General features: G+C 69.7%; 46 protein-coding genes (2 of these 46 cut by a window edge). 25 read left to right on the top strand and 21 right to left on the bottom strand.

Going from position 1 to position 56,983, the window contains the following annotated elements; translation table 11 throughout:
• On the bottom strand, positions 1-859 hold the 5' portion of the coding sequence (locus KGD87_RS26815; protein WP_284663628.1) for a glucose 1-dehydrogenase. 227 nt of this gene lie to the left of the window's left edge; only the first 859 of its 1,086 coding nucleotides appear in the window; its start codon is at positions 857-859; its stop codon lies beyond the left edge, outside the window.
• 212 nt (positions 860-1,071) lie between these two features.
• On the opposite strand from KGD87_RS26815, the gene KGD87_RS26810 reads away from it, so the two are divergent.
• The 5 genes from KGD87_RS26810 (at position 1,072) to KGD87_RS26790 (ending at position 5,525) form a co-directional block, all read left to right on the top strand.
• Positions 1,072-1,638, top strand: coding sequence for a hypothetical protein (locus KGD87_RS26810; protein ID WP_284663626.1), 567 nt, complete (start codon positions 1,072-1,074; stop codon positions 1,636-1,638).
• Between the two features lie 295 nt (positions 1,639-1,933).
• Positions 1,934-2,833 carry an ABC transporter ATP-binding protein gene (locus tag KGD87_RS26805; protein ID WP_284663624.1) on the top strand — a complete coding sequence of 300 codons (900 nt, stop codon included), beginning with the start codon at positions 1,934-1,936 and terminating at the stop codon, positions 2,831-2,833.
• A 9-nt stretch (positions 2,834-2,842) separates the two neighbouring features.
• Complete coding sequence (locus KGD87_RS26800) at positions 2,843-3,604, top strand: ABC transporter permease (RefSeq protein WP_163784161.1); 762 nt, start codon at positions 2,843-2,845, stop codon at positions 3,602-3,604.
• 81 nt (positions 3,605-3,685) lie between these two features.
• The gene (locus KGD87_RS26795) at positions 3,686-4,696 is read left to right on the top strand and encodes an ABC transporter substrate-binding protein (RefSeq protein WP_284663622.1); all 1,011 of its coding nucleotides are present in this window, start codon (positions 3,686-3,688) and stop codon (positions 4,694-4,696) included.
• Positions 4,697-4,754: 58 nt separating this feature from the next.
• The gene (locus KGD87_RS26790; protein ID WP_284663620.1) at positions 4,755-5,525 is read left to right on the top strand and encodes an HAD family hydrolase; all 771 of its coding nucleotides are present in this window, start codon (positions 4,755-4,757) and stop codon (positions 5,523-5,525) included.
• Positions 5,526-5,532: 7 nt separating this feature from the next.
• On the opposite strand, the gene KGD87_RS26785 is transcribed toward KGD87_RS26790, so the two are convergent.
• Positions 5,533-6,024 (bottom strand): hypothetical protein, encoded by a 492-nt coding sequence (locus KGD87_RS26785; RefSeq protein ID WP_284663618.1) that lies wholly within the window; start codon positions 6,022-6,024, stop codon positions 5,533-5,535.
• A 253-nt stretch (positions 6,025-6,277) separates the two neighbouring features.
• Between KGD87_RS26785 and KGD87_RS26780 the strand changes: the two genes are divergently transcribed.
• On the top strand, positions 6,278-7,237 hold the full coding sequence (locus KGD87_RS26780) for an NYN domain-containing protein (protein ID WP_284663617.1): 960 nt from the start codon (positions 6,278-6,280) through the stop codon (positions 7,235-7,237).
• 16 nt (positions 7,238-7,253) lie between these two features.
• On the opposite strand, the gene KGD87_RS26775 is transcribed toward KGD87_RS26780, so the two are convergent.
• Positions 7,254-9,293 (bottom strand): PilZ domain-containing protein, encoded by a 2,040-nt coding sequence (locus tag KGD87_RS26775; RefSeq protein WP_284663615.1) that lies wholly within the window; start codon positions 9,291-9,293, stop codon positions 7,254-7,256.
• A 315-nt stretch (positions 9,294-9,608) separates the two neighbouring features.
• Here KGD87_RS26775 and KGD87_RS26770 point away from each other — a divergent pair, with 315 nt between their 5' ends.
• Positions 9,609-10,103 carry a YkgJ family cysteine cluster protein gene (locus KGD87_RS26770; RefSeq protein ID WP_284663613.1) on the top strand — a complete coding sequence of 165 codons (495 nt, stop codon included), beginning with the start codon at positions 9,609-9,611 and terminating at the stop codon, positions 10,101-10,103.
• Between the two features lie 109 nt (positions 10,104-10,212).
• On the top strand, positions 10,213-10,941 hold the full coding sequence (locus KGD87_RS26765) for a hypothetical protein (protein ID WP_284663611.1): 729 nt from the start codon (positions 10,213-10,215) through the stop codon (positions 10,939-10,941).
• 17 nt (positions 10,942-10,958) lie between these two features.
• Here the strand turns inward: KGD87_RS26765 and KGD87_RS26760 are convergent, their stop codons facing one another.
• Positions 10,959-12,854, bottom strand: coding sequence for a ribonuclease R family protein (locus tag KGD87_RS26760; protein WP_284663610.1), 1,896 nt, complete (start codon positions 12,852-12,854; stop codon positions 10,959-10,961).
• A gap of 318 nt (positions 12,855-13,172) precedes the next feature.
• Here KGD87_RS26760 and KGD87_RS26755 point away from each other — a divergent pair, with 318 nt between their 5' ends.
• The 3 genes from KGD87_RS26755 (at position 13,173) to KGD87_RS26745 (ending at position 18,487) form a co-directional block, all read left to right on the top strand.
• Entirely contained in the window at positions 13,173-16,043 is a 2,871-nt protein-coding gene (locus KGD87_RS26755) for a protein kinase domain-containing protein (protein WP_284663608.1), read from the top strand.
• A gap of 91 nt (positions 16,044-16,134) precedes the next feature.
• The gene (locus KGD87_RS26750; protein ID WP_284663606.1) at positions 16,135-16,866 is read left to right on the top strand and encodes a head GIN domain-containing protein; all 732 of its coding nucleotides are present in this window, start codon (positions 16,135-16,137) and stop codon (positions 16,864-16,866) included.
• A gap of 154 nt (positions 16,867-17,020) precedes the next feature.
• Positions 17,021-18,487, top strand: a complete 1,467-nt coding sequence (locus KGD87_RS26745) for a hypothetical protein (RefSeq protein WP_284663604.1) — start codon at positions 17,021-17,023, stop codon at positions 18,485-18,487.
• Positions 18,488-18,974: 487 nt separating this feature from the next.
• On the opposite strand, the gene KGD87_RS26740 is transcribed toward KGD87_RS26745, so the two are convergent.
• The 5 genes from KGD87_RS26740 to KGD87_RS26720 form a co-directional block, all read right to left on the bottom strand.
• A complete protein-coding gene (locus KGD87_RS26740; RefSeq protein WP_284663602.1) occupies positions 18,975-19,445 on the bottom strand; it encodes an NUDIX hydrolase in 471 nt (156 codons plus the stop codon).
• A complete protein-coding gene (locus KGD87_RS26735) occupies positions 19,442-20,446 on the bottom strand; it encodes a DUF2380 domain-containing protein (protein WP_350099911.1) in 1,005 nt (334 codons plus the stop codon). Before KGD87_RS26735 ends, KGD87_RS26740 begins: the two co-directional genes overlap by 4 nt.
• 616 nt (positions 20,447-21,062) lie before the next feature.
• The gene (locus KGD87_RS26730; RefSeq protein ID WP_163783731.1) at positions 21,063-21,530 is read right to left on the bottom strand and encodes an NUDIX hydrolase; all 468 of its coding nucleotides are present in this window, start codon (positions 21,528-21,530) and stop codon (positions 21,063-21,065) included.
• Complete coding sequence (locus tag KGD87_RS26725; protein ID WP_502887962.1) at positions 21,527-22,804, bottom strand: DUF2380 domain-containing protein; 1,278 nt, start codon at positions 22,802-22,804, stop codon at positions 21,527-21,529. Before KGD87_RS26725 ends, KGD87_RS26730 begins: the two co-directional genes overlap by 4 nt.
• Positions 22,805-23,361: 557 nt before the next feature.
• Positions 23,362-25,560 (bottom strand): tenascin-X, encoded by a 2,199-nt coding sequence (locus tag KGD87_RS26720; protein WP_284663597.1) that lies wholly within the window; start codon positions 25,558-25,560, stop codon positions 23,362-23,364.
• Between the two features lie 205 nt (positions 25,561-25,765).
• Here KGD87_RS26720 and KGD87_RS26715 point away from each other — a divergent pair, with 205 nt between their 5' ends.
• The 5 genes from KGD87_RS26715 (at position 25,766) to KGD87_RS26695 (ending at position 31,598) form a co-directional block, all read left to right on the top strand.
• The gene (locus KGD87_RS26715) at positions 25,766-26,062 is read left to right on the top strand and encodes a hypothetical protein (protein WP_284663595.1); all 297 of its coding nucleotides are present in this window, start codon (positions 25,766-25,768) and stop codon (positions 26,060-26,062) included.
• 30 nt (positions 26,063-26,092) lie between these two features.
• Positions 26,093-26,389 carry a hypothetical protein gene (locus KGD87_RS26710; RefSeq protein ID WP_284663594.1) on the top strand — a complete coding sequence of 99 codons (297 nt, stop codon included), beginning with the start codon at positions 26,093-26,095 and terminating at the stop codon, positions 26,387-26,389.
• Between the two features lie 355 nt (positions 26,390-26,744).
• Positions 26,745-28,448, top strand: a complete 1,704-nt coding sequence (locus KGD87_RS26705) for a serine/threonine protein kinase (protein WP_284663593.1) — start codon at positions 26,745-26,747, stop codon at positions 28,446-28,448.
• A 79-nt stretch (positions 28,449-28,527) separates the two neighbouring features.
• On the top strand, positions 28,528-29,487 hold the full coding sequence (gene gshB / locus KGD87_RS26700) for a glutathione synthase (protein ID WP_284663592.1): 960 nt from the start codon (positions 28,528-28,530) through the stop codon (positions 29,485-29,487).
• 221 nt (positions 29,488-29,708) lie between these two features.
• Entirely contained in the window at positions 29,709-31,598 is a 1,890-nt protein-coding gene (locus KGD87_RS26695) for an extracellular catalytic domain type 1 short-chain-length polyhydroxyalkanoate depolymerase (RefSeq protein WP_284663591.1), read from the top strand.
• Positions 31,599-31,619: 21 nt separating this feature from the next.
• Here KGD87_RS26695 and yjjJ read toward each other — a convergent pair whose 3' ends face one another.
• Positions 31,620-32,930 carry a type II toxin-antitoxin system HipA family toxin YjjJ gene (yjjJ, locus tag KGD87_RS26690; RefSeq protein ID WP_284663588.1) on the bottom strand — a complete coding sequence of 437 codons (1,311 nt, stop codon included), beginning with the start codon at positions 32,928-32,930 and terminating at the stop codon, positions 31,620-31,622.
• Positions 32,931-33,117: 187 nt separating this feature from the next.
• Between yjjJ and KGD87_RS26685 the strand changes: the two genes are divergently transcribed.
• Positions 33,118-33,924: a tRNA1(Val) (adenine(37)-N6)-methyltransferase gene (locus tag KGD87_RS26685; RefSeq protein WP_284663587.1), complete on the top strand. Its 807-nt coding sequence runs from the start codon at positions 33,118-33,120 to the stop codon at positions 33,922-33,924.
• Positions 33,925-33,955: 31 nt separating this feature from the next.
• Here KGD87_RS26685 and KGD87_RS26680 read toward each other — a convergent pair whose 3' ends face one another.
• Together KGD87_RS26680 and KGD87_RS26675 are read right to left on the bottom strand one after the other, a co-directional pair.
• The gene (locus KGD87_RS26680; RefSeq protein WP_284663586.1) at positions 33,956-34,216 is read right to left on the bottom strand and encodes a hypothetical protein; all 261 of its coding nucleotides are present in this window, start codon (positions 34,214-34,216) and stop codon (positions 33,956-33,958) included.
• A gap of 46 nt (positions 34,217-34,262) precedes the next feature.
• Entirely contained in the window at positions 34,263-35,162 is a 900-nt protein-coding gene (locus tag KGD87_RS26675; protein ID WP_284663584.1) for a coiled-coil domain-containing protein, read from the bottom strand.
• Between the two features lie 232 nt (positions 35,163-35,394).
• Here KGD87_RS26675 and KGD87_RS26670 point away from each other — a divergent pair, with 232 nt between their 5' ends.
• Positions 35,395-38,781 carry a bifunctional serine/threonine-protein kinase/formylglycine-generating enzyme family protein gene (locus KGD87_RS26670; protein ID WP_284663583.1) on the top strand — a complete coding sequence of 1,129 codons (3,387 nt, stop codon included), beginning with the start codon at positions 35,395-35,397 and terminating at the stop codon, positions 38,779-38,781.
• On the opposite strand, the gene KGD87_RS26665 is transcribed toward KGD87_RS26670, so the two are convergent.
• From KGD87_RS26665 to KGD87_RS26650, 4 genes are all read right to left on the bottom strand, one after another.
• A complete protein-coding gene (locus tag KGD87_RS26665; protein ID WP_284663581.1) occupies positions 38,730-39,542 on the bottom strand; it encodes a hypothetical protein in 813 nt (270 codons plus the stop codon). The genes KGD87_RS26670 and KGD87_RS26665 overlap by 52 nt on opposite strands.
• A gap of 1 nt (position 39,543) precedes the next feature.
• On the bottom strand, positions 39,544-40,020 hold the full coding sequence (locus KGD87_RS26660) for a hypothetical protein (RefSeq protein ID WP_284663579.1): 477 nt from the start codon (positions 40,018-40,020) through the stop codon (positions 39,544-39,546).
• A 70-nt stretch (positions 40,021-40,090) separates the two neighbouring features.
• Entirely contained in the window at positions 40,091-41,584 is a 1,494-nt protein-coding gene (locus KGD87_RS26655; protein WP_284663577.1) for a sigma-54-dependent Fis family transcriptional regulator, read from the bottom strand.
• Between the two features lie 199 nt (positions 41,585-41,783).
• Entirely contained in the window at positions 41,784-42,701 is a 918-nt protein-coding gene (locus tag KGD87_RS26650) for a hypothetical protein (protein ID WP_284663575.1), read from the bottom strand.
• A gap of 214 nt (positions 42,702-42,915) precedes the next feature.
• Between KGD87_RS26650 and KGD87_RS26645 the strand changes: the two genes are divergently transcribed.
• From KGD87_RS26645 to KGD87_RS26635, 3 genes are all read left to right on the top strand, one after another.
• Complete coding sequence (locus KGD87_RS26645; RefSeq protein ID WP_284663573.1) at positions 42,916-43,422, top strand: DoxX family protein; 507 nt, start codon at positions 42,916-42,918, stop codon at positions 43,420-43,422.
• A gap of 131 nt (positions 43,423-43,553) precedes the next feature.
• On the top strand, positions 43,554-45,161 hold the full coding sequence (locus KGD87_RS26640) for a CapA family protein (protein ID WP_284663572.1): 1,608 nt from the start codon (positions 43,554-43,556) through the stop codon (positions 45,159-45,161).
• A 163-nt stretch (positions 45,162-45,324) separates the two neighbouring features.
• Entirely contained in the window at positions 45,325-46,560 is a 1,236-nt protein-coding gene (locus KGD87_RS26635) for an MFS transporter (RefSeq protein WP_284663570.1), read from the top strand.
• Positions 46,561-46,664: 104 nt separating this feature from the next.
• Here the strand turns inward: KGD87_RS26635 and KGD87_RS26630 are convergent, their stop codons facing one another.
• A complete protein-coding gene (locus KGD87_RS26630; protein ID WP_284663569.1) occupies positions 46,665-47,138 on the bottom strand; it encodes an SMI1/KNR4 family protein in 474 nt (157 codons plus the stop codon).
• Between the two features lie 290 nt (positions 47,139-47,428).
• On the opposite strand from KGD87_RS26630, the gene KGD87_RS26625 reads away from it, so the two are divergent.
• Entirely contained in the window at positions 47,429-47,737 is a 309-nt protein-coding gene (locus tag KGD87_RS26625; RefSeq protein WP_176418199.1) for a hypothetical protein, read from the top strand.
• A gap of 100 nt (positions 47,738-47,837) precedes the next feature.
• Here the strand turns inward: KGD87_RS26625 and KGD87_RS26620 are convergent, their stop codons facing one another.
• Both KGD87_RS26620 and KGD87_RS26615 read right to left on the bottom strand, forming a co-directional pair.
• Complete coding sequence (locus tag KGD87_RS26620) at positions 47,838-49,355, bottom strand: insulinase family protein (protein WP_284663566.1); 1,518 nt, start codon at positions 49,353-49,355, stop codon at positions 47,838-47,840.
• Positions 49,355-50,761 carry a M16 family metallopeptidase gene (locus KGD87_RS26615; protein ID WP_284663565.1) on the bottom strand — a complete coding sequence of 469 codons (1,407 nt, stop codon included), beginning with the start codon at positions 50,759-50,761 and terminating at the stop codon, positions 49,355-49,357. The genes KGD87_RS26620 and KGD87_RS26615 overlap by 1 nt, the downstream gene beginning before the upstream one ends.
• A gap of 146 nt (positions 50,762-50,907) precedes the next feature.
• On the opposite strand from KGD87_RS26615, the gene KGD87_RS26610 reads away from it, so the two are divergent.
• The 3 genes from KGD87_RS26610 to KGD87_RS26600 all read left to right on the top strand — a co-directional run bounded on the left by KGD87_RS26610 (position 50,908) and on the right by KGD87_RS26600 (position 54,170).
• Positions 50,908-51,759 carry a hypothetical protein gene (locus tag KGD87_RS26610; RefSeq protein WP_284663563.1) on the top strand — a complete coding sequence of 284 codons (852 nt, stop codon included), beginning with the start codon at positions 50,908-50,910 and terminating at the stop codon, positions 51,757-51,759.
• A 122-nt stretch (positions 51,760-51,881) separates the two neighbouring features.
• Entirely contained in the window at positions 51,882-52,364 is a 483-nt protein-coding gene (locus KGD87_RS26605; RefSeq protein WP_284663562.1) for a DUF2267 domain-containing protein, read from the top strand.
• 54 nt (positions 52,365-52,418) lie between these two features.
• Entirely contained in the window at positions 52,419-54,170 is a 1,752-nt protein-coding gene (locus tag KGD87_RS26600) for an MXAN_5453 family MXYO-CTERM-anchored protein (RefSeq protein WP_284663560.1), read from the top strand.
• A 52-nt stretch (positions 54,171-54,222) separates the two neighbouring features.
• Here KGD87_RS26600 and KGD87_RS26595 read toward each other — a convergent pair whose 3' ends face one another.
• Both KGD87_RS26595 and dnaA read right to left on the bottom strand, forming a co-directional pair.
• On the bottom strand, positions 54,223-55,773 hold the full coding sequence (locus KGD87_RS26595; RefSeq protein ID WP_284663558.1) for a HEAT repeat domain-containing protein: 1,551 nt from the start codon (positions 55,771-55,773) through the stop codon (positions 54,223-54,225).
• 82 nt (positions 55,774-55,855) lie between these two features.
• Positions 55,856-56,983 carry the 3' portion of a chromosomal replication initiator protein DnaA gene (dnaA, locus tag KGD87_RS26590; protein ID WP_284663557.1) on the bottom strand. The gene runs 225 nt beyond the window's last position, so the window shows 1,128 of its 1,353 coding nt (coding positions 226-1,353); the start codon falls outside the window, past its right edge; the stop codon is at positions 55,856-55,858.

The raw sequence follows: 56,983 nt of genomic DNA, 5'->3' as shown, positions 1-56,983 counted from the left end.
ACACATCGAAGGGCTCCTCCTTCGACGGCACGCCGGTGAGGATGCAGACGCCGTTGGGTCCCAGCGCCTTCAACGTCTCCAGCGCCGCCTTCGCCGCGCCCGCGGCCTCGTAGATGACGTCCGCGGCGCCGACCCTGCGGACCAGTTCCTCCGGCCGCACCTCCTTCGAGGAGAAATAGGGCACCCCCAGCGCCTCCGACGCCTCGGCCTTCGCGTTGGGCTTGGGGCTGCGCGAATACACCGTGGTGGCGTGCCCACGGCGCACCAGCGCCATGGCGCCCAGCAGTCCCACCGGCCCCGCGCCCAGCACCACCGCGCGGCCCGGACCCGCCTTCCACGGCAGGCGGTCCTGAAGGTGCTCCAACTGACGGAGGGACTTCTCCGCGATGGTGAGCGGCTCGGTGAGCACCGCCACCTCTCGCAGCTCCGTGGGCACCCGGTGCAGGTAGGCCACGTCCTCCACGAAGGACTCGGCGCCGAAGCCGTGGGCGCCCTTGATGCCCCGCTCGGTGTAGTCGCCGGTGATGCAGAAGTCCGGGTGGCCCCCGCGGCACGGCGGGCAGGTGGCATGCGGGCACGGCCGGCGCACGCGCGGCACCACCCAGTCTCCGCGGCTGAGGCCCCGGACGGCCTCGCCCACCTCCACCACCTCGCCCAGGCACTCGTGGCCCAGGATGAGGTGGTCCGAGCCCGGCGGCGGGGCGCCGTATTTGAACTCGATGATTTCCTTGTCCGTGCCACACACCCCGATTTCCCGCGTCCGCACCTTTACCTGCGTGGGCGACTGGATGCGGGGCTCGGGGGCGTCGGTGATGACGCGCACCTCGCGCTGTTGGGGGAAGACGGCCACCGCCTTCATACGGCCTCCTTGCGCTGCGCGTCCCGGCACTACGGCCGGGCGCGGACGAGACACGGTGCTGCCTGCCAGGCACGACTGCTCGCTCAGACACGGACGTGTGGCGCCGCGGGCCCGCTGGTGAACAGCGCCCGCGCCCACGTTGCCCAGGGGTCAACGCTGTGCATGCACGAAACCGCTGCCCACCCGGCCCGCCCAGGTCTATGAGGAGCGGTGTGAGCGAGCCCCAGCCCTCCTACTCCGATGAAGCGCCGCGCAAGAGCCGCACCACGGCGATTGCCGCGGCGGCGTGCGTGCTGCTCGCCCTGCCCTTCCTCGTGCTGGGCCCCTACCTGCTCAACGCCAAGGCCCGCGTGGAGCTGCGGTGCCAGCCCGGCGGCGTGTGCCTGCTGTTCCATTCCAGCTGGCTCACCTGCGACGAAGTGGCCAGCTTCGCGATGAAGGACGTGCAAGGCGTCAAGGTGGACCGGACCCGCGCCGCCCGCCGCAACCGCGTGCCCATCTTCCGGCCCACGCTGGTGACGGCGCACGGCGAGTACCCGCTCTTCTTCCAGTGGGCCACCGAGGAGGCGGTGGCCACGCGCGTGGAGGCGCAGTTGGAGCAGGCCTTCGCGAACCCGGGGGACGCCCCGCTGGAGTTCGTCTGGGATGACCGCGACGCCTCGCTGCGCGTGGGCGGCGCCTTCACCAGCGTGGGGGTGCTGCTGCTCGTCTTCGCCGCGTGGCTGGGCTCGCGAACGCGGACGCACCTGCGCACCGAGCGGGCACAGCGCGCCGCCTGAGCCCCCCAGGGACGAAGGGCCTTCGCCTCACGCCCCAGAGAGCAGCAGTCCGATGAGTCCCTCTTCCACCATGCCCTGACGTCTAGGACGGCCAGGCAGGCGATGTAAACTCGCGCCCGCCGCGTCACTAGCTTCTACCGGGCGGGACGAAGCCTTCCCGGCGCGCCTTGAAGGCCAGGAAACGGCTCACGAGCCCCCTCCGCGCTCAAGAGCGACGAGCAGGTGAGGAAACCCTCAACGGGCCCTTTGCCTGCTCCCCCTTCCCACTTGCACCTACGTGCCTACCTTCTGGCCGATGCTGCGCGCCCTCCTCGGTCGTTGGAGAAGTTCCCTGCGCCTGCTCCAGCCGGCGCATGTCGGTGCGGAGCGCGCCAAAATCAGCGTCACCCGGTTGGACCACGAGTACGCCAACAAGGTGGTCGCCTTGCAGAACGTGGACCTCAACGTCCGCTCGGGCGAATTCGTGTGCCTGCTGGGCCCGTCCGGCTGTGGCAAGTCCACGCTGCTCTATGCGCTGGCGGGGCACGTGGTGCCCACGGGGGGCTCGGTGTCCATTGACCGGCTGCCCATCCACGGGCCGGGGCCGGACCGGCTGCTGATGTTCCAGGAAGCCGCCCTGTTCCCGTGGCTCACCGTGCGCGGCAACATCACCTTCGCGCTGGCCGCCCGGGGCATGCCCCGCGCCGAGCGCCGCGAGCGGGCGGACACCTATATCCAGCGGGTGCAGCTGGGCGGCTTCGAGGACGCGCTGCCCCACCAGCTCTCCGGCGGCATGAAGATGCGGGCCTCGCTCGCCCGCGCGCTGGCCGTGGACCCGGCCGTGCTGCTCATGGACGAGCCCTTCGGTTCGCTGGACGCGCAGACGCGCATCCACATGCAGGAGCTCCTCCAGTCCATCTGGGTGCGCACCGGCAAGACGGTGGTGTTCGTCACCCACGACGTCCATGAAGCGCTGATGCTGGGCACCCGCGTGGTGCTGATGGCGCCCCGCCCGGGACGCGTGGTGAAGGACCTGGAAGTCCACCTGCCCATGCCGCGCCGGCCGGAGGACGCGGCGCTCAATGAAATGGTGCGGCACGTCGGCGGCCTGCTGCGCGAGGTGGAGGGCCGCGTCCACACGCGCTCGCTCCAGCCCGCGCCCACCCGGGCCCCCGCCCAGCCCGTGCTCCGTCCGCAGGTGCTCCCCGGCTCCTAGAGGTGTGTCATGAAACACCATGCCCAGAAGCTGCTGGTGGTCGCGTTGCTGGTGGGCCTCTGGGAGCTGGTGGCCCGGATGGGTGTCTGGTCTCCCCACCTGCTGCCCCGGCCCCTGACGGTGGCGCAGAGCCTGGTAGCCATGGTCGCCGACGGGCGCCTGGTGGGCGCGGCGGGGCGCTCCCTGGGGCGACTCTTGCGCGCCTACCTGATGTCCGTGGCCCTGGGCGTCCCCCTGGGCATGTTGATTTCCCGCGTCCCCTTCTTCCGCAACGCCGTGAAGCCGGTGGTGATGGGGCTCCAGGCCCTGCCGTCCATCTGCTGGCTGCCGCTGGCGCTGCTGTGGTTCGGGCTGACGGACGGCGCCATCCTCTTCGTCGTCGTCATGGGCAGCGTGCTGGGCATCGCCATCGCCACCGAGGACAGCGTCAACGGCGTGGACCCGCAGCTCACCCGCGTGGCCAGCACCCTGGGCGTGAGGGGCCTGCGCTTCCAGTTCGGCGTGCTGCTGCCCGCGGCCCTGCCCGGCATCGTCACCGGCCTGAAGCTGGGGTGGAGCTTCGCCTGGCGCGCGCTGCTGGCCGGTGAGCTGCTCTTCGTCTCCGGCGGCCTGGGGCAGTTGCTCACCGTGGGCCGCGAGCTGATGGACGTGCCCCAGGTCATGGCCGTCATGGTGGCCATCGTCATCATCGGCACCACGGTGGACCGTGTCCTCTTCCAGACGGTGGAGGTGCGGCTGCGGCGGCGGTGGGGGCTGACGGCGACGACGTGAGGCGTTTGCGGCCGTGTGGCGCCTGACACCTGACCCCGGCGGGCGTTGAAATCCCGCCGCCGCGTCACACCTTCAGCGGCCATGCGTGTCTTCCGCACCCTGTTGCCCGTGGTGGTCGCTGGACTGGTGGTGCTCGGCGCGGGCTGCAAGCGCGAGTCCGCCGCGCGGGGCCCGGACGCGCCGCTGCGCCTGGGCTTCTTCCCCAACATCACCCACGCCCAGGCGCTGGTGGGCAACGCGGAGGGCGCGTTCGCCTCGCAGTCGGGCGTGGGCCGCCTGGAGGTGATGCAGTTCAACGCGGGCCCCGCCGCCATGGAGGCGCTGGTGGCCGGCTCGCTGGACGTGTCCTACGTGGGCAGCGGTCCGGCCATCAACACATTCCTCAAGGCCGGGCGCGAGCTGCGCGTCATCGCCGGCGCGGTGAACGACGGCGCGGTGCTGGTGGTGCGCACGGTGAAGACGCCCGCGGAGCTCAAGGGCAAGAAGCTGGCGTCGCCGCAGTTGGGCAACTCGCAGGACATCGCCCTGCGCTACTGGCTGAAGCAGCAGGGACTGACGACGCGCCTGGACGGCACCGGGGACGTGCAACTCTTCCCGCTGAGCAACCCGGACATCCTGGGCCAGTTCCTGCGCGGCGGCATTGAAGGCGCCTGGGTGCCGGAGCCCTGGGGGGCGCGCCTGGTGGCCGAGGGCAAGGGCCGCATCCTGGTGAATGAGAGAGACTTGTGGCCGGGCGGGCGCTTCCCCACCACGGTGCTGGTGACGACGCGCCAGGTGCTGGAGACGCAGCGCCCGCGCGTGGTCGCCCTGCTGCGCGCGCACCTGCGACTCACCGAGCGCTGGCGAGAGGACCCCGCCGGCTTCGCCACCGCGGCCAACGCCGCTTATGGCCGCCTCACGAGCAAGCCCCTGCCCGCCGGCATCCTCCAGCAGGCCTTCTCCCGGCTGGAGCCCAGCCTGGACCCGGTGCCGCGGGCGCTCGCCACCGCGGCCGCGCACGCGAAGACGCTGGGCTTCATCACCGACGCCAACATCGACGGGCTGGTGGACCTGAGCCTGCTGGACGAGGCGCGAGCGGACGCCGCGAAGTGATGATGATGGAACACAGCCGGGGTGACGCGGGCCCGAGGCCGGGGGAGGATGCGCGCCCATGAAGATGGAGCGTGTGGAGGAGACGCTGGAGCGCATCCAACTGGAGGTCGAGCGCGCCCCCGGTGGGGTGCTGGCCTTCGACGGCGATGGCACGCTGTGGAGCGGGGACGTGGGAGACGACCTGTTCCTGGCCCTGCTGGAGCACGGCGGCATCCGCCCGGAAGCGCAGGCCGCCCTGGAGCGGCTGGCCGCCGCGCATGGCTTCGCGAAGGGCCTGCCCGCGCGCGAGCTGGCACACCAGCTCTTCGCCGCCTTCGAGGCGGGGCGGATTCCGGAGAAGGACATCTACGAGATGGCGGCGTGGCTCTTCGCCGGCTGGCGCGTGGACGCGGTGCGCGCCTTCGCGAAGGACGTGGTGGCCCGGCGCGAGGTGAAGCAGCGCATCCACCCGGAGAGCCGCCGCGTCGTCGAGTGGGCCCACGGCCAGGGCATCCCCTGCTACGTGGTCAGCGCCTCGCCGCTCGCCGTCGTGGAGGCGGCCGTGCATGAGGTGGGGCTGGGCCCCTTGAAGGTGCTGGCCTGCACGCCGCGCACGGAGGACGGGACGGTGCTGGCCGGCATCGTCGAGCCCATCCCCTACGCGGCCGGCAAGGTGCTCTGTCTGCGCTCGCGCACGTCCCAGCCGCTCTATGCGGCCTTCGGAGACAACGTGTTCGACCTGGAGCTGCTGGCGGCCTCGCGCGTGCCGGTGGCCATCCGGCCCAAGCCGCGCCTGCGGGCGAGGGCAGCCGAGCTGCCCTCGCTCGTCCAGCTCCACCCGGAGGACTGAAGAAGCGTCAGTCCTTCGGCTGCACCTCGCCGGCGAGCGCCAGCGCCACGTTCTCCGTGGTGTTCTCCACCTGGTAGACAGCCACCACGCGCTGGCCTGCTTGCGGCTGCTTGCGGATGCGCAGCGCGCTCAGGTCCAAGGGCACCACGGCGCCGGGCTCCGTCTCCAGGTAGAGCATCTGCCCGTTGAGCTTCAGCACCTTGCCGGACAAGCGCTTCATCTCGTCCTGGTCCGGCGTCACCTCGCGGATGGGCACGCCCACGCCGCTGGCCTGGGGCCCGACATCGAGGAGACGCTGGCTGCCGCTGCCGGAGCGGTCGATGGACATCGTCGCGCCAAAGTTGGTGAAGTTCCGGTCGAGGCCGTGCTGCTGGGCATTGTTCATCGGGTCCGTGGACCCGTCCGAGGGATTGACGGGCTCACGTGCCAGCGCGGCCACCGGCGCCATCAACGCCGCCACGGCGGCGACCCGCCAGTTCCCAGCGTGCATTCGTTTCATGGGTCCTCCTCCTGGAGGGGCCGTGAGCCCCCCGTTGCCGACAAGCTAGGACCTGACTCGACGCCGCAACCCTGAGGGCGGACCGTTCCGTCGCGCCCAGGGCCGCGCGCCGTGCGGCGCGCCGGGCCCACGGCGCGGAATGTTGACTCCAGACAGGTGGGCGCCCCAAGCGCGCGAGAAAGGGCTAGGGTGCGCAGTCCTGCCAGGACCCTTTTCCCGCCGCCCGCGTGGCGGCAACACGCAGAGGCTGCACGTGAACGGTCGCAACGAAGAGCATCGCATCGCCCTCTTCATCGATTTCGAGAACCTCGTCACCAATACGGGCATCAGCTCCGCGAGCTTCGACCTGCAGCCCTCGCTCGACCGGCTGCTGGAGAAGGGCAAGGTCGTCTACCGACGTGCCTACTGCGACTGGTCCCGCTTCGCCGAGGCGAAGATCCGCCTGCACGAGTTCGGCGTGGAGCTCCTCGACGTGCCGCCCTCCACGCGCGCCGGGAAGAACGGCGCGGACATGCGCCTGGTCATCGACGCGCTGGAGCTGTGCTACGCGCGCGAGAGCATCGACACCTTCGTCATCGGCTCCGGGGACAGCGACTTCTGCCCGCTGGCCTACAAGCTGCGTGAGAACGGGCGCACCGTCATCGGGCTCGCGGTGAAGGAGTCCACGTCGCCGCTCTTCGTGAAGGCCTGCGACGAGTTCATCTACCTGCGCCCGCGCCAGTCACGCTCCGACAAGGGAGACAAGGAGAAGGGCCGGCAGAGCGTGCCCGCCGAGGAGGCGGGCCCCGGCAAGCGCGGCCGTCACGGGCGCGACGAGAAGGGCCGGGGCGACAAGGAGAAGACGCCGCAGGGTGGCGGCAAGGCCCAGTCGAAGACGGAGGTGCCGGACATCGCCCGCGAGGTGGTGCAGAGCATGCTGGCGCGCGCCACCGGGCCGGTGAATCCGTCCCTCATCAAGGAGGCCATCGTCCGCAAGGAGCCCGACTTCGACGAGCGCGAGCACGGCTTCTCCACCTTCGCCCGGCTGCTGGCCGCGCTGGAGCAGCAAGGGCTGCTGCGCCGCATCCAGCAGGGCCGCCAGTGGTACGTGGTGGCGGCGGACTTCGACGTCGGCAGTGGCGACACCAAGAGCAAGAAGCGCGCCCCCGCGCACGCCGCCGAGGAAGACGACGAGCTGGAGTCCTACCCGGACCCGGACGAAGACGAGGGCTGAGCCCCCGTCCCCGCGACTACGCCCCCGCTGGGGGCGTGGTGGCCTCGAAGAGGTGCTCGAGGAACTCGGGCAGCAGGCTGGCGGAGATGACCCACAGCTTGCCTTCGCCCAGGTCCGCGAGCGACGCGCGCTCCACGTACTCCACGCAGGCCGCTTCCACGTAGTGGATGAACACCTTGCGCTCGCGCGCGCGGTACCAGTCCGCCGCGTGGGCCAGCAGCGCCACCATGGCGTCCTGGGCCTCCTTCGTCGCGTCGTCCACCAGCGGCACCAGCCGCACGCCGTCCAGCACGTTGAAGAGGTTGAGGCCCGGCTGCGCCGTCTCCAGCACCGCCAGGACGACGGGGCGGCCCTCATGCCGCGCCACCACCAGCTCGCGCTCGCGGCCCAGGCCCGCCTCGCCCCAGCGCTCCTTGGCGCGCTTGAGGTCGAAGCGCTCCGGCACCAGGTCCAGCGCCTCGCGGTAGGCCAGCGGGCGCGTGCGCTCCACCTGCTCGAAGAAGGCGGCGCGCTCGGCCTCGGTGGGCGTGCCCACCTCGATGCCCACGGGGATTTCCCAGGCCCCGTCCACCTCCGCCTCCATCAACTGGAAGGGCACCAGGCACGTCTGGCCCGTGTGCTCGTACCAGGTGGCGAAGTCGAACTTGGTGAAGCGCACCCAGCGCACGCGCGCCTCGCAGAAGGCGAAGAACCACTTCACCTCCGGGTCCACCTGCGTGGGCTCGTAGCCGCGCAGGTAGATGTCGCGCAGCGCCTCGCGCGCCGACGTGCGGCTGCCCTTCACCGGCTGACGCGCCAGCTGGTGCGCCATCCAGCTGCCTTCGTACGGCTTCACCACCGACAGCGTGGCGCCCACGGACTGGCCCTCCGGGTGCACCACCCGGTAGCCCAGCCGCGTCCGGCCCTCCAGCCGCGCCAGCGTGGCGTCGAAGCGGGGGTGCGCGTCCTCGAAGTCCTCCGGCGACTTGCCCGGCAGCCGGAAGTAGCCCGAGCCGTCGAAGAGCTTCCAGGTGGCATCACTCCAATCACCCTCCACCTGGGTGGCCGGGTGCATCTGCGCCTCCACCAGCGCGCGCCAGGCCTGCGCGCCCGCCGCGTCCAGGGGCCGCACGGACATGCCACACCGGCGGCCAGCGGCGGTGCTGGCGATGTTGCGCACCTCGGCGCGCAGCCGCACCGGCGCCATTCCTTCCGTCACGACCTCCAGCACTGGCTGACGCAGGCCCGGGTACAGCAGGTCCTCGCCGGGCTCCGTCAGGAAGGCGAGGCCCTCATAGGACAGGTCCAACACCTGACGCCGCACGTGCACCTGCGGCCACAGGGGATGGTCGAAGGACAGCATGCAGGCACGGCTCGGCGGCGCGCGCCGCAGCCAGCGGTGGCGGTAGCGAACAAGCTCCCGGGGCATCGGCATCAGCACCAGGCCGGACTCCTCGCGCGCCTCGCTCACCTCCAGGTGCACCACGCTGCTGTAGCCGAAGGCCTCCAGGGTGAAGGGCCCCACGGGCAGTTCACCCTCGAAGCGCCAACCCATGCGGCCTTCATGCGAGTCCAAGTACGCGGCCGTCACCGGCACCTTGCGCCCATCCGCGGCGCGCGCCATGCCGCGCGCCCGCCGGCCCACCAGCGCGTCGCAGATGCGCCGCACGCGGTCGGGGTGCTCGATGCGCTCCTTCCACACCGGCCGCGTCTCCGGCGGGAGCAGCAGGCCGTTGTCACGCAGGGCCTCCAGCACGGAGACGATGCGGCGGCCCGCGTCCAGGGGCGGCGCCAGGAAGCGCAGGCTCACCTCCGGCGCGCCGCGCACGTCCATGACCTCCACGTCCAGCGCGGTGGCCCAGCGCTCTCCATGGCCCAGCACCACGGAGGCGGTGTCGCCCGGCTTCGGCGCCGCCTGCGTGCCCAGGTTCAGCGTCAGGTGTTCCAACGACAGCTGCACCAGCCGACACGGCGCCTGGAGGTTTCCGAACGACGCCACCGCCGTCAGCTCCGTCCCCATCCGGTAACCGAGCATCGACGCCCGGCCGCTCAACCCATCCAGCGTGTCCGCCTGCATGACAGCTCCGTTGTCTGAAGGACGTCGATTGTACGGCTTCACAGGTATGAGACTTGAGAATTCTCACCTGAAGCGTGAGCACGAACGAGCCGCGCGTAACCTGTTCTCCAGGACAGGTCTGGATGTCTTATTTTTCAAGTGTCACACGGATGGTCATTTCCCTCTCAGACGGGATGTGCGCCCGCATCCCATCGGGTCCGCGCGCACCCGGGCTTTGGGGGTGAGGTGATGTGGCATGACCACCGGGAAAGCGAGGGCTCGCATGCCTGAACGCTGTGATGGAACCGGCATCGTCAGCGGGTTAGGGGGAGGACCATGCCGCTCAACACCCTCTGCCTTCGTTGCGGCATGTGCTGTGACGGGACGCTCTTCACACACGTGTCGCTCCAGCCGGAGGAAGCCCTGGCGCTCCAGCGGCGGGGGCTGCCGGTGGGCTCACGCACGGATGGAAGTCCCGCCTTGATGCAGCGCTGCCCGGCCCTGGATGGGCGCGCGTGCACCGTCTACGCGGACCGTCCGGCGAGCTGCAGGCGGTATCACTGTCAGTTGTTCTCCGCGCTGGCGGAGCAGGAAGTCTCGTTGGACGAAGCGCTCGCGGTGGTGGACGAGGCCCATGCGCGAGTGGCCACCGTGGCGCGCGCGCTGGCGCCTGCTTCGGAGGGGGCGCCGCGCTCGGTGCTGCAGCGGGCCCGGCGCGCGAACCTGCCGGAGCACGGAGGCCCGCTGTCCTCGACGGACCTGGCCACCTACGAGCATGCGGAGGCCTATCTGGACATGCACTTCCGGGGGCGCTTCGGACGGCGGGGTTGAGCGCGGCGACGCGGTGAATCCCAGCCGCCTCGCGCACCGGTGTGGCTACGATGCGGGCGCGAGAATCCGGGCCGTGCCTCCACGGCGCCGCGTGACACCGAGGACCTTGATGAAGACGAACGCGTCCGTGCTGGCGGTGATGACGTGCTCCCTGCTGACGGCGCCGCTGGCCAGCGCGGATGACACGGCCCCCGTGAAGTCCGCGTCGGTGGATTTGAATGGAGACGGCACGCCTGAAGCGGTGTCCCTCCAGTTCGACGCGCCGAAGAACGAGTTCGTCCTCAAGGCGGGCAGTGCGAGCATCCGAGGCCCGGGTGACGACAATGAACCCGCGGGCGTGTTCATCGTGGACCTGGACAGCCGGGACCAGCGCAAGGAGCTCATGGTGCGCACCGGGCAGACGGACTATGACCAGCGCTCGTACCTCTACGGCTTCGACGGCAAGGCGCTGAAGCTGCTGGGCACCGTGCCCGCGCTCACCGAGGCCAAGGGCAACGGCATCATCCTGTCCGACTCATGGCAGGGCTTCTGGAACCGGCGCGACAAGTACGTGTTGGACGCGAAGACGGGCAAGGTGTCCGAGGTGCCGCAAGATTTGTACGCCGTGGGCGCCGAGGCCACGGTGAAGCAGTCGTTCCCGCTGGCGCGCAGCCGCACGGACAAGAAGGCCGTGGCCCTGCTGGCCCAGGGCTCGAGGATTCAGGTCCTCGCCGCCGCGCGCTCGGGCCGCAAGGGTGAGGGCTACCTCTACCTGGTGAAGTCCTCCACGGGGCTGCTCGGGTGGGCCACCGCGAAGGATTTGACGGAGAAGACGGACGGCCTGCCGCTCGCGGGTTGAGGGCAGGCTCGCGCCGGCTACCTGGCCAGCGCCAGCTCGATGCGTCCGAGCTGCTCGTCGGTGGAGGTCACCTTCACCGTCACCGGCATGCCCACGGTGAAGGTCCGCTCCTTGCCCACCAGGGACAGCTCGCGCGCGTCCGGCCGGAAGGGGCCGCCGGACAGTGCATCCGTGGGCACCACGCCTTCCACCAACATGCCGTCCAGTTGCGCCACCAGGCCGAAGGGCCGCACCCGCGTCACACGCGCCTGGAACTGCTTGCCCACGTGCCCCGCCATCCACCGCGCCTCCAACTCACGGTGCCGGTCGTTCTCCGCGCGCGTCGACGCGCGCGCCTTCGCGTTGATGTGCACCGCGAGCGCCTCCACCCCCGGGTCCTCGTCCACGAAGTCCCGGCGCCCCTGCAGGTACCCCTTCAACGTCCGGTGCACCGCCAGGTCCGCGTAGCGCCGAATCGGTGACGTGAAGTGCAGGTACAGCGGCGCCGCCAGGCCGAAGTGCGGCCCCGGCTTCACCGTGTAGCGCGACGGGCCCAGGGAGCGCCGCAGCACCGAGCGCAAGGCCGGCTCCGCCACCGCGCCCGCAATCTGCCGGTCGAACGCCGCCAGCGCGAGCGGCGTCAGCTCCCGTCCGAAGCCCGCCGCGAAGCCAGACGTCTCCGCGAAGGCATTCAGGTCCGCCACCCGCAGCGGGTCCGGCTGCTCGTGCACGCGGTACACCCCCGGCAGGCCGCGCGCCAGCATCCACCCGGCGATGGCCTCGTTCGCCGCCACCATGAAGCGCTCAATCATCGCGTGCGCGGACGTCGGCTGCTCACTCACCAGCCCGGACAGCTCGCCCGTCGCCTGGTCGAAGGTGAAGCGCGCCTCGTCCCGCGCGAACTCCATGCCGCCTCGCGCCGCCCGCGCCACCGCCAGCCGCGCCGCCGCCAGCCGGAACCACGGCATCATCTCCCGCACCGGCTCCATGGGCGCCGACACCTCACCCCGGTCCAGGAAGGCGGCCACCTCGTCGTAGTTCAGCCGCGCCCACGAACGGATGACGCTCTCGTACACGTCCGCCGCCGTCACCCGGCCCTGCGGGTCGATGCGCAGCTCCACCGTGAGGCACAGCCGCTCCTCGCCCTGCACCAGGCTCAGCCAATGCGAGGACAGCGCCTCCGGCAACATCGGCAGCACGCGCCCCGCCAGGTACACGCTGGTGGCCCGCTCGCGCGCCTCGACGTCCAGCGCCGTGCCCTGCTTCACGTACTCAGCCACGTCCGCGATGGACACCAGGAGCCGCAGCGCCCCGTCCGGCCCCGCCGGCAGCACCGAAATCGCGTCGTCGATGTCCCGCGTGGACGCCGCATCCACCGTCACCGTGGGCACGTCCCGCAGGTCCCGCCGCGCGCCCACCGCGTGCGGCACCGCGCGCGCGCCCCGCGCCTCCTCCACGGCCTCCTCGGAGAAGTCCTTGCGCAGCCCGTGCCGGGCGATGACGCGCTCCAGGGAGCGGTCCTCCCCCGCTTCCACCCGGTAGAGCAGCACCACCTTGCCCTCGTCGATGCGCGCCACCACCGCGTCACCGGCCTGCACCTGCGCACCCGCGGCGTCCAACACCCAGTCCGCGTTGGCCACCTCGCGGTCCACCCGGAGCAGCGGCGCGCCCTTGCGCAGCACCACCTCGCCGTAGACCTGCGTGCGGGGCCGCTCCACCAACGACAGCTGGCTGGCCGACCAGCGCCCATCCGCGCCCGCCGTCACCGTGGCCGTGACGACGTCCCCAGCGAAGTACGGGTTGAGGTCGGGCGGCGGGACGAAGGCCGACAACACCTCGGGCGAGCCGGGCGTCTGGACGGTGAGGAAGCCGAAGCCTCGGGGGTGGACGTCGAGACGGCCGGTGACGGAGCGGGGCGAAACGGAAGTATCCATGGAACCTTGAGCGCGTGTTTAACCCACTCCCATCCTGGGAAAGCAGGGCTCGCGCGGGAAAGTGTCGGCCCCCGGGACACGGCCCATGGAGGGCCTGCGTCTCACCGGGAGCGCCATCGCCAGGAAGTGGCGAACTGCCAGACGTGGACGCAGCCGGCCTCGCGTCCCTGACACCCTGGCCAGGCGCGCCCACGATTCCCCACCTGAATCCGGCTTCAATTCCGTCCTACCCGGGAAGTCGCCAGGTCCGGTAACAAACCCGTGGGGGACGGGGCTTTCGCGTCCATCCGGCTCACGGTGTACATTCGACGCCATTCGATGAGTGGGAACACGCTGCCGCTCGCGCCGGAAGCGCGCTCGCTGGGCAAGTACGAGGTGCTCTGCCGCCTGTCGACGGGCGGGATGGCGGAGATTTTCCTCGCGTCCCAGCGTGGCCTGGCGGGTTTCCACAAGCTGGTGGTGCTGAAGCAGATTCTCCCCGACATCCGCGGCGAGGAGGAGTTCGTCCGGATGTTCCTGGACGAGGCCAAGGTGACGGCCGCGTTCAACCACCCGCACATCGCCCAGGTGTACGACCTGGACATCGCGGACGGAGAGCTCTTCCTCTCCATGGAGTTCGTCCCGGGCGCCACGCTGGTGGAGGTGGCTCGCGCGTGCCGGCAGGCCAACACCCCCATCCCCATGGGCTACAGCCTGATGGCGGTGCGCGACACCGCCGTGGCGCTGCACTACGCGCACACCTTCACGGATCCGCTGGGCCGCCCCTCCCCTGTCATCCACCGGGACGTGGCGGAGAAGAACATCATGGTGACGTACGAGGGCGTCACCAAGCTGCTCGACTTCGGCATCGCCAAGAGCCTGGCCCGCGCCAGCCGCACCGCCGTGGGCATGGTGAAGGGCACCAGCGGCTACATGTCGCCCGAGCAGATCATGGGCGAGCCGCTGGATGCGCGCAGTGACCTGTTCAGCCTCGGCGTGGTGCTGCACGAGTGTCTCACCGGCATGCGGCTGTTCTACGCCAAGCAGGCCGAGGCGATGATGAACGCGGTGCTGCGCTGCGAGGTGACGCCGCCCTCGCGCACCAACAAGCACGTGCCGCCAGAGCTGGACGCCATCGTCATGCGCGCGCTGTCCAGGCGCCGCGAGGACCGGTACGCCTCCACGCTGGAGTTCGCCCGCGCCATCGAGCGCGCCGTGGGTCCGCTCATCTGGCACCCCGAGCAGAGCAGCGAGCTGATGCTGCGCCTCTTCTCCGACCGGCGCGACCAGACGCGGCAGCTCCTGATGAGCGGGCAGAACGACACAGGGGACACGACCGGCGTGGTGAACCTGGCCAAGGTGATGGCCATGGGGGCCGAGCCCTCCGAGCTGCCCACCGGCGGCGTCACCTTGCCGCCGTCACCTCGGGCTCCGGGAGCGCCTCGCGGCGCCGCGCCGACGCCCGCGCCCCGGCGCCCCACTCCGGGCGCTCCCGCCGCGTCCCCTGACGTCGGCCCCGTTCGCAAGGCCGTGCTCCAGGCGCCCCCCGTCAAGCGGCTGGCCTCGCGCCCGCCCGCCGCCGACGCACGCCCTCCTCCTCCGCCTCCCGCCGAGGCCGTGACGTCCCCTCCGTCTGAGCGGCAGCACGAGCGCACCCAGCCGGGGATGCCGGTCCACCCACCGGAGCACACGGTCCGCACGCAGTTGCCAGGCACTGGCCGGGACTCGGGCGCTTCCGCACCCGCGCCGGGTGAGGCCTCCGCGCGTCAGGGCTCGCGGGCCTCGGCGGCGGATGCCCAGGCCACCGCCCGGGAACAGACCCAGGTCCGCGGGGTGCGTTCCCCGGAGCCACCCGCTCCGCCAGCGCCCGAGGATTCCCGCGCCCGGCCCATTCGCACGCCGGATACGGTCCCTGCCGCGGAGGACGCGCATCGGGTACGTGCTGCTCGGGCGCACGAGCCTGCCTCCGCTGGCGAGGACGCGCATCGCGCACGTGCTCCTCGTGCTCCCGAGTCTTCTCCGGCCGGTGATGAGGCACCTCGGGCACGCGTGACTCGCACGTCGGAGACGCTTCCCGCCGCGGATGCACGGTCTCGCTCGTCACGGACGCAGGACGGCCTGCGCACGGTGGCCCCGTCCGAAGCGCCCGCGCCTCGCGCCGCGACGGAGGATGCATCCCGCGCCCGCGCTCCCCGCACCCAGGACGGCCTGCGCGCCTCCGTGCCCACGCCGCCCCCCGCCGAGCGCGACCTGCAGACGGCGATGATTCGCATGCCGGTGATGCCCCCCGAGCGTGGCGAGGACACGGTTCCGGTGACACCCTCGTCGCGCCGCTCCAGTCCTCCCCGGCGCAGGCAGGGTGGCGCTTCGACCGAGCCCACCACCCAGCCCGTCCGCTTCCACGACATGCCCGTGGAGGAGGACGACGAAGAATCCACGGTGCAGAGCCGCGGCGACACGACAAGCCCCAGGCGCGCGCGGTCTCCACAACCACAGCCACCGCCTCGGCGAAACCGGGCCTGGGTGGCCGTCACGGCGGTGGTGGGCATGCTGGCGCTGGGCGTCGCGGTGGTGATGCTGGGACTGGACGGTGGCGTCGTGTCCTCCCGGCTGAAGCCGCTGCTCGGCCAGGGTGCCCCACCGCCCCCCCAGCAAACCGCCGGAACACGCCCACCGGTGAACGCGGACAAGGACCTGGCGGCGGGGACAGCGGCTCCCGAGGCTCCACCAGTGAACGAAGGGACGAAGGACACGGGTGCGTCAGCCGTGGCCATCGCGGAGGTGGACCCCTCCACCCTGACGGACGAGGCCCCGGTGCCGGAGGCGCGTGCCCCGGACTCGGACGCCGCCACCGAGGACGACGCCCCGCTCAAGGGCCCCCGGACCTTCAAGCGCGTCCGCAACGGAGCGCAGCGGAGCAAGGCGGTCGCCACGGCGCCCCGCAAGGCACCGGCCACGCCGCCCACCTCGGAGAGCGTACCGGCGGGCGAGCCCGGCTTCCTCACGCTGGTCACCGAGCCCAAGGCCCAGGTGTTCCTCGGCGGCCAGGACCTGGGCAAGACGCCGCTCTTCAAGGTGAAGCTGCCCGCGGGCCAGCACACCCTGAAGCTGGTGGATGCCACCGCCAAGGCGCACCAGGTTCCCGTGGACATCAAGCCCGGGGAGACGACCTCCGTCCGCGGCCCGTTGAGCCTGCTTTCGGACCCCTGAACCGCGGGGCAGGCAATCAACGCCGGAGCCATGCGTACCTTGCGCACGTCGGGGTCCGTGTCACGGCCCCTCGTTCCATTGGAGCCTGCCCATGTCCCCCGCCCGCGTCTCAATCGTCGCGTCCTTCCTCCTCTTCGGTGCCTGTGCCCATGCCCAGGACGCTCAAGCCGGTGCGTCCGCTTCCACACGACAGCGAGGCGACGTCCGCGAGGTGCCCGACTTCGACGAGGTATCGGTGAGCCATGGCATCCGGGCCGAGGTGAAGGTGGGCCCCAAGTCCGTGCGCCTGGAGGGACCCGCCGAGCTCGTGTCCCGAATCGAGCTGGACGTGCATGACGGGGCGCTGCGCACCCGCGTGGACAGGAAGCTCTTCGACGGGTTCCGAGGCGGCAAGGTCCGTCTGTACGTCTCCAGCCCGCGCGTGGAAGGCATCCACGCCAGCGGCGGCAGCCACGTGGACGCGGACGCCACGCGCACGGATGAGTTCGACGTCGAGGCCAGCGGGGGCTCCATCGTCAACGTCCGCGGCGTGGATGCACGCCAGGTGGAGACCGAGGCCAGCGGTGGCTCGAAGGTGACGCTGGCGGGACGGGCGACGGACTTCGACGTCGAGGCCAGCGGGGGCTCCGTCGTGCGGGCCCTGGACGTGAAGGGCGTCAAGACGCTGGACGCGGAGGCGAGCGGCGGCTCGCGCGTGGAGGTGGATGCGTCCGACCGCGTCAGCGGCGAGGCCTCCGGGGGCAGCGTCCTCCAACTCGTGTCCCGCCCGGCCCAGAGCGACGTGCGCACCAGCGGCGGCTCCCGGCTCGTCTACCAGGACTGACGCGCCCGCCGCCGTGGAAGGCGTGCCGCGTCAATGACAACACACGGGTGGGGTGAACCGGACAGCACCCGAGGTCGCGGATGGGCCGGCTTGCTCCGCATGGGCCGGGGCGGCTGGAATGCGCGTCCCCACCCCTCGCGGAGCTTCCCACCCGATGACGCCTCCCCTCCCTTCCTCCTCCGATAACGCCCCGGCGCCCCGGCGACGCGGCAAGGTCCTGTGGGGTGGCGCGGGCGTCGGCGTGGCGGTGCTGGCTGGAGGGCTCTTCCTGTGGAACCCACGGCCTTCATCGCCCGGCTCCACCCCACGGGACACGCACGAGGCGCATGGCGAGTCCCACGCGGACCACTCGCATGAGACGCCCCAAGCGAAGTCCCAGGCCCCCATGGAGGTGCTGGTCCAGACGGACCGCGCCGCTCGGGCCGCCGCGACGGGACAGCGGGTCCAGGCGCACGAGGCGCTGGCGGCCGCGCTGAAGCTGGCGCCCCAGCACGCGCCGGCGCTCCTGGTGAAGGCCTGCCTCGCGCTGGAGGAAGGCCAGGACACCGAGGCCCGCGACGCGCTCCGGCGGTTGGACGCGGCCGCTCCGGGCGCCCTGGAAGGAGAGCTGCTGGCGCGGCTGGACACGCTGCGGCGCGGGGGCGGCATGGACTGGCAACAGGCGTTCCGCCAGGCCTGGGTGGACCTGGGCCAGCCCGACTTCCAGCAGAGCGCGCTGCTCCCCGGCGCCACGCCGCTGCCGCCTGACCCGGCCATCGCCGCCGCGGCGAAGACCGCCTGGGAGCGCGCCGCGTCGGACGACGTGAGGCTGATGCTGGCCCTGGGCAGCCCGCGACTGGACGCGGACAAGGCGCTCTTCCTGCTGCGGCAGGTGCCTCGGCTGGAGGACCCGTCCCTCTTCGTGGCGGTGATGGACGTGCTCCGGGGCGAGGCCTTGCCGCAGGCCTCCCATGACGAAGCGCGCACGGTGTTCCGCCAGAAGCTGGAGGCGCTGGCGGCCGCGCACCCGCGCGCCATGCAGCTCCAGTTGCTGCTGCTCCTGGGAGACACGGAGCCGGGCTCGGAGATGAGCGCGGCGGAGATAGACGGCCTGGAGCAGGTGGCCGCCCTGCCCGTGTGGCGCGAGGGCGTCTTCACCCGCACGTACGAGGAGGCCCGGAAGCTGCTGGAGGGCTCGGGGGTACCGGATGTCAGCGCCACGGCGATGGCGGTGGCGGCCCACAGCGTGACGGACCGGGGCTCGTGGGTGCTGCGCACGCGCAACGTGGGCACGCGGGGCTCGCTGTCCCCCGAGGACCGGAAGCGGCTGGGCCGCATCACCCGCGACATCGGCGCGCGCATGGCCGAACAACCCACCATGGTGGAGCGCATGGTGGGCCTGCAGCTCGTCCGCGGCGGCGCCCAGGACCTGGGCGATGAGGCCGGCCGTGAGCAGGCGCTGGCCCGAATCGGCGCGCTGGAAGGCGCGGTGGCCCTCTTCCGCAAGGCGTCCATGGACCGCTGGCCCCTGCATGCGCTGACGGAGGAGCTGATACAGGCGAGCACGCGAGACGAGCCCGCCTACCTGCTGTCCTTCACGCGCGTGGAAGCGAACCAGGCGGCGGAGACACCCCAACCGTAGCGGTGGCCGGGACGAGGTCTCTCGGGCCCCGGGAGACTTCCACCCGGGGCCCGAGCGGGCCCCCCACGATGCCACGAAGCCGCCGCACGCCGGACCTCCAAGGTCGTCCGGGCAACCGCACTCCTTCCACGCGAGCGCCGGGAACAAGCGGGTTGCTTCCCGAGCGGCCTGCGCGTGGGCACCGTGGAATACCGTCCACGAACTCCAACGCTACGGTGGGCGAAGAATATCGGCTGCGCGTGGCCTGTCCACCCGTCGGGTCCTGACTCCCGCAAGCGCCGTGACGGGCCGGGTGTGGTGAGGACCCATAGCAGTTGCGCATTCACGTCGAGTGTGAGCAGGCGCCGGGAAGACTGAATTCCTTTCAGGGTGCTCAGGAAGCAGCGCGGTATACGGGAAACCGCTACGCTGGCGCGCGAGTGGCCTGCCGCGCTCGCTTCCTCACTCCAAGGGTCCTTTCGTCAGGTGGCAGGGGCGCCGCTGCCGTTCAGGCTTCTTCGTCAGGCAGGAGCGTCCGGAGAAGCTCGTCATCAGGTCCGAGCGGGCGCCAGCCAGCGGGGGGAGGATTGGCGAGGAGCGCATCGCTGGCCTGGTCTACGCGCTCCTGATGGGTTTCTGGCGTGTAGCCACTCCATCGGCCGAGCGCGATGGCAACGTCCATCCGGGTTTCGTCGTCCATCACGGCTGGCCAGCCGTCGGGGAAGTCGTCGGACAGCTCGCGCACGAGCACATCGCGCACAAGACGTGTGACCCGCCGACTCTGCTCTGCCTCAGCGAGCAACCCGCTGAACACCTGCACCGCAGCGACATCGTCTTCACCAAGCTCGTCGGCCAGTACATGCAGCGGGACGGCAGGGCGCGCCTCGGCAAAGGCGGTGAGTGAGTCGAAGCCCCGATCGCGGACTCGCTCATACAGGCGGGCTCTCACGTCGCCCTCCCACGGATGCCGGGCGGTCATTGGCCCCTCCAGGAGGTGAAATTCATTGGGAGCTTATAGTCCTTCATGTGCTTTGCGACGAGCTTCAGGATGGCATTCCGCGTCAACATCCGGCCGGCTCGTTCCTCGGCTTTGAGCAGCTCGCGCATGAGAAATTGGTTCCATTCGCCAGGCCACGTGCGCCCAAGGCGCCAGTCCCCGCCTCCGTGAATCGCCTCATGGTGGGCCCGCTCCAGTCGCACGCAGAACTGGTCGATGTCCATGTCCCCCTTGAAGCCGCGCGCCTCGAACCACGCACGGTGCTCCTTCGGCAGGACGTGGTGCTTCGGCGCGTCGGACATGCCCGCGCCCGCCCTGCCCGTCACCTGCATGCCGCGCACTTCGGGGCTGTCGCCCAGCGCGTCGCGCACGCCCTTGGGCAAGTCCTGGTGCGCCTGGGCCATCATCACCTGTACGCCGTGAATGCGGATGGCCGCGCTGACGGCCGGGAGGGAGATGACGCCCGCCTGCACCAGCCTTCGCATCATCTCCACCCACTCCGCGGAGACGACGATTCGCGAGCCAACCATGACGCCACCCGGACTCATCACCAGCCCCACGCCGAGTGTCGCGGGTCCGGCCGGAGGCAGCCGGGGGAGTGACAGCTTCAGCGTGGAAACCATGGTGAACATCTCCACTACCTGCGCCGCCACCATGAGCTTGGCGCCGTTCTCCATGGCCGCGCGGGCGCCTCGATGAATCGTGTCGAACTCGCGGGTCAGTTCCCCCATCAGCGCGGGCATCGCGGTCGCCGCCGCCTCTACGCGCTCCGAGTCCCCCGAGGCGAGGTCTGCCAGCGTCGGCGTCATCAGGCCTTGAACGCGAAGCAGGTCCGCGTACAGCTTCTCGACGCTATAGGCGGGGCACTGTCGGAGCACGGCGTCAGCGAGTTGGAGGAAGTCCACCCACGTGGCGAGCAGCAAAGCTCCGAACATCGCGGCCTGGAGGCGAGGCCCCGACATGCGGAGGAGGCCCCGCTCCATGTCGGAGTCCTCCACCTGTGACGCCACTCTCACCAACGCGGTGGCGCTCCCAAGCGTTCCGCGGAGCCAGGCCCGTTGCCTGGAGCCGTGGTCGAGGTAGCGCGTGAACACCCCATGGAGTCCCCGGCCACCGAGAGCGGGCAGACGCGACGCGAGTTGAGCGCGCGCGGCTTCACTGCCCTCCATGGAGCGCTTCACCTCGTCAATGGCGTCGTGGACTGCCTGACGCGCCGCTGCGGCGCTCCGCTCCCTGCCTCCAACAGCTCCAGACACGGCGCCAGGCCCGGCTTCCGTGACGTCGTGACGTAGCCACTTGCGGCGCAATCGCCGTGGATGCCCCTCGGGCCCTGAATCGCCTGGCGGTTCTACCCAGGCGGGGGTCGCGGCCACGCGCGGCGTGTAGCGCAGCGGTCCGTCACGTTCGGGAGCATTCGGCGCCGAGGCGCACCCCGTGGCCAGCACCGCCACTACCAATAGCAGAGCGTCAGCACGCATTGTCCACCCCAGGCTCACCGAGGCGAAGGCTCCCGGCCGCTGCGGCCCTTTCGCCGCTGCCTCCGGGCCTTCTTTTGCTTCGCTTCACTTGCCGACCTGACTCACCGGCTACAGCTGCCGGTCAGGCTTCGTCGTCCGGCAGGAGCGTCCGGAGAAGTTCGTCGTCGGGGCCGAGCGGGCGCCAGCCAGCGGGGGGAGGGTTGGCGAGGAGCGCATCCCCTGCCCGATCTACTCGTTCCTTGTGGGTTTCTGGGCTGTAGGCAGACCACGTCCCGAGCCCCAAGGCCACCTCTCCACGGGTGACGTTGTCCAGCGTGCCCGGCCAGCCATTTGGGAACCTCTCGGCCAACTCGCGAACGAGGACGTCACGAACCAAGCGCGTGACCTGCTTGCGCTGTTGCGCCTCGTACAACAAGCCGCTCAGGACCTGCACGGCAGCAACGTCGTTACCAAGCTCGTCGGCCAGGGCATACAGCGGAACGGCAGGGCGCGCTTCGGCAAAGGCGGTGAGTGAGCCGAAGCCCCGTTCACGAGCCCTCTCGTACAAGCGTGCCTTGATGTTGCCCCGCCAAGCTTCTCCGCCACTCATCTGCTTCTCCCAGACGTGAAGTTCATCGGGATTCTGTAGTCCCGCATACGCATCGCGACCTCCTTCAAGATCTCATTCCGCATCAGCATTCGGCCAGCCTTCATCTCGGCCTTGAACAGTATCTCCATGATCATCCGGTTCCACTCGCCGGGCCACATGCGTCCCAGCCTCCAGTTTCCTCCACCATGAATCGCCTCGTGGTGCGCCCGCTCCAGCCGCACGCAGAACTGGTCGATGTCCATGTCCCCCTTGAAGCCGCGCGCCTCGAACCACTCGCGGTGCTCGTTCGGCAGGACGTGATGCTTCGGTGCGTCGGACATGCCCGCGCCCGCTCTGCCCGTCACCCGCATGCCGCGCACTTCGGGGCTGTCGCCCAGCGCGTCGCGCACGCCCTTGGGCAAGTCCTGGTGCGCCTGCGCCATCATCACCTGGCCGCCGTGGATGCGGATGGCCGCGCTGACGGCTGGAACGGAGATGACGCCCGCCTGCACCAGCCTTCGCATCATCTCCACCCACTCCGCGGAGACGACGATTCGAGAGCCCACCATGACGCCACCGGAGCTCATGACGAACCCAACGCCGAGCGTCGCGGGTGCGGCTGGGGGCAGCCGGGGGAGTGACAACTTCATCGCGGAAATCATGGTGAGCATCTCCATCACCTGCGCCGCCACCATGAGCTTGGCGCCGTTCTCCATGGCCGCGCGGGCGCCTCGATGAACCGCGTCGAACTCGCGGGTCAGCTCTCCCATCAGCTCGGGCGTCGCGGTCGCCGCCACTTCGACGCGCTCCGAGTCCCCCGAGGCGAGGTCTGCCAGCGTCGGAGCCATCAGGCCTTGAACTCGATGCAGGTCCGCGAACAGCTTCTCGACGCTATAGGCGGGGCACTGTCGAAGCACGGCGTCAGCGAGTTGGAGGAAGTCCACCCACGCGGCCAGCAACAGCGTGCCAAACATCGCGGCCTGGAGTCGAGGCCCCGACATGCGGAGGACGCCCAACTCCATGTCGGAGTCCCCCACCTGCGACGCCACTCCCACCAACCCGGTGGCGCTCCCGAGCGTTCCTCGGAGCCAGGCCCGTTGCCTGGAGCCGTGGTCGAGGTAGCGAGTGAATGCCCCATGGAGTCCCCGGCCACCGAGCGCGGGCGGACGCGACGCGAGCCGAGCGCGCGCGGCTTCAATGCCCTCCATGGAGCGCTTCACCTCGTCAATGGCATCGAGGACGGCCTGACGCGCCGCTGCGGCGCTCCGCTCCCTGCCTCCAACAGCTCCAGACACGGCGCCAGGCCCGGCTTCCGTGACGTCGTGACGTGGCCACTTGCGGCGCAATCGCCGTGGATGCCCCTCGGGCCCTGAAACAGAGAGCGGAGGAGCGTCCGGGTGGCGTGGGCGCTCATCGCCTGGCGCTTCTCCCCACGCGGAGGAGGTTGCCTCGCGCGGCGTGTAGTGCAGCGTTCCGCCACGTTCGGGAGCATTCGGCACCGAGGCGCATCCCGTGGCCAGCACCGCCACGACCCACAGCAGAGCGTCAGCACGCATTGTCCACCTCCAGCCCCACCGAGTCGAAGGCTCCCGGCCGCAGCGCCCCTTCCGCCGCGCCCAGGTAGCCGCGGACCCGATGGCCGGAGATTGGACATGGGCGGGAGGCCCCGAGCGCCCGCGCGAGAGGGATTCGCGCAAAGGCAAGCTCAAGGTACTGCCAGCCCATTCCAAGTTGAACGACGTGTCAGGTCGAGGAAGCTGGGAATCTCATCTGGGATTGCGAGCAGGCCCGGCCTGCCCCAGCGCTCGACTGGACCCGCCCACAAGTTCTCCACAGTGAAGCGCCGCGCCGCTCAGTGCACCGCGTTCTCATGGTGCCCGTGCCCCGGTCCGCCGAAGGTCCCAGGCCAGGGCGCGTTCGCGGGCAGCAACCCCGGCATGGGGAAGCGCATGAAGCGCGGCTGGCTGGTGGCGAAGGGCGGGTCGCACTCGCCACAACCGAGGGCCCCGTCCATCAAGTAGAGGGCGCCGGGCCCCAGCTCCATCAACTGCGGCACCGTGCGCGGCGCGTAGTCGAGCGGGCACTGGAAGGCCTCGCCCCCATCCCGCGCGCGCACGCCCACCAGCCACCGCTGGTGGTCAGCCGCCACCGCGTGCGTCAGCACCAGCGTCTCGGGCGGAAGGCCCGCGCCCCTGGGCCAGGTGCCCAGCCGGAGCTCCTTGGTCGTCAGGCGCTGGCCTTCCTTCAGCGAGTACAGCCACGCCAGCCCCAGGTCCGGAAGCCGGAAGCCCTTGAGCTGCGTCGCGGCCGGCGTGGCGCTCAGGCTGTCCGCGCCCGCGTTCACCGTGGTGCCCGGCGCGCTGGGCACCACCACGTCCCGAGTGGCCACCGCGCGGCCGAGGTGCTGCGCAAGCGACAACCCCACCGGTGTCCCATCCCGGGTGCTCAACGCCTGGAACCCCCATTCGGGCAGCAGCAGCCCGTCCACCACCGCGAGCTCACCCGCGCGCTGGGGCTCCGTCCTCCGCCAGCGCGGCACCCCCTCCGAGGAGAAGGCCATCAGCAACGTGGGCATCCCCGACGCCAGCGGCGCCCCCGTGTTCAGCGTGGGCGCGAAGGCGACGTAGAGGTCCCCCACCACGTCCGAGGCGAGGCCATACGGGTGCGGGTGGTTGCACTCGGCGAGCAGCGGGTCCGTCAGCTCGCGCGCGGACACCATGTGGCCGAAGGCATCCAGCACCACCAGGAAGTACAGGCGGCACGCGGTGTCGCGCCGCTGCTCCGTGGGGTAGGCCTCGAAGAGGGCCGCCAGCCGGTCCGGCGCCATCACCGCCAGCCGCGCCAGGAAGAGCGTCTGCGTCCTCTCCCTGAAGTCCGGCCGCGCGTCGGCCAGGGTGAAGGTCCACCGCGGCGCTCCCGTGTCGCGCTCCAGCAGCGACACCGTCCCGTCCACCGGCATGTCCATGCACAGGAGCCGGTCATTCCACAGCATGCAGCGCCGCGCCGGATGGGAGGCTCTCACTGGGACCTCGCCCGCCGCGTCCAGCACGGGCGTGCCGTAGAAGCCCGACAGCGTCACGTCCCCTTCCGGCCCCACCAGCAGGTCCTGCAGCTGCGCTCCTTCCGTCCGGGCGTCGTGCTCCCAATCCACCTTCAGGGGCTGCGCCGCGGGCCGAGCACACACGCCGCCGCGGCAGTGCCCCGACGCCTGACACGGACTGGCCGCTTCACACAGGAAGCCCTCCGGCAAATCGCGCTTCACGCAGGCCCCGTCCAGGCACACGTCCGCGTCCTCACAGGTGCCCTGGGCCGCGCCGCAGAGGGTGCCATCCGGCGCGGGGGCCGTGGCGCATCCCCTGAGCGAATCGCACGTCCCCACCTGACACGGCCCCGCCGCTGGACAAGGCGGCGCCGGCACGGACTGGCACCCGTCCAGCACGTGGCACACGTCCGTGGTGCAGGCGTCGCCGTCGTCACAGGGAAGCTCCTCGCCCCGGCAGCGTCCCGCCTGGCAGGTGGCGCCGGTGATGCAGGCATTGCCCGGCGCACACGCGGTGCCGTCCGGCAACACCGACTCCACACACCGCTCCGTCACCAGGTCGAAGGTGGCCGCCGCGCACGTCACGGGCGTGAAGCACTCCGGCACCGGCCTCGCCTCGCCCGCCAGCACCAGCCGCACCTGGCCGCCGTCCGACGCGGTGCCGGTGAGGATGACCTCGTAGCGCCCCTCGGCTTCGGGCGCGAAGCGCAGGCGCACCGGCACCTCGCCCGCCAGCACCCGGACCGGCAGCGCCTCCCCCAACGAGAAGGGCGCCGACACGTCCGTCCACGTGACGTCCAGCGGGGCCCGGCCGCCATTCACCACGCGGACCTCGGCCTCCCGCCGGGTGCCCGGGTAGGCGTGCGGGAAGTCCACGCGCTGCGCCGACAACCGCAACCGCCCCACCGCCCCCGACAGGGACGGTGTGTCCCGACAAGCCACCGCCCCCAGCCCCAGCATCAGCGCCAAGACAACGCCGCTGTACCGGGACGCCCGTGTTGCGTGCGCCATGGCGTCCTCCCCCTTGCCTCCCGGCTATACCCGCGCCGGAAGGCCCCGCGGACGCCTCGCCCCTGTCGGCGTCCCACCTCCCAACACTTCAGGGTCGGCGGGAAGGGGGGCAGTGTTTTTTACAGGCCGTTCCACTGCTACAGGCTGCAACCGCGCGAAATGGTTGGGTGCCGAAAGGGTATGGTTCTCGCACGCGGGGTACGTCATGACCTCTGTCGCATCCTCCTCATGCGCCCCTTCGTCATCGCAGGCCTTCACCGTGCTCATCCCACGCGGCCTGCAGGCGACCGTGGAGGGGCTCGCGGCGGAGACCCGCCATGAGCTGCTCGCCGAACTGTTCCGCCTGGCCGCGCTGGCCCGGCAGGAGGAAAGTCAGCTGCCCCCCGAGTTCCCGTACACGCTGAGGCTGGACGTCGCCGGCTGCCAGGTCAGCGTGGAGCTGGACCCGTCCCGCGCGCGCCTCACGCTGGTGGGCCTGCTGCGGCCCCAGCCGCTGGAGTGAGCCCGGCGACCCGCCTGGGCCAGGGGTGAGATGTCGCGCCGTGCTGGATATGCAGAATCCTGGGACCTCACGTACCTGGTGGAGCAGCTCCGGGAGCTGATCGGGCACGACCTGCGCCTGGGCGAGGTCCTCAGCGATGAGCTGGAGGACGTCCTGGGCAGCCTGGTGCAGCGCAATCAGCGCCTGAGGGTCCTGCAGCGCATGGTGAACGCGGAACGCGCCCCAGAGGACCTGGCGGCCCTCCGCGGGGCCCTGGAGGACATGGACCGGGAGCTGATGCTGCGGCTGCCCGCGTTGCTCGACCAGCTGCGCCTGGCGCTGCCTTGAGTTTCCACAGGCACTTCGTCCCCAGCGCCGCCTGCTTCTTCTAAAGGTTCATAGAGGTATTGATCTATTGGTAGTAGCGGTAGGGCGCCGGGACTTGGGGACAAGTCAGCAAGCACCTGGGAATACTCACGAATTTCGGAAGTGCTACATGTGGGTAAGATGACGGTTATCCCCGGGAACCCACAGGGGTTGATCCACACCGGGGTTTCTCCACAGCCTCACCCCCGCTGTCCACAGGCCATCCACAGCTTCCCGGTGGATGCGGGAGGCACCCGAGGTGGTGGCGCGTTCTCACCCCACGTCCGCCCCGCACAAGGCTGTTATCGTCTGGCGCGGGATGTGCCCCGACAGTGGGGTGCCGGCGGAGGGTTTCCCCATCGACTTCTATCGGGGCGAGCGCATCGGGAAGTACGAGGTCGTCACGCAGCTCTCCGTGGGCGGCATGGCGGAGCTGTTCCTGGGCTTCACTTCGGGTCCGGGTGGCTTCCGCAAGTACGTGGTCATCAAGCGGGTGCTGCCGGACGCGCGGGACAACGCGCAGTTCGAACGCATGTTCCTGGACGAGGCGCGCATCACCGCGGCCTTCAACCACCCGAACATCGCGCAGGTGTTCGACCTGGGGCGCGAGGATGACGGGCTCTACCTGGCCATGGAGTTCATCGCCGGGCAGAACCTGAACCAGATTACCGGCGCGTGCCTGCGCCGCCACGAGCAGCTCCCGCTGGGCTTCACGCTGTCGGTGGCGCGCGACGTCTGCATGGCGCTGCACTACGCGCACACCTATACGGCGCCCTCCGGCGCGCCCAGCCCCGTCATCCACCGCGACGTCGCCCAGAAGAACATCATGGTGACGTACGACGGCGTGGTGAAGCTGCTCGACTTCGGCATCGCCAAGGCGAAGGACAGCCTGGAGCGCACCAACGTCGGCACGGTGAAGGGCACCACCGGGTACATGTCCCCGGAGCAGGTGCGGGGCGAGACGCTGGATGGGCGCAGTGACTTGTTCGCCGTCGGGGTGATGCTGCACGAGCTCATCACCGGCGCGCGCCTGTTCGCGGGACAGAACGAGCGCGACGAGATGATGAAGATTCTGGAGGAGCCCGTCCCCTGGCCCTCGCACGTCGCGCCGCACGTGCCCGAAGAGGTGTCCAAGGTGGTGATGCGGGCGCTGGAGCGCAGCCGTGAGAAGCGCTTCGCCACCGGCCGGGACATGGCCCGGGCGATTGAAGCGGCGGCGGGCAAGCTGCTGCTGGACGCGCATGACCGGGCCGCGCTGATGAAAGACTTGTTCGCCGAGCGCATGTCCGCCACGCGCGTCATGCTGGAGTCCGCGGACGGCACCACCAACGGCGTCATGCTGGAGTCCGCGAAGCGGGCCCTGCGCGGTGATGACGGGCCCTACCTCCCCGAGCGCAAGGACCTCCCGACGCCGTCGAACGGCGTGGCAGGCATGCCGCGCAAGCCCTCGCGCAAGGTGCAAGCGGCGGTGGCGCCCCGCAAGCCCGCGGCGGCGGGCCCGCGGCAGCCACCGGAGAGCAAGACCTCCAATGTGCTGTGGGGGCTGGTGCTGCTGGGCATCCTGGTGGGCGGCGGGTATGCCGCCTGGCACCTGTCGAAGGTGCTGAACGAGACGGTGGAGGAAGAGGACGCGAGCGCGCTGCGCACCCTCCCCCGCCATGACCCGAACCTGCCCATCTACCCGGTGCCGGGCTATGACGCTCCCACCCCGGATGCCGGCACCCCGGAGGCGCCGGCCAAGGCGGTGGGCGCCGCGGTGGGCGGCGAGGACGTGGAAGAGAGCCGTCCCAAGGAGGCGGCGAGCCCCCGTCCGGCGAAGGGCCGGGGCAAGCTGACCTTGCTGGTGCTGCCGGAGGCGGAGGTCTTTCGAGGCAAGAAGCGGGTGGGCCGCACGCCGATGTTCAACGTGGCCATGCCCGTGGGGGAGCACGACCTGACGCTCGTGGGCCCGGACGGCAAGAAGCGCATGCTGTCGGTGCCGATTACCGCCGGGGAGACGACCCAGTTCCGCCTGAAGCTGGCGGAAATCCCCGAGCGCTGAAACACAGCACCGGGATTGAGGGGCACGTCCCGGGGCACCGGGTTATCTTCGCGCCCCTCTTCCTCTGATTCCGGACTGTATGGCTTCTCTGAACATCGGCTTCCTGATGGACCCGCTCGAGACGGTGCGGGTGGACCACGACTCCACGTTCGCGCTGATGCTCGAAGCGCAGCAGCGCGGCCACCAGGTGCGCTACTTCGAACAGGGCTGGCTGCGCTTCAACGGCACGTGCGCGGAGGCGCGCATGCGCCACGTCACCGTGCGCCGCGAGCCAGGCCGGCACTTCGACCTGCTCGACGAGGCCCCGCGCCCGGTGTCCTCGCTGGACGTGCTCTTCATGCGCAAGGACCCGCCGGTGGACGCGGAGTTCCTGCACGCCACCCAACTGGTGGAGCTGTGCGGCGCGCAGCGCCCCCCTGTCTTCATCAACGAGCCGGCGGGCATCCGCGACGCGAACGAGAAGCTCTACTCCCTGCGCTACCCGGACCTGATGCCAGACACGCGCGTCACCAGCGAGCCGCCGGTGCTGCTGGACTTCATCGCGCGCAACGCGGCGGGCACCATCCTCAAGCCGGTGGATGGCTTCGCGGGCAAGGGCATCCTCTTCCTGTCCGCCACGGACCGGAACGCGCGCTCCGCGGTGGACATGCTCACCCGGGGTGGCCGGGAGGCCGTCGTCGCGCAGGCGTACATCCCGGAGAGCCGCCAGGGCGACAAGCGCATCCTCCTGGTGGACGGCGAGCCGGTGGGCGGCGTGCTGCGCGTCCCGTCCGAGGACGACCACCGCGGCAACATGGCGGCGGGCGGCGTGGCTCGCAAGGCCGTGCTCACCCCGCGGGATTTGGAGATTTGCGAGCGCCTGAAGCCGGAGCTGCGCCGGCGCGGGCTGCGGCTGGTGGGCATCGACGTGCTGGGCAGCTACCTCACCGAGGTCAACGTGACGAGCCCCACCGGCCTGGTGGAGGCGAACCACCTGGACGACGTGTGCGTGGAGGCCCGGGTGCTGGACGTGGCGGAGCGGCTCGTCTCCGAGCGCTGAACCCCGCCGGAGGACGCCGGGCGACAGGCTGCCCGGCGCCCTTCCGTGAGCTGAAGGCTGACTCATGTTTCAGCGCACCACACGACGCGGTGCGTGATTTGAATCCTGGTTCATGTTTCAGCGCGATGCGACGCGACGCGCCTTGAATCAGGGGCTGTCGGAGGAGTCAGGTCTGTCCCCGTGGCCGCCCATTCCCCTCTGGCGGCGGCCTGGGAGACACCATGCACAAGCAGCGTCGCAGCCGTTCCTGGCCGTGGTCGTGGTCCGCCGGAGTGCCTCTTGCCGCGTGGCTGTTCACGGGACTGGCGGGCTGTGGTGGGCCGGCGGAGGACGCGCCGGAGGCCGAGGTGGCGGAGCATCAGCAGCCCCTGCTCACGCAGGTGACGAACTTCGGCAGCAACCCCGGCAACCTGCAGATGTTCCGCCACGTGCCGTCCGGCATGCCGGCCAACGCGCCGCTGGTGGTGGTGCTGCACGGCTGTACGCAGCGGGCCGCGGCGATGGAGGGCAGCGGCTGGTCCGCGGCGGCGGACGTCTACAAGTTCTACGCCGTCTATCCGCAGCAGCAGAGCGGCAACAACATGACCAGTTGCTTCAACTGGTTCGAGCCCGGCGACATCGCGCGAGACCGGGGCGAGGCGCTGTCCATCAAACAGATGGTGGACACGATGAAGGCGACGTACTCCATTGACTCGGCGCGGGTGTACGTGGCGGGGTTCTCGGCGGGTGGATACATGGCGCCCGCGCTGCTGGCGGCCTATCCGGACGTCTTCTCCGCTGGCGCCATCCAGTCCGGAGGCCCGTACCGGTGCGCGGAGTCGATGAATGCGGGCTTCAGCTGCATGAGCCCGGGGGTGAACCGCACGCCCGCCGCGTGGGGAGACGTGGTCCGCGGCGCGTACCCGGGCTACTCGGGCCCGCGTCCGCGCGTCACCATCTGGCACGGCACCAGCGACTACACGGTGAACGTGATGAACCTCACCGAGGCGATGGAGCAGTGGACGAACGTGCACGGCATCGACCAGACGCCGGACACGGTGGAGACGGTGTCCGGCTTCCCGCACAAGGTGTACCGGGACGGCGCGGGCACCGCGCTGGTGGAGACGTGGGAGCTCACCGGCATGGGCCACGCGGTGGCCATGGATGCGCAGTTCCAGTTCCCGGGCGGCACGGGCAGCGCGGCCTGTGGCTCGGTGGGGGCGTACCTGAGCGACGTGAATCTCTGCTCCGTCTACCACCAGGCGCGGTTCTTCGGGATTGTGGGAGGCGGAGGCGAGCCCACGGGTGACACCACGCCGCCCACCGTCAACGTGACGGCGCCGGCGAACGGGGCCACGGTGAGCGGCACGGTGAATGTCACCGCGGGCGCGGCGGACGCGGTGGGCGTCACCCGGGTGGAATTCCTGGTGGATGGCGCGGTGGTGTCCACGGACACGCAGGCGCCGTATGCCTTCGCCTGGAACAGCGCGGCCGTGGGCAACGGGCAGCACCGGCTGGGCGCGCGGGCGTTCGACGCGGCGGGGAACCAGGCGACGGACGACGACACGGTGGTGACGGTGAGCAACTCGGGCTCCCCGGCGCCGGTGACGGTGCAGTTCACGAGCCTCGCGGCGGACGACGGCTACCTGAAGGCGAACGCGGACGGCAGCGCGGCGGCGGTGGGGCTGATGACGAACCTGGCGCTCGGCCGGGGGACGGATGGGAAGTACAACCGGTCCTTCCTCTCCTTCGACACGTCGAGCCTCCCGGACGGGGCCACCGTGACGCGGGCGTACCTGACGGTGAGCTACTCGTCGGGCTCGGGAGACCCGTGGTCGACGCCGGCGGGGAACACGCTGGTGGTGGATGTGAAGTCGGGGACGTTCAACGCGGCGAACACGGAGCCGGCGGACTGGGCGGCTGCGGCCACGGCGAGCAGCGTCGCGGGCATCGACCGGTTCACCGCGGGCGCGAAGAGCTCCGGGGACTTCAGCGGCGCGGGCCTTGGCGCCATCAGCAAGACGGGGAAGACGCAGCTGCGGCTGCGCTTCACCCAGGCGCAGACGGCCACGCAGTACCTGTTCGTCCGGGATGGGGCGAACGCGGTGCTGACGGTCGTCTATACGCCGTAGGAAGGCGGGGCGGACGCCGGCTCAGACCGGCGTCCGCTGCATCAGCGCCGCGAGTGAGTCCCGGTTTCGTGCGCAGTGGGCTCGGAACGAGTCGCTGAGCTCGGAGGTCTGCTCCAGCCGGGTCCAGTACGCCAAGGCATGACGGGCGGCATCGGACCAGACGTCGAGCGTCTCCGCGGTGGGCGGCCGGGGCTCGAAGGTGCGCTCGACGATGCTCGTGCCCACGGGGGCGAACATCATCGGGAGCATGTCGTAGGCAGGGGCGAGCCGGAACCGCTGGGGTCCGTCTTCGAAGAAGGAGAGGTTGCCGAAGTGCCGGTCGGTGTTGCCGGTGAGCTGCCCGAAGGTGTCGAGCCAGCGAACGCGCCGGGCGTCCTCGTCGCTGATGGACTGGCGCTCCAGGAGATACCGGGCCGCGCTGGTCCAGGTGCTCCCCTTCCCTTCGTGGCCGAGGTACTCGTTGTCGATGGCCATGAGTGAGAGCAGCGCCTTGCGGCCTCTTTCCCCCACGCGGTCGAAGCGCTCGACCTCGAGGAACTGGTAGCCCTCGACGCGGAGGGAGCGTGAGGCCGCGGCCGGAATCCCGGCGGCCTGGACGGCTTCGAGCGCGAGGCCTTCGCAGATGAGCAGCTCTCTCCAGCGCTGAGCGGCGGCGCCGTCATCATGGGCCGCGAACTTCACCAGGACGTGGCGTCCTGCTGTGTACGCCGTGAACTTGGGCTGCTCGCCACCGGCGGAGGAGCCTGCCTCGCTCGACAGGGAGGAGCGGGCGAGCTCCGGGTACTGGGCTTCGGTGACGGGTCGAAGCGGGCTGGCCAGGAAACGGTCCAGGGAGGCCGCGCCGATGATGTGGGCTCCGACGCAGTCCTCGCCTCGGAGCGCGAGCGCGATGAGATGGTGGTCTTCCGTCCAGTCAGTGATGCGCGGGGGAAGTCCCAACTCGGGGTGGCGACTCGCGAAGCCCCGGCCCAGGTAGCCCTGAGGGCTCATGTCGGCGGCGAAGGGCGGGAGGCCGGCGAACCGTTCCCCTCCCCCGTCCTGTCGCGCAAGCCAGCAGCCTCCGTTCCAGAGTGGGTGCAGGATGCCTGCTTCGTGGGGACGGCCTGCCTCGTCGACGCGGTAGAGCCGTAGCTGTGCTCCCAGGGAGGCAACCGAACGCGTCCGCGCATAGCGGGTGGCGGGCCCCTGTCCCATCCGGCAGACGCTCGGACCCGCCGAGGCGAGCAGCCGCGACACCGTCGGGCGTGAGACGCGGAGCTGGGCAGCCAACTCGCTCCCCTTCACCTCGACCTGACGTCCGAGGACGGTCAGCAGTTGTTCCAGAGTGGCCATGAACGGATTCCTGAGAGGATCCGTGAACAGATATCGCTGACCGATATTGCCGCGCAACATACTGAAATAACATCTGAAATTTCCGATGTGACCCTGGCTGGTGAGCAGATTTTCCAGCGGGGATGCCGAGGCACAGTGCTGGGTTCTTGGGCTCGACGCGGACGTTGGGTAGGAAGCCCTGCAGCCCATGCCTGAACCCACCCTGCCCGAGCCCTGCCCGGACGAAACGCTCGACTCCATTGGCACGGCGGGGGTGCGGGTGCTCCAGCGGCGGATGGGTTACCGCTTCACGCTGGACGCGGTGCTGCTGGCCCACTTCGCGGCCACCGAAGGCACTGGCGCGTCGTCCGGGCGGATGCTGGAGCTGGGCGCTGGCAGCGGGGTGGTGTCCTTCCTGCTGGTGAAGCAGTTCGGCTTGGGGCCCATGGATGCCCTGGAGCTCCAGCCCGCCGTGCATGCCCGGCTGACGCGCGCCGTGGCGCTCAACGCGTGCGAGACGCAGGTCACCCCGCTGCTGGGAGACCTGCGACGGATCCGCGAACACGTCTCCGGAGGCGAGTACGCCCACGTCGTGTCCAACCCACCCTTCCGACTGGCCGACGCGGGGGTCCGCAGCCCGGATGACGAGCGGGCCGTGTCCAAGTCCGAGGTCGCGTGTGACGCGCCAGCCGTCATCGCCGCGGCACGGTACGCGTTGATGCCCGGCGGCGGCGTGAGCCTGGTGTACCCCGCGGCGCGAGCGGCCGAGGTGCTGGGCCTGCTGTCCCAGGCGAAGCTCCACCCCACCGTGCTGCGCTTCGTCCACGCGCGCGTGGGAGCCCCGGCCACGCGCTTCCTGGTGCATGCCCTGCGAGACAGGGACCGGGGCCTCGCCGTGCGCCCCCCTCTTGTCGTTCACGGCGAGGCGCCCGGTGGCTACTCCGCGGAGGTGGCGGCGTTGATGGAGCCGCCACGGGCCGAATCAACGCGGAGCGCGCAGCTCACGACCTCGTGAGCTGCGGCGTCCGGTCTGGGCTACCTGCCAGTCAGCGGCGGCAGCTCCCTGGATGGTTCGAGGAGATGGCCTCGCAGGTGAAGGTGCCATCATCCAGCTTCTTGCAGGTGTTGACGTTGCACGAGTCGTAGCAGGTCCCCTTGTCGGCGGCGGCCTTCGCGGCGCGGCGCTCCGCCGCGGCACAGGCGCTCTCACGCGTGGGGCCGTTTCCGTAGTGGTGCTTGCCCGCGAAGGCAGGCATGGCGACGAGCGCGAGGAGGACGAACGACACGTTCTTGGCTTGACGCTTCATGATGACAACTCCTGGGTTGGTACGGCGGTGAGAAGGAGGTTCGGGGTCAGCGCGTGGCGGCCTCGACGTTGAACCGGACGGGGTTGACTTGGAGGCACTGCACGAGCTCGGCATGGACGCGGTCCAGGTAGTCCTGCGGTCTCGACGCGGCTTGCGTCGAAGCGTCGCTGGATTGAGGGGGCGCGCAGAGCGTGGGAATCAGGCGGATGAGCTGGTCGGAGGTCGAGCCGATATTGTCGATGGTTGTTTTACTTTCCGTGGAGAGTTTTTTGTTGTTCTTGGCCGTGCTGACCTGGGCGTTGAATCGCTTGAGGGCATGCAGGTTGATGTCCTGCTTGCTCCTGAGTTCTTGAATCGAGCGATTGAGAGCATCGTCCTTGGTGGGAGACTGCCCAAGGCTTTCAAGTTCTTGATGGAGTTGCTCGATGAGTTCGCGCTGTTCGCGAGCCCTTTTCGCACACATCAAGAGGTGACTGGCGTTGTTCAGGTGCGCGAGTCGTTGGGCTGCCAGGGCTTGTTCGACGAAGGTCCGGTCGTTGCAGTTCAGCCAGAAATCGAACCCCGTGAAGAGGGCCAATGCCGCTGCTCCAGCGACGCTGGCGTGGGACCAGCGCCGCTTCACGACGTCATTGGACGTGTTGGGGCCAATCCCAGAGGACAGAACGGTGACGCCAGCGCTGGCCAGTTGTCCTATCCTCAAGGTGCTGGAGGTGGCGAAGCAGCGATTGTAGGCGGAGCGAGCCTGATTGTAGGCGACGGCGCAGTTGCGTGCCTGGGCGCTGAACTCACTGTCATTCAGGAGCGGCGTAGGGATGGTCTGGTGATGTTTTTCCGCGACCGTTCCTTCCTTGTATTGCCAGCGGCCGTCAGAATTCAGATTCGGCATCAGGATCTTGGGACCACACGCGGCAAGGAAGAGCAGCGCCACGAACACGGGCAGTTTCATGTCTGGCTCGTTGATGGGGGTTCGCGACAAGCGTCGCCGCCCTCACGGAGAGGACACGCTTCCCATGAGCAAGGCCCATGCCCAGGGTCTTCCGGAGCAAACGAGACGAAGCCGTGGGGGCAGCTCGACGGTGCGCTGTCCAGCTTGAAAGACAACGCGCTCACCGCGTGTCCATTCGGGACGACACCTGCTGGCTTGCAAGGAAAAACCTGGATGACGGACACTCACATCAATGTCGCGCAACCCGGTTGCTTCCCAGCCTGTCGCGGATGAAGGCCTCGTCGAGAACGGCATCCACCTGGAGGGCTATCGTGTCCTGCGGTCCATTGGCGAAGGGGCCATGGGGCAGGTCTTCCTGGCACAAGACCTGGCGCTGGGCAGGCGGGTGGCGCTGAAGTTCCTGCGCGTGGAGCTGCTGGGCGCCGGGAGCGCGGAGGTCCTCCTGGAAGAGGCTCGGACCACCGCGCGCTTCAATCACCCGCATATCGTCACGGTGCACGCGGTGGGCGTCCATGAAGGGCGTCCCTACCTGGTGCTGGAGCACATTGATGGGGAGTCACTCCGGCAGCGGCTCCTGCGTGAGCGGCCAGGCCCGAACGAGGCGCTGCGCATCTGCCGGGCCATCGCGGAGGCCGTTGCCGAAGCTCACCGCCATGGCGTCGTCCACGCGGACCTCAAGCCTGAGAACGTGTTGCTCCCCAGGGACGGACGGGTGCGCGTCGTCGACTTCGGGCTGGCCCGTCATGTAGGGGCGGCGCATGGCGCCGCTTCCGGGACGCCGGCCTACATGGCCCCAGAGCGGTGGCATGGGCACCCACCCTCCCCCGCCATCGACATGTGGGCGCTGGGCATCATCGCCTGGGAGCTGCTGGAAGGCCGGCGCCCGATAGAGGATGCGCGGCTCGCCAGCTTCGCGTTCGCACCCAGACCCGTGGCGCCGTCCCCCCTGCTGTCGGAGCTGGAGGGGGGGCCGCTGCTCCATGCATGCCTCGCGCTCGACCCCGCGCAGCGCCCTTCGGCCGAGGAGGTCGCGCGGGCTCTCCAGGAGGTGCTCAACGCCCGATTGTCACACGCCACGGACCGGGTGCCCTTTCGGGGGCTGCGCGCCTTCACTGAAGCAGAGGCGGAGGACTTCTTCGGCCGAGAGGTGGAGGTGGATGCCTTCGTGGAGCGCATGCGCCACGAGCCGCTCATTCCGTTGGTGGGCCCCTCGGGAATTGGAAAGAGTTCGTTTCTCCAGGCGGGGGTGTTCGCCCGGCTGCGACAGATGGACCACTGGACGGTCCTTCAGGCACGGCCAGGCCCCAGGCCCCTGGCCCGGCTGGCCACCCTGTTGACCGCGGGCCTCCGGGACGAAGCCTCTCCGGATGAAGTCGCCGCGGTGCTCGCCGCGCGTCCGGGAGACATCGTGCGGCTGCTGCGCCGTCGCGGCGAGCTGAGGGGCGGCAACGTCCTGCTCGTCTTCGATGCCTTCGAGGAGGTCTTCACGCTCGCGTCGCGTGAGGAAGCATCGCAGGTGGCCGCGTGTCTGGCGGCGGCGCTGGATGCGAATGACCCCTGGCGCATCGTCGTCGCGCTCCGGGATGACTACCTGGGCGCCTACTGCTCGCTGGCTCCCTTGCAGCAGTCGCTCCGCGCCGTCTTCGTGCTGGCGCGGCTGACGCAGACGGCGCTCCAGGAAGCGGTCGCTGGACCCCTGCGGCGGGTGGGCTACTCGGTGGACGTGCCCACGTTGGTGTCCCGGCTGGTGGCGGATGTCCAGGCACAGCCCGCGGGGCTGCCCTTGTTGCAGTTCGCGTGCATGGCGCTGTGGGAGCGCCGGGATGTGGCGGCTCGGAAGCTGCTGACGTCCGTCTACGACGCGCTGGGAGGTGTAGGAGGCGCGCTCGCGTCCCATGCCCAGCAACTGCTGCTCCAGCTCCCCACGAACGAGGTCCATGCGACGCGCGCATTGCTGGTGCGCCTGGTCACCGCGGAGGGGACGCGGCGGCCTCGCCCTCAAGTGGAGTTGATGGAGGACCTGGGTGAGGTGGGGACGCGGGTCCTCGAGAAGCTCCTGGCCAACCGGCTGGTGGTCGTCACGCGGGAGCCGCAGACGGATGAGGCGTTCATCGAGCTGGCGCATGAGTCGCTCGCGGCGACGTGGCCCGACCTGGCGCGCTGGCTGGGGGAGACGCGTGAGGAGCGGGTGCTGGTGCAGCAGTTGGAGCAGGCCGCCCAGCTCTGGGAGCAGCGCGGCAGGCCCGACGAGGAGACGTGGTCGGACACGGCGCTGCGGCAGGCCCTTCAGCGCGTCGAGGCGTGGCGCATCCACCTGCCAACACGTCCCAGGGCCTTCCTGGAGGCTGGCCGTCAGCGGGCGCTGCGGCGCGCGTGGCGGCGGAAGGGGTTGATGGCTGCCGCCGTCGCGGGGCTGACGCTGGTGTCCCTGGGGGCGGTGCTCTCCGCGCTGGCCTTTCGGGAGAAGCAGTTGGAGGCCGTTCGCCAGCAGGACCTCATCCGGTTGGCGTCGGCGGACATCGGTGAGTTCGAGCTGGTGCTGGAGCCGCATGATTTTGATGCGGAGCAGCAGCGGTGGCTGAGGGCCCGCGAGGACGTGGACCTGGAATGGGAGCTCTTGCCCGCCAAAGGGACCCATGACCCTTCAGAGGCGAGCCCCTACCCCGCTCTTGAGCTCCGGAGGAGCCAGCGCCGCCGGGAGCCAGGGGGCATCCTGCGTGAGCAGGTCGAGGCGCCCTCGAGGCCCGCCTGGCTCGTGGTCCATCGTGGAGACTGTCCTGCGTCGGTGATGCGACTGGAGCGGTTGCCAGGGCACCAGGAGCGCGGCCGCTCCAGCCTCGAGGTGATTCGCATCCCTGTTCCGACCTGCGCGGCCTCGCGCGCGGGCAGCGTGGTGATTCCGCCGGGGCCCTACTGGCGGCCGGGGGATGAGGAAGAGGCGACGGTGGAGCAGCTCGTCGAGGTGGCGCGTTTCGCCATCGACAGGACGGAAGTCACGAATGGGCAGTTCCACCTCTTCCAGGAAGAGGTCCTGGTGAAGACGGCTCACGAGCGGGAGCTCCCGCCCGATCATCCCATCTTCACCAGGACCCTGGAGCCCACGAGCCCCGTGACGGGGCTGGATGCGCTCACGTCGGAGGCCTTCTGCCGCTTCATGGGCAAGACGCTCCCGACGATGGACGAGTGGCGCAAGGCGTTCCGAGGGGGACTCGCGCTGGATGAGGAAGGGACGGTCCTCAATCCAGCGCCCCGGCGGAAGACCGTCTGGCTGGAGCCGAAGCGGGAGCCACCGGCCAACATCATGGGAGAGGACCCCTATCCAGGGGTCGCGCCCGTGGGGGCCTTCCCGGAGGATGTCAGCCCGTATGGGCTGCTCGACATGGCTGGGAACGTGGCGGAATGGACCGAGACGACGGCCACGTCCGGCCGGTTCAGGACCCTGCGCATGCTGGCCGGTGGCCGCTGGGATTCGCCCGTGGAGCTGGGCCACCATGAAGTGGCCTGGGCCAACCACCTGCCTCAGCGGCGGTTCGATTTCGCCATCGGGGTGCGCTGCGTGGAGCGGCCCTACGGCTCGTTCAGCCGAGGAGCCGGCGCGGGGCCCCCGCGAGCCCATTGATACACCCAGGGCTTGTTTGGCGAGCCGTCGGTCACCATGATGATGTTGTTTTCACATGCATACTTGAAGGAGATTTTCGGCCGAGCGTTGGAGGGCTCGGCGTGATTCATCTCCGTGAGAATCTCGTGCTCAAAGAGCGCGATAGGGTGCCCCGGACCAATGTAGACGTAGCCTTTCGGGAGCAGTTCGATATAGGGATCGATGATTGCCGAATCAGGAATGACCTTTGCTTCGGAAGGGTCTCTTGCCCTGGAAGAGGCGAAATGGGTGAAGTCCTCTTTCAATCCGCCAATGTCAAAATTCTCTGACTTGACGACGGTGGTGACGCCAAGCACTTCTCTATTTCCCAGGGCACTTGATACGGACTGTAACATTCGATGGCCTGGGAGACCAACACCTGTCAGGCATCCTAGGAGTCTGATGATTGTTCTGTGAGCATTGCTGTCCTCCTTTGGGAGGACACCATCCAGGATCTCTCTGAAATCGCTGCGTAGAGTATTGTTAGTGATGATGGGCTCAGTGCCGAGCATGAATCCGTTCCCCAACGTTCCATGACCCACCAAGTCAAGGTATTTGACCAGGGTCCTTGAGGAGGTTGATGGGAGTGCGCTGGATCGGATTGCAAAACGAAGCCGCTCAGGCTTCGCCTGAAACCTGGCGAAGAAAGCTGCCTTGTTCCGCGAGCCCTGTCTTACGCTGAGGGCGATGTTCTCGTAGTGTGTATTTGGTTTTTCAGGGTAGGATATGATGGTCAGGTTCATTTCAGAGGGCCTCGTCCTTGGTGATGGATGGAGTAAACCCGGCGAGCGGCCACTTGCCACCGCTTTCCATTTTAGACAGGAGATCGATGCGGTGTGGGCCGTATCCGTATTTTCCATCTGGTCGTTGATTTTCGGACGAGACCCAGATGTCAGAGAGGAAAAGGAATCCAAAAATTCTCTCTCCCTGCCTGTGAGCTGCTTCGATTTCGGATGCAGTTGGGACAGTGGATGGAAGGTATGGCCATACATGAATGGTGCCATCTTTCAGATCCACCTCAAGTGGTGGTCCGCTGGGCTCATGCACCAATTTGAATGTCAAACAATCCTTGGGGAGAGACCCGGTGAGAACTGAGTCTCTGTGTAGAAACTCAACTTTGAATGGATTGTATGAGCTGTCCATGTTTAGTCCCCACCAAACCTTGAGTTCGGTGTGGTCTTTTGTTGGAGTTGTATGGGATAAATAGAAACTGTCTTCCATTTTAGTGGAGTCTTTATTTTGTTTCATTTTATCTCCGGGTGGTTTCAGTGCTGCGGGGTTGATGAGGATGTTATTTACGCGTCAAGCCAAAGCACTTGATGAGGTTGTAGACATGAGAGCGGGTGAGGTCGAGGCAGCGAGCCGCTTCGCTGATGTTCCACTCGGCCTTCGTCAGTTCGCGGCGGAGCAGGTCACATTGGAAGATGCGTGTCGCTTCGTGGAACGAGGTTGAACACGCCCCCTGTCCCTGCCGACCGTCCGCGAAATGGCGAGGCTCGACGTAGGTGGCGCCCTCCGCGCATGCTCGGATGAGCGCGGCTTCCAGCCGGTGCCTCAACTGCCTCACATTGCCGGGCCACTCCGTGGCTTCGCAATGCACATAGAAGCCAGGTGAGGCACGGAGCCGTGGCAGGCCATGCTCATCCGCCAGGCGTGCCATCAGCCCATCCACCAGGTCGCCCAGGTCCTCGCGCCGCTCGGCCAGGCTCGGCATGCGGATGCTGAAGACGTTCAACCGGTAGAAGAGGTCCTCGCGGAACCGCTTCTCCGCCACGAGTTGCTCCAGGTCGGCGTTGGTGGCGGCAATCACCCGCACGTTCGCCTTCGCCAGCCGTGGGCTCGCGAGCGCGTAGTACTGCTTGGACTGGAGCAACTGCAGCAGCTTGCCCTGCGCCGCGAGCGGAATCTCCGCGATTTCATCCAGGAAGAGCGTGCCGCCCTCCGCCGCTTCCACCTTGCCCGTCGTCCTCCGCGCCCCTGGAAAGGCGCCCGGCATCGCCCCGAAGAGCTCGCTCTCGATGAGGCCCTCCGGAATGGCCGCGCAGTTGAGCTCCATGAAGGGGCCCGCGCTGCGCTTGCTGTTGTCGTGGATGGCCTGCGCGAGCTGCGTCTTGCCAGTGCCAGAGGGCCCCGTGACGAGCACGGTGACGTCCAGTGGAGCGGCCAGCGTGATTTGCTCGAACACGTTCGCCAAGGCGCGGCTGCGGCCCGCGATGCCCTCCAGGCGCAGCCGTTGCCGGAAGGGAAGCGTCGGGTCCGGCGCCTCGGAGTGGCTGCCAGTCGTGGCCCGCTGCGCGGCCGTGCCAATGAAGCGCGCCACGTTCTCCACGACCTGGACGACTTCCGGGGGGAAGGGACCCGCACCCCGGCGCCCCTCCAGATAGAGCACCCCTGGAGAAGCACCCTGCAAGGGCGCGCAGAGCACGGCCTCCAGGCGCTGCTGCTTGACGCTGCTGGAAGCGGAGAAGCGCTGGTCGAGCAGCGCGAACGGCGTATGAACCGTCTCTCCCGATGCAATCGCCATCGCGACGATGCCGCGCGAGGTGACCGCGCGAATCTGCTCTTCATCGGTTGTCGTGCAGCCATGCGACGTCGACCACCGACGCTCCCCGGCGGTCTCGTCACGGTACAGTTCGATGTACGCGCGCTCGGCCTGAGCCAGCGTCACCAGTCCCGCCAGCACTTCCTTCATGGAGCCCGTAGGGCTGTCTTGGGTTTCCAGGAGGCGGAGCACGTTCAGGTACAGGTCGCGCTCGAGCCCGGTGCGGTCCGCTTGGCCAGTCATCCGGTTGACTGTAGCCCCCCACCTGGGGGAAGCGATGTGTTGGACCGACGCGAGAGTCATTGTCAGAAAGACAAAGCATTTCGCGCGCCAACCCTCCCTCCGAGCGGAGCCTCACCCCGACTGTCCACTCCAGTGGTCACCTCCCCTGGCACCGATTCCAGGGGATTGGACAGTCTCCTGGAATCGGCCGGGTCGGTTTCTACTCGCCCGTGAGCGGCTTCGTGTTCATCACCTGGACGCCGTGCTCCTCGGACGCGGTGACGAACAGCTCGTGCCTCGCGGGCACCTCCAGCGTCGAGCGCCGCAGCTTCCCGCCCACCGTGAAGTCCACCTCCAGCGCATGTGTCCCCGGCGGCACGTCGCGAAGGCTCAGGTTCGTCGCGTTGCTCGTGCCCCGGCGCCGTCCGTCCATCGTCACGGTGCACGGCTTCGCGCAGCGCACATGAACCAGAGAGGTCATCGCGGCGCTCGCCTCAGGCTGCTTCGGCGCCTCCAACTCCGCCTGCTCCGTGAGCGTCACGCGGCCCTTGGAGTCCCCTTGGAGGGTGACCTTCGAGCCACCCGGTATCTCCACGTAGCCCACGAACAGCCGCTGGTTGAAGACGCCACCGGTGGCCTCCACGCGCCGCTGGCCGGGCGCCACGTCGCGGAACTCCCAGGTCCGGTCGTCCCGGCGAACCCCTCGCTTTCCATCGAGCAGCACCGTGCAGTCGTCCCGGCACTTCACCGTGGCCACGCTCGGCGCCTTCGACGTGGAGGCCGGCGTGGGAGGCGTCGGCTCGGCCCAGTCCGGTGTGCCGGGCATCGTGGAGCTGCCGGGCTCGATGAGGATGCGCTTGTTGCTGGCCAGGAACACGTCCGCCGTCGCCACGTCCGGGATGACCACGAAGCTGCCGGCGAGCGGACGGTTCAGCACTCCCGTGGCGTCGATGCGCCGGTTGCCCGGCGCGATGCCCTTGAACTCCCAGGTGGAGTCATTCACCCGGAACCCGTGCTTCCCATCCAGCACCACCGTGCACTTCTCCGTGCAGCGGACCTGGACGGCGACGCCGTCGGCCGCGAGCGCCGGAGCAGACACCCACAACGACAGGAACAGGAGCGGCCAGCGGAGGGACATGACGGGGTGACTGCCTCGTACCAGTGGGTATTCACGCGGGGCCCGCCCGGGGATGCGAGTCCACTCCCGCCTCATCAGGCAGGCCCCTTGGAGCCGGCAGTATGCCCACCGGGCAAGGGAGGCGGAACCGCCGCAGCGTGCCATGCGCCCACGCCGGACCCAACCTACCCAGGTCTCCGGCAACGACCCCAGCCCCATCCAAGGAGCGGAAGGTATGAACATGGCGACGCTGACCGAGCAACCGAGCATCCTGAAGGCAGCCGCCCTGCTGCCCCCGCGCCTGTCGCTCGGGTCGACGATGGTGGTGCATGGCGTGTCCAAGCTCCGCCCCGGGGGCACCGCGCAACATGCGGGCTTCTTCGAGCAACTGGGCATCAAGCCAGGCAAGCCCTGGGTCATCGCCACGGGGGTGGCGGAGCTGCTCGCGGGCGTGAGCTCCATCCTGGGCATCGCCACGCGCCCCGCGGCGCTGGCTGTCCTCGTCACGCAAGCCATCGCCGTGGCCAAGGTCCACGGCCCCAAGGGCTTCGACAACACGAAGGGCGGCTTCGAGTTCAACCTGGCGCTGGGCGCCATCGCGCTCGGCCTGCTGCTGCGAGGCCCCGGGCCGCTCTCCGTCCACAGCGCCGTCGAGCGCCGGGTGAAGCGCAAGGAGTCACGGCGGCTGCGGCTCCTGCCGCGTCAGCGCCGGCGCTCGGTGCTGCTCGATGTGCTGGGTTGAACCCAGTCCGCGCCGCGACATACATCCCATCACCCTGACCGATGAGGTGTGTGTCGCCTGTCCGGCTGCCAGGCAGGGTGAGTCACCTCCCCTGACACAGAATCCCGAGATGGCCTCTAGAATGGCGGGACATGCCCTCGTCCGTCTTCCTCTTGATGGCGCTCGCCACCACGCCGGGTGCTGCCTCGGCGCGTGAGTCCGCCCCCGCCCAGCACGTCTCTCCTCCACGAGCGCCCAGCCCCGAGGTGCCCGCCACCGCGGGCACCGCGCCCGCGCCCGAGACTGTCATCACCGACCTCAACGCGTACCCCCGTGCCGGTGACTCCGGCGCGGTGCTGGACCTGGGCCGCGCCGCCGCGGAGGCCGGTGCCGCCGCCCTGCGCGCCGCGGCCCTGGCCATGGGCAAGAGCGCCACCCCGCTGGCCGACCCGGACGCGAGCTACGCCCAAGGCCTGGAAGCCCTCCAGGCGAAGGACGCACCCACGGCCATCACCCAGCTGTCCGCTTGCGTGGAGGCCGCGCCCTCGCGCGTGGACTGCCGCTGGGAGCTGGGCTGGGCGCACTCGTTGGAGAACCAGTGGGCGGAGGCCTACACGCAGTGGACCGAGGTGCAGAAGCTCCAGCCGGACCACCCGGACCTCGAGGGCGCGCTGTCCCAGGCCCGCGGTCAGGCCATGCTCCAGGCGAAGCTGTCGCAGGGGCCGCGGCCCGGCGACCGCCCTCCCCCGCCGGCCGACGCGAAGGTGCGCATCCGCGCGGTGGGTGACGTCATGCTGGGCACCACCGTGCCCGAAGGCCACCTGCCTCCCGATGGCGCCGGCAGCGTGATTGCCGGCGTGCGCTCCCTGCTGGAGGACGCGGACCTCACCTTCATCAACCTGGAAGGGCCGCTGTGCGACACGGGCGAGACGAAGAAGTGCCGCTCGTCGAGGAACTGCTACGCGTTCCGCTCGCCCACCGCGTACGGCCAGTACCTGAAGGAGGCCGGGGTGGACGTGGCGTCCACGGCCAACAACCACTCGGGTGACTTCGGCGAGGAGTGCCGCCGCGCGACGGAGTCCACGCTGGACACACTGGGCATCGCGTGGAGCGGCGCGCCGGGCACGGTGGCCACGGTGGAGCGCAATGGCCTGCGCATCGGCATGGTGGCGTTCCATACGTCGCCGGCCTGCAACCACCTCAACAACCTGACCACGGCGACGGGGCTGGTGCGCGTGGCCGCGGCCGAGCACGACATCGTCATCGTGTCGTTCCACGGCGGCGCGGAGGGCAGCAAGGCGCTGCACGTGCCCCAGGGCCGGGAGAAGTTCTACGGCGAGGACCGGGGTGATTTGCGGGCCTTCTCGCGCGCGGTGGTGGACGCGGGCGCGCACCTGGTCATCGGCCATGGTCCGCACGTGGTGCGCGGCATGGAGTTCTACAAGGGCCGGCTCATCGCCTACTCGCTGGGCAACTTCGCCACCTACGGCCGGTTCAACCTGCGCGGTCCGCAGGGCCTGGGCCTGGTGCTGGAGGTCGAGCTGAACCGCGACGGCGACTTCACGTCGGGCCGCATCCTCCCCACGAAGCAGGTGGACCGGGGCATCGCCGTGCCGGACCCGAGGGGCGCTGTCATCAAGGCCGTCCGTGACCTCACCACGGCCGACTTCCCGGAGACGGGCGCGCGCATCTCCGACGACGGCACCGTGAAGCTCCGCGGCAAGGGCCCTGTCTCCATGCTGGACCGCGCGCGGCGCTGACACGCCGTCTCGTGTGCGCGGCGGCGTGTGGGTGCTTCACGGACCTCGAGCCCGGGATGAAGCGCGGCTGCTGGATGCGTCCCAGCTTCCGTCATAGCGGCTCAAAGCAACTGACGGCCCATACAGGCATGTCGCACGGCTCCGGGATACAAAGGTCCCTGCCGTGCGCGCCCTCCGACTGCCACGCCTCTCCTCGCTTCGCGCCTTCGAGCACCCCGGCTACTTCGCGGTCTGGGTGGGAGCCCTGGTCTCCACCATCGGCACCTGGATGGAGACGGTGGCCATGGGTGTGTACGTCACCGAGGCCACGGGCCGCGCCGAGTGGACGGGTGGCATCGTCGCCCTCACCTTCCTCCCCGCGGTGGTGCTGTCGCCGGTGGGCGGCGCGCTCGCGGACCGGTTCGACCGGCGCGCCTACGTCGCGCTGGGCACGGTGGTGCAGTTGGTGCTCGCGGGCGTGTTGACGCTGCTGGCCTTCACGCACCAGCTCAGCGTCCCCGTCGTGGCCGTCATCTCCTTCGTCCACGGCTGCGCCAGCACGCTCATCAACCCCGCCTTCGCGGCGATGCTCGCGGAGCTCGTGCCGCCCCGGGACTTGCACAGCGCCATGAGCCTCAACTCGGCGCAGTTCAACCTGGGGCGCATCATCGGTCCGGCGCTGGCGGCGCTGGTGCTGAGCATGGGCGGGACGTCCTGGGCGCTGCTCATCAACACGCTGTCCTTCGTCGCGGTGCTGGTGGCGCTGTCGCAGGTGAAGACGCTGACGCGGATGACGGCGAAGGCCACGCAGGGCCTGTGGCGGCAGATTGCCCACGGCTTCTCCGTGGCGCGCGGGGATCCGGAAATCTCGCTGATGTTGTGGGGCACGCTGCTGGTCGCGGCCCTGGTGGCGCCCTTCATCGGCCTGGTGCCGGTGTTCGCCATCCGCGTGTTCGGCCAGGGTGCGGCGGCCACGTCGCTGCTCGTCACCTGTCAGGGCGCGGGCGCGGTGACGGCCGCGTTGCTGGTGGGCACGCTGGTGGACAAGCTGGGCCAGCGCAAGCTGCTGGGGCTGGTGGCGACGTCCATCGGCGGGGTGTCCACGCTGTACTGGCTGTCGCCCACGCTGCAGGTGGCCGCCGCCGTCATCTGCGTGCTCGGCGCCAACTACATGATGCTGATGAGCGGGATGCACGCGTACTGCCAGTCGCGCGTGCCCCGCGAGTTGCAGGCGCGCATGAGCAGCCTGTTCAGCATGGTGCTCGGCGGCGCGTATGCGGCGGGTGTGTGGGGCCTGGGCGCGCTGGCCGACCGGATGGGCATCCGCTTCGTCACCGTGAGCGCCAGTGTGCTGTTCCTCGCGCTGGTGCTGACGCTGCGGCTGCTGCGCCCGCGACGCTTCGACGGCGTCGGGGCGTAGGCGCGCGTCAGGGGATGACCGTCCAGATTGCTCGGGTCCTCGAATTCGCACGGAGTCGCCAATCAGACAAGTGAAGGGCACGTGGAATTGGGCTTGAGGAGACTTCACTCCCCCAGCCAGTTGAGGCCACGGCGGGTGCGCAGCGCCTGATACAGGAACTCCGAGAAGGAACGGGCGACCTGCTTGCAGTAGGCCGGGTCCGGCCATGCTTCGTGGTCGCCGTCGAAGAGGGGGTAGCGGTCATTCTCCAGTCGGGCCACGTCCACCAGCACGTAGTTGCCGTCCTGCACATCGCAGAGCGCGTACACCGAGGCGGGTCCCCACTTGTCGTCATCCTCGCCGTAGATGGCGACCCTCGCCCGGACGATTTTGTGCAGCGGGAGGACGCGGTAGGGGGTCTCCGGTAGCCGCGCAATCAGCTCCGCTCCATTGCAGTGCAGGTAGAAGGCGCGCAGGTCCGGGTCCAACTTCCAGCCTACGCGGCGCTCGAACGCATCGACCTCTTCGGATGCGGCGGGCGGATACGGGAAGTGCTCGCGAGAAACCTCTTCGAGCAGGCTGCTCATGGGCGTGGCCATCGTCAGTGGTCCGAGTAGGGCAGATTGGGGGTCCAAGTCCCGGATGGTGTGTAAGCGGGAAGAGGGCCTCGGGGTGATTCAGGGGAGCTCCTGAACGGACTGCCGTTCAACGCGACGCTGGTGGAGCTGCCCGCCTGTGGGCAACTTGGGGATGTCTCCAAGCGTCCCCACCTGCCTCGTGAGCCGGGCGGCCGGGCGTGCCCCCGGACCTCCGCGGGGACCTTGGTGCGCGAGGAGCGCGCTCCGACATTCAACTTCGGAGCGGTACCCACTTCGACCAGGAGCGCACCATGCCGAACAGGAAATATGACCCGTACACGGGGGGCAAGGAGGCCGCGACCAAGCCTCCTTATGCGCCGGACCGCGTGGAGCGGGGACTGGAAGCCGACGACACCCTGCCGCTGTACGCCGCGGACTCCATCCGCGACACGCGCGAGCAGAAGTTCGCCCTGGACAGTGACTCCGAGGTGGGCGGCTACGTCCCCGACATCCGCAGCCCCATCGACGAGGCGGATGAGCTGGAGCGCGAGCGCAAGGGCCGCGAGCGAGCCGAGGAGCGTCAGGTCTCCGACGCGGAAGACGAGGCGCGCAACGGCTGAGCCACGGGGGAGGCCCGGACCTCGTACCCCGTGAAGCACCGGGCCGAGGCCCGCGAGCAATGACTCGCAGACCACGGCCCGGAAGACACCTGCCTGCGTGCTACTTCGCCGCGCGCGGCACCGGCGCTTCATCCGGCTCAATGGGCACCAGCTTGCCCAGGCCGAGCGGCGTCACCTGCTCCTGGATGGTCGCCGGGTCACCCACGAGGACCATCTGCATCGCGGCCGGGTCCAGATACCGCTCGGCCATGCGCTGCACGTCCGCGGCGCTGGCTTCGCGCAGGCCCTCCACGGTGCGGTTGAACTCGTCCAGCGGGCGGCGGGTGATGAAGAGCGCCGCGGCGCTGGCGCCCAGTCCCTCCACGGACTCGAAGGCGCCCGGGAAGGCGCGGATGAGGCCCTCGCGCGCGGCCTCCAGCTCCTTCGCGGTGATGGGCCGGTTCTTCAGGCCCGTCAGCTCGTTCATCACCTCACTGAGGGCCGGGCCCGTCACGTCCTGGCGCACGGAGCTGTACGCGGTGAGCGGCCCCACGCCCAGGCGCGGAGAGACGCTGGCGCCCGCGCCGTAGCTGTAGCCCTTGTCCTCCCGCAGGTTCATGTTGAGGCGGCTGCCGAAGAAGCCACCGAACACGGTGGTGGCCAGCTCCAGCGGGTACTCGTCCGGGTTCCCCGCGGCGATGCCCGCGCGGCCCACCAGCAGCAGCGTCTGGTCCAGGCCCGGCTTGGGCACCACGTACACCTGCTGCCGCGGCGGCGCCTTCGTGGCCGGCGGCGGAGGTGGCGGCATGGCCTTGTTCTTCGACCAACTGAAGTGCTTCTTCGCCAGGGCCACCCCTTCTTCCAGGCTGATGTCACCGGTGAGGATGACCGCCTGGGCCTTGGGGCCGGTGTGCTTCTGGTAGAAGCCCGTCACGTCCGCCAGGGTGAGCGTCTGCACGGACGCGGGCGTGCCGTCGGGGAGGTGCCCGTAGGGGTGCTCCAGCCCGAACACGGCCTCCAGGTACGCCAGCTGCGCCAGCACGCCGGGCTGCCCCAGCGCGCGCACCAGGTCCGCCAGCTGCTGCTTCTTGCGCCGCTCGAAGGCCTTGGGGTTGAAGCTGGGCCGCAGCACCACGTCCGACAGCAGGGCCATGGCCGCGTCCAGGTTGCGCGTCAGCACGCGCACGCCTACCTGCGCGCCGTCCGCCTGCACGTCCATGCCGGGTGACACACCCAGGTCGGCGAAGGCGTTGTCCAGCAGCACCGTGTCCCGCTTGCCCGCGCCTTCCAGCAGCATGCGGTACGTCAGCTCGGCGAGCCCTTCCTTGCCCTGGGGGTCCTGCGCGCTGCCCGCGGCGAAGGCCACGCCCGCGAACACCAGCGGCAGCTCCCGCCGCGTGCTCACCAGCACGGTGAGGCCGTTGTCCAGCTTCGCGCTCTGGAAGGTGGGCAGCACCAGGTCCGGCGGCTTTCCGGGCTGGGGCGGCGTGGCGCGGAAGGACTCGGCGTCGGCCGTGGCTTCAGCCGGGGCCGTCTTCGCTCCCATCGCGGGCGAGTCCGGACTGGCCGGCGCGGGCTTCGGGTTGCTGGCGCAGGCGGCCAGCGTGGTGACGAGCAGGGCGGAGAGGAGGCGGCGCATCAGTGGCGCTCCTTCGAGTCGAGGGGCGCCTGCCGGCGTGCGGGCGGCACCGCGTGGAGGATGACGCGCGCGCCGGGGCGCAGCGTGTCCTGGGCGAACTGCTTCACGGCTTCGGGCGTCACCGACTCGTAGCGCGCCAGGTCCTGGGCCACGTAGTTGGGCTCGCCGACGAAGTGGTTGTAGCTCTGGAGGACGTCCGCCTTGCCGCCGAAGCCGCCGACGGACTGGAGGCCGGCCAGCGTGCGCGTGTCGTAGCGCGTGCGTGCGCGGGCAATCTCCTCCGGGGTGACGCCCTGCTGGCGGACCTCGTCCAGCACCGCGTCCACCTCCTGGAGCAGCGTGTCCGTGGACACACCGGGCCGCGCCACCACGTCCACCGAGAAGACGGACTGCGCGCCCTGGCTCTGCTGGCTGGCGCTGACGCTCTGGGCCAGCTCCTTGTCCAGCACCAGCCGGCGGTAGAGGCGGCTGGCCTTGCCGGTGGACAGCGCGGTGGCCAGCACGTCCGCGGTGGCGTCCCCCTCCTCCAGATACGCGGGCGTGAGCCACTGGATGGACAAGAGCGGCAGCCGGGCCACGCGCTCCTCCTCGCGCAGCACCACGGGCGCGGTGAGCTTCACCGGCGCGACCTCCGGCCGCTGTGGCCGGGCGTGGCTGGGCAGCGTGCCAAAGTACTTCTCCACCAGCGCCTTCGTCTTCGCCACGTCGAAGTCCCCGACGATGGCCAGCGTGGCGTTGGACGGCGCGTACCAGGTGCGGAAGAAGCCCTTCACGTCGTCCACGTTGGCCGCGTTCAGGTCCTTCATCGAGCCGATGACGTCCCCGTGGTACGGGTGCGGCAGCGGGAAGAGCGCGTGCCACGCCTTCTCGCGGGCGGCGCCATACGGCGCGGTCTCAATGGATTCGCGCCGCTCGTTCTTCACCACCTCGCGCTGCGTCTCCAGCTTCTCCGCAGAGAGCGCGTCGAGCAGGAAGCCCATGCGGTCGCTCTCCAGCCACAGCGCCGTCTCCAGGTGATTGCTGGGGACGGTTTCAAAGTAGTTGGTGCGGTCGAAGCTGGTGGTGCCGTTGAGGTCCGTGGCGCCCAGTTGCTCCAGCCGGGAGATGTGGACGTCGTCGGCCACGTTGCGCGAGCCCTGGAACATCATGTGCTCGAACAGGTGCGCGAAGCCGGTGCGGCCGGGCTGCTCGTGGTACGCGCCGACGTGGTACCAGATGTTGACGGCCACCACCGGCAGCTTCCGATCCACGGAGAGGATGACCTCCAGGCCGTTGGGCAGCGCGTATTTCTCATACGAGATGGCGAGCGCTTCGCGGCCGGGCTCCAGCGGCTTCGCCTCCTGGGGTGTCTGGGCAAGCGCCGGCAGCCCGCTGAACACAAGGGCTGCGGCGACGAGGGCCTTCATTCGGAACAAGGTGCCTCCAAGTCTCGATGCCAATGACTCACGCGACGCGCTTAGCACGCACCTCCGGCGCCGTGGGTAGGGAATGGTGGCGGGAGCGGCCGGTGCCCCGGGATGTTGGTTCCTGGTCAGCATGAGAGACTGAACGCATGTCCGCCGACGCCTCATCCGGTGCCCTGCCCCGCTGCGCCCTCCATCCGGATGCGCTCGCGGGCACCACCTGCCAGCGCTGCGGCAGCTTCGTCTGCACCGCGTGCACGACGTGGGTGATGGGCCGGATGTATTGCCCTCCCTGCGCCGCGCGTCCGGAGGTGAACTACCTGGAGACCTTCCGGCTGGGGCTCTGGGGACGGAGGGACGCGAGCGCCTGGCTGGTGGGCGGCGTCACTGTGTTGCTCGCCGGGCTCATGCTGGTGGCGTCGATGGCAGGTGACCTCCGCGCCGCGGTGGTGTGTGCGGGCAGCGTGGGCGTGGGCGTGGCCTTCTTCATGGGAAGACGCTGGGCGCGCATGGGCCTGCTCGCCGTGCCGCTGGCGGGGATGCTGCTCACCGCGGAGTCCCTGGGCACGCCCGCGGTGCTGTTCTTCATTCCCTTGATGGTCGCGGTGAACATCTTCCGCGACACGCGCAGCCGGCTCTTCTTCCGCCTGGACGTCCCCGAGCGCGAGCTGCACAAGCTGTGGAACCTGCGGGTCAACAACCCCCTCGCCCGGCACGCGCTGTCGCTGAGCGTGGGTTCGTTGTTCCTGCCCGTTTTCGCGCCGCTGCTTTCCTTGTTCGGCGGGGGGAGCGCGCTGACGTTCGTCTTCGCGGCCATGGCCATGCTCGCCCTCATCCTGGGCACGGTGGCGCTGCGGCGGGTGGACCCGGAGGCACGGCCGCCGATTGGCCGGCGATGGGAGGCGCTCGGCGCGGTGTGCCTGGCGCTGGCCACGCTGACGCTCTGGGGCACGCTGTACTGGCAGCGGATGGTGGAGCTGTTCGGCGGCGCGGTGGACTGACGATGCATGGCTCGCTCCCCGCCCTGTCGTCCCGGCGCGCGGGGGGCGGCCGGTGCCTGGGGGACGTGGGGTGCCCACGCTCACGGAGGAGACCCAAGCCCGACACCGAGGAGGCCACCGTCATGGCGAACATACGTGAGGAGCAGACAGAGGCAGCGGAGGGCCGGAGCGCCACGCCTGGCCTCAAGGAGCAGCGCAGCGAGTCGCGCGCGGCGCAGACCTACGCGGCCTTCTTGAAGGACCTCGAAGCGAACGCGAGCGTCGTCCGCCCGCTGGCGGAGAAGGCCGCGCAGTCCGTGCTGTGCCTGCTGGAGCAGCGCCTCATGGACACCGAGGCGAAGCACCTGGAGGCCCAGCTTCCGCGGAAGGTGACGGACATGCTGAAGCGGTGTCCTCGGCACGAGGGCAAGGTCGCCAGGAAGTACAAGCTGGAACAGTTCCTCGCCATGGTGGCCGAGGAGCTCGACACCTCGCCCAACGAGGCTGAACGCCTGGCCCGGGCCGTGTTCCTCACGGTGCGCAATCACATCAGCGAGGGCGAGGCCGACGACGTCATGGGCCAGCTCCCCGCCGACCTGCGCTCGCTGTGGGTGCCTGAGGCCTGAGCGTCGGAAGTCAGTGATAGCCTGCCTTCCTTTCAAACATGGGAGGCGGCATCCATGTCAGTCGCGGGATGGAAGCGGAGTGCGCGGACCTGTCAGGTCCGTGGAAGGACGCTGGCGCTGGGTGTGCTCACGCTGGCCGTGCCAGCCTGGGCACAGGTGCCCGAATACACCCTGGAGCTCCAGGCGCGGACCAACCTGCAGGGGAACGCGTCTGGCGCCTACAACGTGGCGCCGGGCAACCTGCTGGCGGGCAGCTACCAGCTCCCCCTCAGCGCGGACGGGCAGCTCGCCTTCCGTCTGTCGATTACGCCCGAGGGTCGCTCTGGCGTGTGGTGGGGGCAGGACGGCGTGGGGAGCCGCATCTACGTGCTTCCGGACCTGGGCGACGATGCCCGGACGGGCGACCCGGGCGTGAACTCGCGGGGGGACATCGCCTTCGCCGTCACGGGTGCTTCCTCGGCGGCCCAGAACGGCATCTACCTGCTGAATGTCGCGGCGCCGGACCCGGTGCGCATCATCCGCGTCCCCGTGGGCGCTTCCGACTGGAGCAGCCTGTGGCTCAACGAGGCCGGTCAAATGGGCTTCCGCGCCACGTTCGCGGGCGTGGGGCGCGCCTACGCCGTCGTGTCCGAGGCGCCCGACGGCAACTTCCAGGCGACCCTGCTGGCCAGTGAGCGGGCCGTCGACGGGGCGAGCCCCTACGAGTTCCTCTACTCCCCGACGATGAACGACCTGGGGCAGATGGCGGGCGTGGGAGACCTCGCGCCGGCGTCGTCGGAGTACTTTCAGGAGCTTCGCATCTTCCACGCGGATGGGACGCCGTCGCGGCTCATCGCGCAGACGCGGGGGCGGGAGGCGTCATCTCCCGTGTACCGCTTCGCGTCCGTGCAGCCCGCGCTGAACAACCACGGACAGGTGGCGTTTCTGGGAACGGCGCGGAGCGCGCAGGGAAGCAACGTCACCACGCTGTGGCGCTGGGATGGCTCCGAGCTGCGGACGGTTGCGCAGGACGGCCAGGGTGACCTCCGGCAGTTGGAGTTCTTTCCGCCCGACATCAACGACAGTGGGCTCGTGGTGTTTCGCGCCTTCGACGCCGCGAACATGCGAGCGGTGTGGGTGAGCGACGGGCAGGAAACGCGGCGCGTGGCGACCGAGCACGACATCGTGTCCTCGGACCTGGGTCCCGCGCGCATCGACCAGGAGACGCCGTCCAACCCGGTGTTCGGCGGGTCGGCCTCCATCAACGCGAGGGGTGACGTCACGCTGGCCGCGGGCCTGGCTCCTCCGGACAACGACCAGGAGGAGTGGGGCACGGCGGTGTTCATCGCGCGGGCGTCGTTCCCGCAGGTGGATGGCGGCACGGGTGATCCGGATGGTGGCACGGGGACGGATCCGGACGCAGGGACGGAGCCAGACGCGGGCACGGGTGAGTCGGACGCGGGCACGGATCCGGACGCGGGTGCGGAGCCAGACGCGGGCACGGGTGAGTCGGACGCGGGCACGGAGCCAGACGCCGGCACGGGTGAGTCGGACGCGGGGACGGATCCGGACGCCGGTCCGGGCGAGGAGCCGGACGCGGGCGAGGAGCCGGAGCCGGACGCGGGCGAGGAGCCGGACGCGGGCACGGAGCCGGAGCCGGAGCCGGAGCCCGACGCGGGTTCGCGTCAGGATGCGGGGACGTCTCCGCCCCCACCGCCTCCGGACAGTGGCTGCGGGTGCCAGTCCTCGTCTCCCACCGCGCTGCTCCCGTGGATGCTCGCGGGACTGATGCGGCTCGTCGTGGGCCGCCGTCGCAAGGACGCCTAGCGCTTCGAAGTGGAATGGATGCCGGGCGAGCTCATCCGCCCGGCACCCCGCCCTACTCATCGAGCAGTGACGCCGCCAGCGCGCGCACGTTCGCGGACCCATCGTTCGCGGCCACATCGCGCAGCAGGGCGACGGTGGGGGGCTCCACGGTCCGCAGGTGGCCCAGCAGCCGCACCACTTCGATACGGACGCGCTCACTCCGCTCGGCGCGCAGCACCCGAGCCAGCGCCTCCAGGTGTGCGCCAGCGACCCGCTGAGAGACAGCCTTCACCGCGAGCGTACGAACTCGCGAGCTCGGGTCGCCGAGCATCACCTGGTCCAGCAAGGCATCCACCGCCGCGCCAGGGATGGCGCTCAGCGCCTCCGTCGCCGCGCCACGCACGTCCGTGTCCGGGTGCGCGAGCGACGACTTCACGTAGGCCAGTCCCGCCGGAGCGCCAGCCCGGGCCAGGGCATCCAGGCAGACCTCGGGCTCCAGAGTCCCCGCGCGACAGCGCCTCAAGAGCCCCTCGACCAGCACCTGGCTCCGGCCCGGCTCCGGCACCTCCAAGGCCTTCGCCAGCGTCCCCATCGACAGCGCCGCCGCGTTCCTCACGCCCGCGTCCCGCGCCCCATCCAGCACGCGCTCCAGCTCCTCACCGAGCAGCAGCGCCCGCGCTCCCAGCTTCGCCCCCTCCATGCCGGCCAACTCCGTGAGCCGCTCCGACCGCAACGTCGCCCGCGTGGACTCGAACGGCCTCAGCGACGAGAGCCGGTAGTCCACGCCCACGTTGGTCAACGCGACCCGCGTCTCCTCGCGGATGCGTGGAAGCCCCGTGCCGCCACCGCCCAGCTCCACCACCTCCGAGCCCGTCGCCTCCCTCACGTGCCCATCCGCGAACAGGGTGAAGTCCAGGTGCCCTTGCAGCCGTGGAAGCACCGCCGAGCCCGCGCGCAGGTAGCGCCGCTTCGTCTTCACGTAGGTGTTCGCGCTGCCCCCCGCGCGGTACACGGCTTCGAGGTCACCGCGCGAGTCCGGCTCCTCGGTGCTCCAGCGGGCGCCCTCCTCCGCCACGAACTGCGTTGACGCGAGCAGCAGTCGCACCAGCCGCCGCGCCGCCGCGTCCTGCGCCGCGTCGAAGTGCACGGCCATCACCCGCCCCCGGACGTCCTGGCCCACGTACACCGGCCGCTCGAACCTGCCCCGGAGCGCCCGCAGCGCCGCGTCACCGGCCGCCGGCGTCTCACCGGCGTTCACGACCAGCCGCGTGGGCACGAGGCGCCCGGAGAACAGGTGCTGCGCACCCTCCGCGCCCAGGTAGGTGAGCTCGAGCAGGCCGCTCCAGCCCGTGTGCAGGGACGCCCGCGTGCCCGGTGGATGCTCCGTGTGGGTCCGGAGGTCCAACTCAAACGTGTAACGGAGCCGGTGGCCCACGACGAGCACCCGCTCCCGCCCCTTCACGCCCGGAAGGTTCTCCTCGGGCTCCAGCGGGGGTGCGTCATCATCCAAGGACTGTGAGACAGCCAACGGTGTCTCAGGGGGCGCCGGCGTCCGAGTCGCCGTGCCCGCACGCCACAGCGTGGCGGCCGTGAGCACGGCGAGCAGCAGGACCAGGCTCTTCACGCGCGGGCTCACTCCCCCGAATACGCGCCCGAGCGTCAATCCTGGCTACCACCGCCCGACATGAAACAAAGGCGCGGCTGTTTCAGGGGTTGCCGAGCTTCAACTCCAGCTCCGCCAGTTCGCGTTGCACGGTGGCGTCCGTCACGCGGAGGCCCTCCACCTTGCGCACCGCGGAGATGACGGTGGAGTGGTCCTTGCTGAAGCGCGCGGCGATCTCCGGGAAGGAGCTCTTCGTCAGCTTGCGGCTGAGGTACATGGCCACCTGGCGCGCGTGGGCCAGGGCCTTGTGACGGCGGTCTTCCTTCAGCGACTCCACCGTGACTTTGTAGAAGCGGGCCACCTCACGCTGGATGGATTCCACGTCCACCGCGCTGTGGGCGGGCAGGATGTCGCGCAGCACCTGGGCAGCGAAGTCCTCCGTCACCGGCTGGCGCGTCAGGCTGTGCACCGCGGACAGCTTCACCAGCGCGCCTTCCAACTCGCGCACGTTCTTCTGGATGTGCTTGGCGATGAAGTGCGCCACCGAGTCCGGCAGGTCCAGCCCTTCGGCCGCGGCCTTCTTCTGGAGGATGGCCACCCGCGTCTCGTAGGTGGGCTCGCGGATGTCCGTCATCAGCCCCATGGCGAAGCGGCTGCGCAGTCGGTCCTCCAGGCCCGGAATCTCCGAGGGCACCGTGTCGCTGGTGAGGACGATGGCCTTGTTCATCTCGTAGAGCGTGTTGAAGGTGTAGAAGAACTCCTTCTGCGTCTCCTCACGCTTGCCGAGGAACTGGATGTCGTCGATGAGGAGCACGTCGCACTCCTCACGGAACTTCCGGCGGAAGTCCCCCATGCGGTGCTCGCGGACGCTCTCCACGTACTCGTTGGTGAACTGCTCGCTGGAGAGGAACACCACGCGCTGGGATGGATCTCTCTCCCAGATGAAGTTGCCCACCGCCTGGAGCAGGTGCGTCTTGCCCAGGCCCGTGCCGCCGTAGATGTAGAGCGGGTTGTAGTGGTGGCCCGGCTTGTCGGCCACGGCCTGCGCCGCGGCGGCCGGGAGCTGGTTGCTGTCCGCCACCACGAACGTGTCGAAGATGAAGCGCGCGTTCAGCCGGCCCGGGCGCGTGGCGCTCGCCTTGACGGAGGGTATGGGTGGAAAGTGCGGGTCCGGCTCCAGCCCCTCCACCACCTCATAGGCGATGGACGTCAGCCCCTCCCCCATCCGCCC

Origin of the sequence: Myxococcus sp. SDU36 (assembly GCF_030168875.1) — a bacterium.
GTDB classification, from domain to species: Bacteria; Myxococcota; Myxococcia; order Myxococcales; family Myxococcaceae; genus Myxococcus; species Myxococcus vastator.
This window is presented reverse-complemented; position numbering and strand designations above follow the sequence as displayed.

Bases quoted from the DNA above. Each gene is read 5' to 3' on its own strand.
- KGD87_RS26805 (WP_284663624.1), top strand. From the start codon at position 1,934: ATGCTGCGCGCCCTCCTCGGTCGTTGGAGAAGTTCCCTGCGCCTGCTC.
- KGD87_RS26800 (WP_163784161.1), top strand. From the start codon at position 2,843: ATGAAACACCATGCCCAGAAGCTGCTGGTGGTCGCGTTGCTGGTGGGC.
- KGD87_RS26795 (WP_284663622.1), top strand. From the start codon at position 3,686: ATGCGTGTCTTCCGCACCCTGTTGCCCGTGGTGGTCGCTGGACTGGTG.
- KGD87_RS26790 (WP_284663620.1), top strand. From the start codon at position 4,755: ATGAAGATGGAGCGTGTGGAGGAGACGCTGGAGCGCATCCAACTGGAG.
- KGD87_RS26785 (WP_284663618.1), bottom strand. From the start codon at position 6,024: ATGAAACGAATGCACGCTGGGAACTGGCGGGTCGCCGCCGTGGCGGCG.
- KGD87_RS26775 (WP_284663615.1), bottom strand. From the start codon at position 9,293: ATGCAGGCGGACACGCTGGATGGGTTGAGCGGCCGGGCGTCGATGCTC.
- KGD87_RS26770 (WP_284663613.1), top strand. From the start codon at position 9,609: ATGCCGCTCAACACCCTCTGCCTTCGTTGCGGCATGTGCTGTGACGGG.
- KGD87_RS26765 (WP_284663611.1), top strand. From the start codon at position 10,213: ATGAAGACGAACGCGTCCGTGCTGGCGGTGATGACGTGCTCCCTGCTG.
- KGD87_RS26760 (WP_284663610.1), bottom strand. From the start codon at position 12,854: ATGGATACTTCCGTTTCGCCCCGCTCCGTCACCGGCCGTCTCGACGTC.
- KGD87_RS26755 (WP_284663608.1), top strand. From the start codon at position 13,173: ATGAGTGGGAACACGCTGCCGCTCGCGCCGGAAGCGCGCTCGCTGGGC.
- KGD87_RS26750 (WP_284663606.1), top strand. From the start codon at position 16,135: ATGTCCCCCGCCCGCGTCTCAATCGTCGCGTCCTTCCTCCTCTTCGGT.
- KGD87_RS26745 (WP_284663604.1), top strand. From the start codon at position 17,021: ATGACGCCTCCCCTCCCTTCCTCCTCCGATAACGCCCCGGCGCCCCGG.
- KGD87_RS26740 (WP_284663602.1), bottom strand. From the start codon at position 19,445: ATGACCGCCCGGCATCCGTGGGAGGGCGACGTGAGAGCCCGCCTGTAT.
- KGD87_RS26735 (WP_350099911.1), bottom strand. From the start codon at position 20,446: ATGGAGCGGGGCCTCCTCCGCATGTCGGGGCCTCGCCTCCAGGCCGCG.
- KGD87_RS26730 (WP_163783731.1), bottom strand. From the start codon at position 21,530: ATGAGTGGCGGAGAAGCTTGGCGGGGCAACATCAAGGCACGCTTGTAC.
- KGD87_RS26720 (WP_284663597.1), bottom strand. From the start codon at position 25,560: ATGGCGCACGCAACACGGGCGTCCCGGTACAGCGGCGTTGTCTTGGCG.
- KGD87_RS26715 (WP_284663595.1), top strand. From the start codon at position 25,766: ATGACCTCTGTCGCATCCTCCTCATGCGCCCCTTCGTCATCGCAGGCC.
- KGD87_RS26710 (WP_284663594.1), top strand. From the start codon at position 26,093: ATGTCGCGCCGTGCTGGATATGCAGAATCCTGGGACCTCACGTACCTG.
- gshB (WP_284663592.1), top strand. From the start codon at position 28,528: ATGGCTTCTCTGAACATCGGCTTCCTGATGGACCCGCTCGAGACGGTG.
- KGD87_RS26695 (WP_284663591.1), top strand. From the start codon at position 29,709: ATGCACAAGCAGCGTCGCAGCCGTTCCTGGCCGTGGTCGTGGTCCGCC.
- yjjJ (WP_284663588.1), bottom strand. From the start codon at position 32,930: ATGGCCACTCTGGAACAACTGCTGACCGTCCTCGGACGTCAGGTCGAG.
- KGD87_RS26685 (WP_284663587.1), top strand. From the start codon at position 33,118: ATGCCTGAACCCACCCTGCCCGAGCCCTGCCCGGACGAAACGCTCGAC.
- KGD87_RS26680 (WP_284663586.1), bottom strand. From the start codon at position 34,216: ATGAAGCGTCAAGCCAAGAACGTGTCGTTCGTCCTCCTCGCGCTCGTC.
- KGD87_RS26675 (WP_284663584.1), bottom strand. From the start codon at position 35,162: ATGAAACTGCCCGTGTTCGTGGCGCTGCTCTTCCTTGCCGCGTGTGGT.
- KGD87_RS26670 (WP_284663583.1), top strand. From the start codon at position 35,395: ATGTCGCGCAACCCGGTTGCTTCCCAGCCTGTCGCGGATGAAGGCCTC.
- KGD87_RS26665 (WP_284663581.1), bottom strand. From the start codon at position 39,542: ATGAACCTGACCATCATATCCTACCCTGAAAAACCAAATACACACTAC.
- KGD87_RS26660 (WP_284663579.1), bottom strand. From the start codon at position 40,020: ATGGAAGACAGTTTCTATTTATCCCATACAACTCCAACAAAAGACCAC.
- KGD87_RS26655 (WP_284663577.1), bottom strand. From the start codon at position 41,584: ATGACTGGCCAAGCGGACCGCACCGGGCTCGAGCGCGACCTGTACCTG.
- KGD87_RS26650 (WP_284663575.1), bottom strand. From the start codon at position 42,701: ATGTCCCTCCGCTGGCCGCTCCTGTTCCTGTCGTTGTGGGTGTCTGCT.
- KGD87_RS26645 (WP_284663573.1), top strand. From the start codon at position 42,916: ATGAACATGGCGACGCTGACCGAGCAACCGAGCATCCTGAAGGCAGCC.
- KGD87_RS26640 (WP_284663572.1), top strand. From the start codon at position 43,554: ATGCCCTCGTCCGTCTTCCTCTTGATGGCGCTCGCCACCACGCCGGGT.
- KGD87_RS26630 (WP_284663569.1), bottom strand. From the start codon at position 47,138: ATGGCCACGCCCATGAGCAGCCTGCTCGAAGAGGTTTCTCGCGAGCAC.
- KGD87_RS26625 (WP_176418199.1), top strand. From the start codon at position 47,429: ATGCCGAACAGGAAATATGACCCGTACACGGGGGGCAAGGAGGCCGCG.
- KGD87_RS26620 (WP_284663566.1), bottom strand. From the start codon at position 49,355: ATGCGCCGCCTCCTCTCCGCCCTGCTCGTCACCACGCTGGCCGCCTGC.
- KGD87_RS26615 (WP_284663565.1), bottom strand. From the start codon at position 50,761: ATGAAGGCCCTCGTCGCCGCAGCCCTTGTGTTCAGCGGGCTGCCGGCG.
- KGD87_RS26610 (WP_284663563.1), top strand. From the start codon at position 50,908: ATGTCCGCCGACGCCTCATCCGGTGCCCTGCCCCGCTGCGCCCTCCAT.
- KGD87_RS26605 (WP_284663562.1), top strand. From the start codon at position 51,882: ATGGCGAACATACGTGAGGAGCAGACAGAGGCAGCGGAGGGCCGGAGC.
- KGD87_RS26600 (WP_284663560.1), top strand. From the start codon at position 52,419: ATGTCAGTCGCGGGATGGAAGCGGAGTGCGCGGACCTGTCAGGTCCGT.